The organism is Sphingobacterium sp. 1.A.4 (assembly GCF_002734245.1).
Taxonomy (GTDB): Bacteria; Bacteroidota; Bacteroidia; order Sphingobacteriales; family Sphingobacteriaceae; genus Sphingobacterium; species Sphingobacterium tenebrionis.
On the sequence record NZ_PEAZ01000036.1, the window covers coordinates 1 to 57,671 of the forward strand.

General features: G+C 34.2%; 55 protein-coding genes and 1 pseudogene (1 of these 56 running past the window's edge). 15 read left to right on the top strand and 41 right to left on the bottom strand.

The window, feature by feature from the left end:
- The 3 genes and pseudogenes from CRJ00_RS03735 to CRJ00_RS03745 form a co-directional block, all read left to right on the top strand.
- Nucleotides 1–235: pseudogene (locus tag CRJ00_RS03735) on the top strand (IS110 family transposase); the annotation flags it as partial.
- A 270-nt stretch (nt 236–505) separates the two neighbouring features.
- The gene (locus tag CRJ00_RS03740) at nt 506–1,534 is read left to right on the top strand and encodes a hemin-degrading factor (protein ID WP_099365544.1); all 1,029 of its coding nucleotides are present in this window, start codon (nt 506–508) and stop codon (nt 1,532–1,534) included.
- Entirely contained in the window at nt 1,531–2,376 is an 846-nt protein-coding gene (locus CRJ00_RS03745; protein ID WP_099365545.1) for a ChaN family lipoprotein, read from the top strand. The genes CRJ00_RS03740 and CRJ00_RS03745 overlap by 4 nt, the downstream gene beginning before the upstream one ends.
- A gap of 41 nt (nt 2,377–2,417) precedes the next feature.
- Here the strand turns inward: CRJ00_RS03745 and pdeM are convergent, their stop codons facing one another.
- Both pdeM and CRJ00_RS03755 read right to left on the bottom strand, forming a co-directional pair.
- On the bottom strand, nt 2,418–3,065 hold the full coding sequence (gene pdeM, locus CRJ00_RS03750; RefSeq protein WP_099365546.1) for a ligase-associated DNA damage response endonuclease PdeM: 648 nt from the start codon (nt 3,063–3,065) through the stop codon (nt 2,418–2,420).
- On the bottom strand, nt 3,058–5,493 hold the full coding sequence (locus CRJ00_RS03755) for a ligase-associated DNA damage response DEXH box helicase (RefSeq protein WP_099365547.1): 2,436 nt from the start codon (nt 5,491–5,493) through the stop codon (nt 3,058–3,060). The genes pdeM and CRJ00_RS03755 overlap by 8 nt, the downstream gene beginning before the upstream one ends.
- 104 nt (nt 5,494–5,597) lie before the next feature.
- On the opposite strand from CRJ00_RS03755, the gene CRJ00_RS03760 reads away from it, so the two are divergent.
- Nucleotides 5,598–6,158, top strand: coding sequence for an NADPH-dependent FMN reductase (locus CRJ00_RS03760; RefSeq protein ID WP_099365548.1), 561 nt, complete (start codon nt 5,598–5,600; stop codon nt 6,156–6,158).
- Nucleotides 6,159–6,391: 233 nt separating this feature from the next.
- On the opposite strand, the gene CRJ00_RS03765 is transcribed toward CRJ00_RS03760, so the two are convergent.
- Both CRJ00_RS03765 and CRJ00_RS03770 read right to left on the bottom strand, forming a co-directional pair.
- Nucleotides 6,392–7,030, bottom strand: coding sequence for a carbohydrate-binding family 9-like protein (locus CRJ00_RS03765; RefSeq protein WP_099365549.1), 639 nt, complete (start codon nt 7,028–7,030; stop codon nt 6,392–6,394).
- A gap of 1 nt (nt 7,031) precedes the next feature.
- On the bottom strand, nt 7,032–8,162 hold the full coding sequence (locus tag CRJ00_RS03770) for a phosphotransferase enzyme family protein (RefSeq protein ID WP_099365550.1): 1,131 nt from the start codon (nt 8,160–8,162) through the stop codon (nt 7,032–7,034).
- A 135-nt stretch (nt 8,163–8,297) separates the two neighbouring features.
- Here CRJ00_RS03770 and CRJ00_RS03775 point away from each other — a divergent pair, with 135 nt between their 5' ends.
- Nucleotides 8,298–9,617: a hemolysin family protein gene (locus CRJ00_RS03775; protein WP_099365551.1), complete on the top strand. Its 1,320-nt coding sequence runs from the start codon at nt 8,298–8,300 to the stop codon at nt 9,615–9,617.
- A 288-nt stretch (nt 9,618–9,905) separates the two neighbouring features.
- On the opposite strand, the gene trxA is transcribed toward CRJ00_RS03775, so the two are convergent.
- Together trxA and CRJ00_RS03785 are read right to left on the bottom strand one after the other, a co-directional pair.
- On the bottom strand, nt 9,906–10,208 hold the full coding sequence (gene trxA / locus CRJ00_RS03780) for a thioredoxin (RefSeq protein WP_099365552.1): 303 nt from the start codon (nt 10,206–10,208) through the stop codon (nt 9,906–9,908).
- Nucleotides 10,209–10,236: 28 nt separating this feature from the next.
- Nucleotides 10,237–11,088: a glycoside hydrolase family 25 protein gene (locus tag CRJ00_RS03785; RefSeq protein ID WP_099365553.1), complete on the bottom strand. Its 852-nt coding sequence runs from the start codon at nt 11,086–11,088 to the stop codon at nt 10,237–10,239.
- A 48-nt stretch (nt 11,089–11,136) separates the two neighbouring features.
- On the opposite strand from CRJ00_RS03785, the gene CRJ00_RS03790 reads away from it, so the two are divergent.
- Complete coding sequence (locus tag CRJ00_RS03790; protein WP_099365554.1) at nt 11,137–12,021, top strand: bestrophin family protein; 885 nt, start codon at nt 11,137–11,139, stop codon at nt 12,019–12,021.
- Nucleotides 12,022–12,091: 70 nt separating this feature from the next.
- Here the strand turns inward: CRJ00_RS03790 and CRJ00_RS03795 are convergent, their stop codons facing one another.
- From CRJ00_RS03795 to CRJ00_RS03950, 32 genes are all read right to left on the bottom strand, one after another.
- Nucleotides 12,092–14,494, bottom strand: coding sequence for a GumC family protein (locus CRJ00_RS03795; protein WP_099365555.1), 2,403 nt, complete (start codon nt 14,492–14,494; stop codon nt 12,092–12,094).
- A 4-nt stretch (nt 14,495–14,498) separates the two neighbouring features.
- Nucleotides 14,499–15,290, bottom strand: coding sequence for a polysaccharide biosynthesis/export family protein (locus CRJ00_RS03800; protein ID WP_099365556.1), 792 nt, complete (start codon nt 15,288–15,290; stop codon nt 14,499–14,501).
- Nucleotides 15,291–15,300: 10 nt separating this feature from the next.
- On the bottom strand, nt 15,301–16,209 hold the full coding sequence (locus CRJ00_RS03805; RefSeq protein WP_099365557.1) for a hypothetical protein: 909 nt from the start codon (nt 16,207–16,209) through the stop codon (nt 15,301–15,303).
- A gap of 2 nt (nt 16,210–16,211) precedes the next feature.
- Nucleotides 16,212–17,840, bottom strand: coding sequence for an ABC transporter ATP-binding protein (locus CRJ00_RS03810; RefSeq protein ID WP_099365558.1), 1,629 nt, complete (start codon nt 17,838–17,840; stop codon nt 16,212–16,214).
- Nucleotides 17,837–18,946, bottom strand: a complete 1,110-nt coding sequence (locus CRJ00_RS03815) for a nucleotidyltransferase domain-containing protein (protein ID WP_099365559.1) — start codon at nt 18,944–18,946, stop codon at nt 17,837–17,839. The genes CRJ00_RS03810 and CRJ00_RS03815 overlap by 4 nt, the downstream gene beginning before the upstream one ends.
- Entirely contained in the window at nt 18,946–19,227 is a 282-nt protein-coding gene (locus tag CRJ00_RS03820) for a PqqD family protein (RefSeq protein ID WP_099365560.1), read from the bottom strand. Before CRJ00_RS03820 ends, CRJ00_RS03815 begins: the two co-directional genes overlap by 1 nt.
- A gap of 24 nt (nt 19,228–19,251) precedes the next feature.
- Nucleotides 19,252–19,716 (bottom strand): S24/S26 family peptidase, encoded by a 465-nt coding sequence (locus CRJ00_RS03825; RefSeq protein WP_099365561.1) that lies wholly within the window; start codon nt 19,714–19,716, stop codon nt 19,252–19,254.
- 106 nt (nt 19,717–19,822) lie between these two features.
- Nucleotides 19,823–20,932, bottom strand: coding sequence for a glycosyltransferase (locus tag CRJ00_RS03830; RefSeq protein WP_099365562.1), 1,110 nt, complete (start codon nt 20,930–20,932; stop codon nt 19,823–19,825).
- Nucleotides 20,929–21,930 (bottom strand): acyltransferase family protein, encoded by a 1,002-nt coding sequence (locus tag CRJ00_RS03835; RefSeq protein ID WP_099365563.1) that lies wholly within the window; start codon nt 21,928–21,930, stop codon nt 20,929–20,931. Before CRJ00_RS03835 ends, CRJ00_RS03830 begins: the two co-directional genes overlap by 4 nt.
- Before the next feature lie 10 nt (nt 21,931–21,940).
- Nucleotides 21,941–23,044 carry a glycosyltransferase gene (locus CRJ00_RS03840; protein WP_099365564.1) on the bottom strand — a complete coding sequence of 368 codons (1,104 nt, stop codon included), beginning with the start codon at nt 23,042–23,044 and terminating at the stop codon, nt 21,941–21,943.
- Nucleotides 23,041–24,129: a glycosyltransferase family 4 protein gene (locus CRJ00_RS03845; RefSeq protein ID WP_257213678.1), complete on the bottom strand. Its 1,089-nt coding sequence runs from the start codon at nt 24,127–24,129 to the stop codon at nt 23,041–23,043. Before CRJ00_RS03845 ends, CRJ00_RS03840 begins: the two co-directional genes overlap by 4 nt.
- Nucleotides 24,130–24,139: 10 nt before the next feature.
- On the bottom strand, nt 24,140–25,357 hold the full coding sequence (locus CRJ00_RS03850) for a hypothetical protein (protein WP_218962175.1): 1,218 nt from the start codon (nt 25,355–25,357) through the stop codon (nt 24,140–24,142).
- A 112-nt stretch (nt 25,358–25,469) separates the two neighbouring features.
- Nucleotides 25,470–26,465: a glycosyltransferase family 2 protein gene (locus CRJ00_RS03855; protein WP_099365566.1), complete on the bottom strand. Its 996-nt coding sequence runs from the start codon at nt 26,463–26,465 to the stop codon at nt 25,470–25,472.
- Nucleotides 26,462–27,565, bottom strand: a complete 1,104-nt coding sequence (locus tag CRJ00_RS03860) for an acyltransferase family protein (RefSeq protein ID WP_099365567.1) — start codon at nt 27,563–27,565, stop codon at nt 26,462–26,464. Before CRJ00_RS03860 ends, CRJ00_RS03855 begins: the two co-directional genes overlap by 4 nt.
- Nucleotides 27,562–28,440, bottom strand: coding sequence for a beta-1,6-N-acetylglucosaminyltransferase (locus CRJ00_RS03865; RefSeq protein WP_099365568.1), 879 nt, complete (start codon nt 28,438–28,440; stop codon nt 27,562–27,564). Before CRJ00_RS03865 ends, CRJ00_RS03860 begins: the two co-directional genes overlap by 4 nt.
- Nucleotides 28,437–29,282, bottom strand: coding sequence for a beta-1,6-N-acetylglucosaminyltransferase (locus CRJ00_RS03870; protein ID WP_099365569.1), 846 nt, complete (start codon nt 29,280–29,282; stop codon nt 28,437–28,439). Before CRJ00_RS03870 ends, CRJ00_RS03865 begins: the two co-directional genes overlap by 4 nt.
- A 2-nt stretch (nt 29,283–29,284) precedes the next feature.
- Nucleotides 29,285–30,184, bottom strand: coding sequence for a capsular polysaccharide synthesis protein (locus CRJ00_RS03875; protein ID WP_099365570.1), 900 nt, complete (start codon nt 30,182–30,184; stop codon nt 29,285–29,287).
- Nucleotides 30,185–30,204: 20 nt separating this feature from the next.
- Nucleotides 30,205–31,131, bottom strand: a complete 927-nt coding sequence (locus tag CRJ00_RS03880; protein WP_099365571.1) for a glycosyltransferase family 8 protein — start codon at nt 31,129–31,131, stop codon at nt 30,205–30,207.
- Between the two features lie 20 nt (nt 31,132–31,151).
- Nucleotides 31,152–32,078 (bottom strand): glycosyltransferase, encoded by a 927-nt coding sequence (locus tag CRJ00_RS03885; RefSeq protein ID WP_099365572.1) that lies wholly within the window; start codon nt 32,076–32,078, stop codon nt 31,152–31,154.
- An 8-nt stretch (nt 32,079–32,086) separates the two neighbouring features.
- Complete coding sequence (locus CRJ00_RS03890; RefSeq protein WP_218962176.1) at nt 32,087–32,638, bottom strand: serine O-acetyltransferase; 552 nt, start codon at nt 32,636–32,638, stop codon at nt 32,087–32,089.
- Nucleotides 32,631–33,725, bottom strand: a complete 1,095-nt coding sequence (locus CRJ00_RS03895) for a glycosyltransferase WbsX family protein (protein ID WP_099365573.1) — start codon at nt 33,723–33,725, stop codon at nt 32,631–32,633. The genes CRJ00_RS03890 and CRJ00_RS03895 overlap by 8 nt, the downstream gene beginning before the upstream one ends.
- Nucleotides 33,726–33,768: 43 nt before the next feature.
- Complete coding sequence (locus CRJ00_RS03900; RefSeq protein WP_099365574.1) at nt 33,769–34,791, bottom strand: glycosyltransferase; 1,023 nt, start codon at nt 34,789–34,791, stop codon at nt 33,769–33,771.
- A 15-nt stretch (nt 34,792–34,806) separates the two neighbouring features.
- Nucleotides 34,807–35,439, bottom strand: coding sequence for an acetyltransferase (locus CRJ00_RS03905; RefSeq protein WP_099365575.1), 633 nt, complete (start codon nt 35,437–35,439; stop codon nt 34,807–34,809).
- A gap of 3 nt (nt 35,440–35,442) precedes the next feature.
- Nucleotides 35,443–36,525 (bottom strand): DegT/DnrJ/EryC1/StrS family aminotransferase, encoded by a 1,083-nt coding sequence (locus CRJ00_RS03910; RefSeq protein WP_099365576.1) that lies wholly within the window; start codon nt 36,523–36,525, stop codon nt 35,443–35,445.
- Nucleotides 36,526–36,536: 11 nt separating this feature from the next.
- Complete coding sequence (locus tag CRJ00_RS03915; RefSeq protein ID WP_099365577.1) at nt 36,537–38,318, bottom strand: ABC transporter ATP-binding protein; 1,782 nt, start codon at nt 38,316–38,318, stop codon at nt 36,537–36,539.
- A 20-nt stretch (nt 38,319–38,338) separates the two neighbouring features.
- The gene (locus CRJ00_RS03920; RefSeq protein WP_099365578.1) at nt 38,339–39,187 is read right to left on the bottom strand and encodes a glycosyltransferase; all 849 of its coding nucleotides are present in this window, start codon (nt 39,185–39,187) and stop codon (nt 38,339–38,341) included.
- Nucleotides 39,188–39,207: 20 nt separating this feature from the next.
- Complete coding sequence (locus tag CRJ00_RS03925) at nt 39,208–40,059, bottom strand: glycosyltransferase (RefSeq protein ID WP_099365579.1); 852 nt, start codon at nt 40,057–40,059, stop codon at nt 39,208–39,210.
- 9 nt (nt 40,060–40,068) lie between these two features.
- Nucleotides 40,069–41,028: an NAD-dependent epimerase/dehydratase family protein gene (locus CRJ00_RS03930; protein ID WP_099365580.1), complete on the bottom strand. Its 960-nt coding sequence runs from the start codon at nt 41,026–41,028 to the stop codon at nt 40,069–40,071.
- A 7-nt stretch (nt 41,029–41,035) separates the two neighbouring features.
- The gene (locus CRJ00_RS03935) at nt 41,036–42,241 is read right to left on the bottom strand and encodes an MraY family glycosyltransferase (protein WP_257213679.1); all 1,206 of its coding nucleotides are present in this window, start codon (nt 42,239–42,241) and stop codon (nt 41,036–41,038) included.
- Nucleotides 42,242–42,529: 288 nt separating this feature from the next.
- On the bottom strand, nt 42,530–42,958 hold the full coding sequence (locus CRJ00_RS03940; protein WP_099365581.1) for a BT0820 family HAD-type phosphatase: 429 nt from the start codon (nt 42,956–42,958) through the stop codon (nt 42,530–42,532).
- Between the two features lie 39 nt (nt 42,959–42,997).
- Nucleotides 42,998–44,662 carry an ABC1 kinase family protein gene (locus CRJ00_RS03945; protein ID WP_257213680.1) on the bottom strand — a complete coding sequence of 555 codons (1,665 nt, stop codon included), beginning with the start codon at nt 44,660–44,662 and terminating at the stop codon, nt 42,998–43,000.
- A gap of 5 nt (nt 44,663–44,667) precedes the next feature.
- The gene (locus CRJ00_RS03950) at nt 44,668–45,330 is read right to left on the bottom strand and encodes a suppressor of fused domain protein (protein ID WP_257213681.1); all 663 of its coding nucleotides are present in this window, start codon (nt 45,328–45,330) and stop codon (nt 44,668–44,670) included.
- Between the two features lie 97 nt (nt 45,331–45,427).
- On the opposite strand from CRJ00_RS03950, the gene CRJ00_RS03955 reads away from it, so the two are divergent.
- The 4 genes from CRJ00_RS03955 to CRJ00_RS03965 all read left to right on the top strand — a co-directional run bounded on the left by CRJ00_RS03955 (nt 45,428) and on the right by CRJ00_RS03965 (nt 49,038).
- Entirely contained in the window at nt 45,428–46,057 is a 630-nt protein-coding gene (locus tag CRJ00_RS03955; protein WP_099365582.1) for a hypothetical protein, read from the top strand.
- A gap of 361 nt (nt 46,058–46,418) precedes the next feature.
- Nucleotides 46,419–46,595, top strand: coding sequence for a hypothetical protein (locus tag CRJ00_RS18765; protein ID WP_167554217.1), 177 nt, complete (start codon nt 46,419–46,421; stop codon nt 46,593–46,595).
- Nucleotides 46,596–46,607: 12 nt separating this feature from the next.
- A complete protein-coding gene (locus tag CRJ00_RS03960) occupies nt 46,608–48,359 on the top strand; it encodes a hypothetical protein (protein ID WP_099365583.1) in 1,752 nt (583 codons plus the stop codon).
- Nucleotides 48,360–48,447: 88 nt separating this feature from the next.
- A complete protein-coding gene (locus tag CRJ00_RS03965; protein ID WP_099365584.1) occupies nt 48,448–49,038 on the top strand; it encodes a YceI family protein in 591 nt (196 codons plus the stop codon).
- A gap of 85 nt (nt 49,039–49,123) precedes the next feature.
- Here the strand turns inward: CRJ00_RS03965 and CRJ00_RS03970 are convergent, their stop codons facing one another.
- Both CRJ00_RS03970 and CRJ00_RS03975 read right to left on the bottom strand, forming a co-directional pair.
- Nucleotides 49,124–49,981 (bottom strand): aminotransferase class IV, encoded by an 858-nt coding sequence (locus tag CRJ00_RS03970; protein WP_099365585.1) that lies wholly within the window; start codon nt 49,979–49,981, stop codon nt 49,124–49,126.
- Between the two features lie 3 nt (nt 49,982–49,984).
- Nucleotides 49,985–51,019: an RluA family pseudouridine synthase gene (locus CRJ00_RS03975; RefSeq protein ID WP_099365586.1), complete on the bottom strand. Its 1,035-nt coding sequence runs from the start codon at nt 51,017–51,019 to the stop codon at nt 49,985–49,987.
- 63 nt (nt 51,020–51,082) lie between these two features.
- Here CRJ00_RS03975 and CRJ00_RS03980 point away from each other — a divergent pair, with 63 nt between their 5' ends.
- The 4 genes from CRJ00_RS03980 (at nt 51,083) to CRJ00_RS03995 (ending at nt 56,229) form a co-directional block, all read left to right on the top strand.
- Nucleotides 51,083–51,967 carry a 1-aminocyclopropane-1-carboxylate deaminase/D-cysteine desulfhydrase gene (locus CRJ00_RS03980; protein ID WP_099365587.1) on the top strand — a complete coding sequence of 295 codons (885 nt, stop codon included), beginning with the start codon at nt 51,083–51,085 and terminating at the stop codon, nt 51,965–51,967.
- Between the two features lie 81 nt (nt 51,968–52,048).
- The gene (locus CRJ00_RS03985) at nt 52,049–52,741 is read left to right on the top strand and encodes a hypothetical protein (protein ID WP_099365588.1); all 693 of its coding nucleotides are present in this window, start codon (nt 52,049–52,051) and stop codon (nt 52,739–52,741) included.
- 84 nt (nt 52,742–52,825) lie between these two features.
- Nucleotides 52,826–54,127: a BamA/TamA family outer membrane protein gene (locus CRJ00_RS03990; RefSeq protein WP_099365589.1), complete on the top strand. Its 1,302-nt coding sequence runs from the start codon at nt 52,826–52,828 to the stop codon at nt 54,125–54,127.
- A gap of 14 nt (nt 54,128–54,141) precedes the next feature.
- Entirely contained in the window at nt 54,142–56,229 is a 2,088-nt protein-coding gene (locus CRJ00_RS03995) for a TonB-dependent receptor (RefSeq protein WP_257213682.1), read from the top strand.
- Nucleotides 56,230–56,463: 234 nt separating this feature from the next.
- On the opposite strand, the gene CRJ00_RS04000 is transcribed toward CRJ00_RS03995, so the two are convergent.
- Nucleotides 56,464–57,198 carry an SIMPL domain-containing protein gene (locus CRJ00_RS04000; RefSeq protein WP_099365590.1) on the bottom strand — a complete coding sequence of 245 codons (735 nt, stop codon included), beginning with the start codon at nt 57,196–57,198 and terminating at the stop codon, nt 56,464–56,466.
- Nucleotides 57,199–57,298: 100 nt separating this feature from the next.
- Here CRJ00_RS04000 and CRJ00_RS04005 point away from each other — a divergent pair, with 100 nt between their 5' ends.
- Nucleotides 57,299–57,671, top strand: partial view of an alpha/beta hydrolase family protein gene (locus CRJ00_RS04005; protein ID WP_099365591.1) — the start only. 2,489 nt of this gene lie beyond the right edge of the window; the window shows 373 of its 2,862 coding nt (coding positions 1–373); its start codon is at nt 57,299–57,301; the stop codon falls past the right edge of the window.

Here is a 57,671-nt window from a genome sequence, read left to right on the forward strand (position 1 = left end):
CGTAAAGGGAAAGGGGCATATCTGCAAGATGGGGATGGGCCAGGTCAGAAAGGTGCTGTACATGGCGGCAATATCCGCCATCAGGAGCAACACCGCCTGCAGTGAGCTTTATGGGAGGTTGATGGAAAAAGGAAAGCCATACAAGGTCGCAATCATAGCAGTGGTGAACAAACTGATCAAACAGGCATTCGCCATCGCAAAATCTGGAAAGGGCTACATCGCAAAAGCGGCCTAATCAGAATATTATTTGGAGAAAATTTAATTTATTATTTGGATATATACACAGTTCATTGCGAGGTACGAAGCAATCTTTAGCCATGTCATGCTGAGCGAAGTCGAAGCATCTAAATATGGTACCAGTACAGATCCTTCGACGCTGCTCAGGATGACAAAGTCGAAAGATTGCTTCGTCGTACCTCCTCGCAATGACGAGTAAACCATCTCCCCATGACTGACCAGAACAAAAAAAAAAAACAAAACACTAAAAAAATTAAAAAAACAAAAAATGAACAGAACAACAGAAAATAACATCAGATCCATCTACGAAAAATACAAACAAGAGAACCCAAAGGTTCGTATCAGAGATGCTGCAAAAGCATTAAAACTAACCGAGGCAGAATTGGTTTATAGTTCAGAAAACAACCTTTATCTCCTCCCCGATTTCCATAACCTATTAAACGAATTAAAAGAACTCGGTTATGTTATGGCATTAACAAGAAATGAATATGCCGTACATGAAAGAAAAGGCATATACAGCAAAGCGGGGTTCCATGGTACCATCGGATTGGTCGTAAATCCAGATATCGATCTGCGGCTCTTCATGAAAGATTGGAAATTTGTATTTGCTGTCAATGAAAACAATAGAAAAAGTATCCAATTTTTCGATCGGTTTGGAAATGCCATCCATAAAGTATATTTCACTGAAAAAAGTTCTGTAGAGGCTTATGAAAATTTACTGGATAAATTTCAAACCGACCAACCTGATCACCTATCCATTGAAATGCAAATTCCTTTAAAGGAACTTCCATTGGAAACGGAAAAATTTGATTCAAAGGAATTTCATCAGGAATGGAAAGATCTTCAGGATACCCATGATTTTATGGGAATCCTAAAAAAGCATGGATTAAGCCGAATTCAGGCCATGCAAAATGCACCAAGTGGATTTACAATGGAAATTCCAAGATCAAAGATTGAATCTATTTTAAATTTAGTATCTTCATTAAAGACAGAAATAATGGTCTTTGTTGGAAATTCAAGTTGCCTGCAGATCCATACTGGACTTGCGCAAAGGATTGTTCGGACTGGTCCGTGGATAAATATCCTGGATGAAGAATTCAACCTTCATTTAAATGATCAAGCTATTCATAGTCTTTGGATTGTTAAAAAACCAACAAATTTAGGTTTGGTCCACAGTGTGGAGGCTTTTGATGATCAAGGAAACCTGATCATTCAATTCTTTGGCAAAAGAAAACCTAGTATTCCGGAAAGCGAAGACTGGCGGTTATTGGTTCAATCATTAACAGAAACCTTATGAAAATAATTGGCATGTTGATCTTATTCTTGTTGCCCAATGTGGTTGTTCTTGCACAAGAAGTCGAAACCCAGGAATTTGTAGAAGCTGAAATCATCCTCAAAGACAAAAATGGAAAAAACAGCAGTTTGGAGAATCTTGTTCAAGCAGCCGAAGAAAGGCCATTGGTGTTTTTTGGGGAACTTCATGATAATGAACAAGCCCATAAGGTACAACTAAAATTACTCACCCTATTTCACAAAGTTCATCCAACTGTAGTTTTGGGAATGGAGATGTTTGAAACAGATGTTCAACATATAATAGATGAGTATTTTGCCGATTTGATCGGTCAGAAAAGTTTTGAATCAGAAGCAAGGGTCTGGTCCAACTACCAAAACGATTATAAACCTTTAGTGGAATTAGCAAAAGCTAATAAAATAAAATTAATTGCGAGCAATGTTCCTCGGAGATACGCTAATACAGTTTATAAACAAGGGATAACCGTATTGGATAAATTCGATAGCAGGGTTAGATCCTTTATGGCTAAATTACCTTTAAAAGTGGATACTACGTTAACCACCTACCAGGATATGCGTGAAATGCTTCCTGGTCATGATGCTACAAATATGATCTTTTCCCAGGCATTAAAAGATGCTACTATGGCTAAATTTATCCTGAAAAACTATCAGGAAGGACAAGTTTTTCTACATATTAATGGGGCTTATCACAGCAAAATGAAAGAAGGCATCATCAGTTTTTTTCCAAATGACTTTCAGCAAAAAGTGTTAACCATCAATACCGTCAAGCGAGAAGAAGTTACTCCTGAACTATTAGCAACAGCTGATTTTACGTTGATTGTTGATTAATGAATTGATTCTTGACTGAAGAGTAAATAATTAATTGAAGATCAGACTTCAATCACAGCATCATTTACGATGGCAAATACTTTAGCGGAAATTGATTTTTCCATCAAGTACAAGCCTGTAAATTTCCCAAAGGCAGGCATGGTTAAAATTCTATTTTCCAGATGGAAACATGGTAATTTGAAGGACTGCCTGCCTTTGGTTTCAATCAAACATCCAGGATGGATATGTCCAACAATATTATACATATAGGCAGGTAAACCATTAATGGGTTCATGAGATAATATAACCCCTTCTGATAAAATAACTTCTTCTTTAACCTTTAGATTTATTTGAAGGAAATGATGATCAGCAAGAATATCATGATTACCCTTCGTTAGGGTAAAGTCAATTTTATGGAAATAGCTATTAACAAATAATTTGAATTTTTCCCAATCCTCGTTCCAAGACGAATGAAAAAGATCACCTAGAAAAACAACCTCTTTTACCTGTAAATCGTTCAATATTAAGTTTAACCGATCAAATTCTTCTTGAGGATCTGGTGATGGAACGAAGAAACCCGATCTTCTAAAATGGTTGAGTTTACCCAAATGCCAATCGGAGATCACCAACATTTCATAGCTAGGGATATAAAGCCCTTTTTGAGGTAATAGGAAAACCTCTAAACCATTTAAAATAATTTTTTTAGCCATTCAACAACTGCATTTTCACTTTTTCTAAGCGGCTTTTCCAATCCTCATTGGAGTACCGCTCTCTAAAGGATTCCGCAAAAATCGGAAAGGAAAAGGGCGTTAGTTTTTCAGGACGGCTGAATAAGATTTTATGATTTGCTATTCGTTCAAAGGCTTGTTGCATTCTACCTTCTTCCAATTGAAAATCAAAAACTTCATCATATGCTTCCCGCAAAAGTAGGTTGTTTGGTTCATATTCCGAAAAAACTGAAAAGAACAAACCCGCATTCGCCTGGAGGTGTTTACTTTTCATCTGCTTTCCTGGGAACCCCTGGAAGACCAATCCTGCTATTCCAGCAATATCCCTAAATCTACGTTTGGCCATTTCCTGCACATTAATTCCGGAGTTTATATCCTGATGGAGATGCTGGGGCGAGAATAATTTTTGCAGAAATTTATCATCCACCTCATAATCTGTATCCGATAACAACTCAAAACCGTATTCATTACTGGCAATGCTGAATGTGGCCGGTTTGATGTTTCCTAATCGATAGGCAATAACCTGCGCCATTCCTTCATGTACTAATTTTCCATCAAAAGGATAGAAAAAGAAATGGTTGCCGTATTTGGTTTGAATATACTCCACCAATAATTCATCCTCCTTGGGTAGTTTGGATAATCTTTCTTGTTCATCGAACAAAGGCTTTAAGAAGGTTATTTCGGGAGAAACTCCCCTTTTTTTATGAATATTCTTGAAACTATGTCTGATAGCTATCCCCAGATCTGGTGAAATGGCGAACCTTCCTCCCATCCAGGATGGAATGACCCCTTTCTTCTTTTCCGATGCTCTTACTATTGCATCATTGGCAATGATCTGGACCAATTCTAATTGTCTTCCCGAGAACCAAAAAACATCACCAATATTTAATTTCGCAATAAACGATTCTTCGATAGATCCTAAGTATTTGCCTGAAAGGAACTTTACCCGCATCATGAGATCGGATACAATAGCGCCGATGGATAACCTATGCCGCATAGCGATCCTTCTATTGGTAACTTTATATAATCCATCTACAAGTTCCAATCGATGAAAATCATCATAAGCTGTTAAGCTGGTTCCTCCATGGATCAACAGCGCCATACATTGGTCAAATTCCTCCTGACTGATACTGGAAAAGCAATGTGTCTGGGCGACTTCTTGAAGAATATCTTCCGCTTGAAAACCATCTCCAACAGCCAAGGTCATGAGGTATTGGATCAATACATCAAAGGATCGGATATAAGGGATTCTACTCTCTACGATATGATTCGAAACAGCATATTTTAAGGAATCACCTTCAATGATCTCCAGCGAATTGGTGGGGACATAATAGATAACTGAAGTGGCATCTGGTCGGTGTCCAGAACGCCCGGCACGCTGAAGAAATCGGGCTATTCCTTTGGGGGATCCCACTTGAACAACACAATCAACAGGTCTGAAATCTACCCCTAAATCTAAACTACTTGTACAAACAACGGCCTTTAATCTTCCTTCATGTAAAGCCACCTCTACCCAAAATCGCACCTCATCACTTAATGAACCATGATGGATGGCGATCAATCCTGCAAATTCTGGATAATGGGTAATGATCTGTTGATACCAGATTTCTGCTTGGGATCTGGTATTGGTAAAAATAAGGGTGGTTTGGTAGTTGTTTATGATATCGACTACTTTATCCAACAGTTTGATCCCTAAATGTCCAGCCCAAGGAAATTTCTCCAAATTATCTGGGAACACAGTTTCAATTGCTATTTGCTTATTGATGTTTGCTTTAATGAGTGTGCCTTTGTTATGTTCACCCAATAAAATATCCTTTGCTTCCTGAAGGTTTCCAATGGTGGCCGAGATTCCCCAAATCTTTAGTTTGGGGTTTATGGATTTAATCCGGCTGATGGCCAATTCCATGAGCACACCTCGTTTAGATCCCAATAATTCATGCCATTCATCTACGATAATGAATTCCAGGTTTTTGAAATAGTCTTGCCCGCCTTTGGTCGCTAGGATCAAATGCACACTTTCGGGTGTAGTGATCAATGCTTGAGGGGGATTTTTTCGTTGTTTCTGTCGTACTGCTGTGGTGGTATCTCCTGTTCTTAGTTCAATTTCATAGTCGAGATCTAAATCTTGGGAAACTTGGGAGGTAGCTTTATGAATTTCTTTGGATAATGCGCGCAAAGGCGTAATCCATAGTGTATGTAATTGTTTTTTCTTGAGTTTGTTAAGTTGATGTTGTTGATCGTAATAGGACTTTAACACCCCAAACCAGATAGCAAAAGTTTTTCCATATCCTGTTGGTGCATTTAATATCCCCGATTGGCCTTTGGAAATGGCTTTCCAACAGGATTTTTGGAAATCATGTGCTGTCCAACCTTGGTTATAAAACCATACTTCCGCCAATTCGTTCTGCATATTCTTAATTTGATAAAATAGATAACAATCTATGAAGATTTTTGTTAAGTATAAAAGAGTTTAAACAATTGATATAAATAAAACTTATAAATCAGTTTAATATTATGGCAAATAAAACCGTTGGAATTTTTGTTGGAAGTCTGAGAAAAGATTCCTTTAATAAGAAAATAGCAAATTATTTAGTGAGTATAACGCCTGAAGGTTATACTTTTAAGATTATAGAAATTGGACAATTGGCCTTTTATAATCAGGATTTTGATGATGAAGGTACTGCTCCTGAGAATTATGCGACATTTCGTGAGGAGGTTAAGGCTTTGGATACTGTATTGTTTGTAACGCCGGAATATAATAGATCAGTTCCAGCTGTTTTGAAGAATGCTATTGATGTGGCATCGCGGCCATATGGGAAATCTGTTTGGGATAAAAAGCCTGGTGCGGTTATTAGTTCATCGATAGGTGGTATTGGTGGTTTCGGTGCCAATCATCACTTGAGGCAGTCTTTGGTTTTTGTGAATGTTCCTACCATGGCGCAGCCGGAAATGTATTGTGGGAATGTAGCGGATAGTTTTGATAAGGAGGGGAAACTGACAAACAAGGAAACTGAAAAGTTTTTTAAAGGATTTTTGGAGGCTTATGTAAAATGGGTGGAGACTTTTGTGAAGTAAGGAATTATTTTTTCCGTCATTGCGAGGAGGTACGACGAAGCAATCTTTCCGCTTGTCATGCTGAGCGAAGTCGAAGCATCTACATTTGGTACCCGAACAGATCCTTCGACGCTGCTCAGGATGACATAGTCCAAAGATTGCTTCGTTCCTCGCAATGACGTTACTCTCGTACTGACCTATGTTTTACAATGACGTATTCGTAAATATTTATGCTTTACAATGAAGTCCTGGTTTTAAACAAACCTTACCTCTCCAAAAAATTCTGGTAAATGAAAATTTGGTGTCGGATTATCTATCAAATTCCAAGAAATAAAATGAGGATTTGGTAATTCATCACCACATTTATAGAAATTTGCAAATGCTACTGTACCTTTCAATTCTCCAAGTTTAAGTCCAATTAACTCTACAGGAATTACCAAAATCTCTTGCCAGGTTTTCACTGTATTCAAGGTACGAATATTACTATAAGTATCTACTTTTAAGATTTCTTCCGAAGACAAACGATTTCGTTTAGCCTTTACAGCTGGACCATAACCGATCAAGCCAGTTCCCAAAACATTGAATTCAAAATTGTAATAATTTTTTTTTTCATCCAATGAAATGAAGAACTCCACACAACTATCCTCCCACACATTCTCATTCGGCCTAATAAATTGTCCTTTTATAAATTCCTCTTCAACATCATAATGGAGGATAATATGCGATTTAGAATAAGCGATCTGAAACCTCACTTTCGGTATATACGGATAATCTTCCTTCCAGGAAGCCTCTGATATACCTTGCCAACTGATTTCATTCAATGCTTGCGCAATACTATGATAATCTTGTTGGATGTGGGTTAAATCAATTTCGCTTACTTCTAAATGCTTCATCTTATTTGCTCAAAAGGTTTTCTGCTAAAATCTCGGTTAATTTTGCATGATTTGCTTCCAATTCCTGCACTAATTTCAATTGTGCTTTTGTTCTAACTAAGTTATGTTCATCGTACGCAATTTTATAATACGTATCGCCATCAATATAATCGGTCAAGAATCTTACAGCTTGCATGTAAGGTAGCAAATGTACCGCATAAATTAAAGAATCAACTTCATCATCTGTTAGGAAATCTTTAGCTTCCGACAAATAACCTGATGTGAAAGATTGAAATAAAGGGATGTTCAGAACCACTTTGTCCAAGTCAGCCTCGTCCTCTGCAGCTGAATTGATGATCGTACGGATAGCATCGCCAAAGTCATATGCCACATAACCCGGCATTACCGTATCCAAGTCAATAACACATTGCACATTATCGTCCTTATCCAATAGAACATTATTGAATTTCGTATCATTATGCGTTATTCGAACAGGTAATCTATTCGCACGACCCATTTCTAAAATGGTACGCATTTTATCTTCTCGTTCGAAAATATAATCCAATAGATCTTGAACTTTTTCAACCCTTTTAACCGGATCTTTTGCAATGGCATTACGTAGGTTCGTCAGCCTGAATTCGATATTATGAAAGTTAGGAAGTATTTCTACAATTTTTTTAGGGTCAAGGTCACTTAACTGTTTTTGGAATTGGCCAAATGCCATTCCACCCGAATATGCCTGAGAAGTAGTTTCCAAAATGTCATAGCTCCTTGTTTCTGGTATCAATAAGAAAACCCGCCAATAGTCTCCCGCTTCATCCTTTACATATTTTTTTCCATCCCTAGTTTGCACCAAAGTCATTGTTCTCTTCAACACTTCATCTTCGCCAAGATGTGCCAATTTTGCTTTAAGGTGATTACATACAGCTTCTATATTATTCATCAAACCATCCACATTGGTAAAAATATGATGATTTATACGCTGTAATAGGTATAGGTTATTATTAGCTGCGTCGGTGGTTATTTTAAATGTATCGTTGATATGGCCTGAACCAAACGGAACAGCGGAAATCACTTCCCCGTTAAGTTCAAATTTTTGTGCCGATAAAATGCTCTTTTCAGTTTCTTTGGTTGACATTACTTCACTTTTCATTCATAATTCTATGTAAGTAAACGCAATATCATCATAAGGACCCAATTAATAAAATATTTTTTTCAATCAAACGGTTGCATGATTTTTTACCTAGATTTTTCGTAATTTGGGCTTATATATCGTTCAACCCCCTATATGGTCACGGAAATTATTATTATACTTGTCTTAATTGTATTAAACGGAATTTTATCAGCTTCAGAGATTGCTATCGTCTCCAGTCGAAGAGCCCGCCTAGCTGCTCAAAGTGAAAAAAATAATGGTGCTCGTGCAGCATTGCAACTTAAAGAGAATCCCAACAACTTTCTTTCTACCGTACAGATTGGAATTACCCTTATCGGAATATTAACGGGTTTTTTCTCGGGTGGTACTATTTCAACCTTTATTGCTGATCAATTGAATCAGATTCCAGCATTATCCGCATATTCCAACCAAATATCGGTTATTTTAGTGGTTCTGATCATCACCTATTTGTCCCTTGTCATTGGAGAGTTGGTACCTAAGCGCATAGGAATGGCAATTCCGGAGAAATATGCTTCCTTTATTGCGGTACCTATGTCTATTCTAAGTACCATAGTTAAACCTTTTGTATGGTTACTAAGTGTATCTACTGATTTTATTGTCAAATTATTCAATATCAAATCTGGAAGCAATACGGTTACTGAAGAAGAAATCAAAGCTTTGGTAGATGAAGGCGTTGATAGTGGTGTAATTGAAGGTATCGAACATGACATGGTGGACCGGGTACTTAGCTTAGGCGACAAAAAAGCCATAAATCTTATGGTTCATCGAAGTAAAATAACTTATTTGGATATACAAAGGTCTTTTGAAGAGAATAAAGCCTTTATTTTGGCTGATGAACATACCGAATATCCTGTTTGTAACGGGAATTTTGACCATGTGATCGGATTGGTTCATGTAAAAACTTTGTTTAAGGAATATTTGAGTGGAAGAGAGCCTGATCTTACGAAGATATTGCACCCTATCCCATTTGTAAACGAGAATACGTATGCATATAATGTCTTGCAAACACTGAAAACTTCTAAAGTTTTACAGGCCGCAGTTGTGGATGAATACGGTAGTCCGCAGGGTATCATCACCATGACGGATATTGTAGCTTCCTTAGTAGGTGGTTTTGATTCTCCTGAAAATGAAGAAAAGAAAACGATCAGAAAACGGGAAGATGGCTCGTTTGTCATTGATGGTTCTTATCAATTAAATGATTTTATTGAATTATTCAACCTTGACCTTTCGGAAGACGATGAGGATGAGATAGGTAATTTAACTACAGTAGCTGGCCTAGTGTTTTTATTGTTGGATCACATTCCAGAAGAAGGCGAGAAAGTGGTTTATAAGAACCTTGAATTTGAAGTATTGGATATGGATGGTCACCGGATTGATAAATTGATTTTAAAGGCATTGAATCCTCCTCAGGATGAAACTTATAACATAGACTAATAATTCTATATTAATTATTACAATTTCATACGCTAAAAATAATTCTTCAAGGCTAAGGAAATAATACCAATTATTTTCTTAGCCTTGACTTATTTGGTTCATTATGGATCTGTATTTTAAGTGAGGTTTAAGTATCCTATAAGTGTGTTTTAGCACTTACACCTCACTTACACCTTACTTACATCTCACTTGCAACATGAAGACAAAATATGTCTTGTCTGTCTTGTCCTTATATAGCTATACAGATATTGGATTAACTCAGAATTGGTTATTCAGGCTATAAGATGATTAATTTGTGCTGAAAGAATTGATTAATTTAATCAGTTCACTTTTTTGCTGTAGTCCACTTTGGCGCCAAACTTGATTTCCATTTTTATAAAGGATTAAAGTAGGCACGCCTTGAACCTGGAATTTTGCAGCTACAGCTTGGTTTTTGTCCACATCAATTTTGATTATACTTAATTTATCTCCCAGTTCTGCTTTAACTTCTTGGAGGATGGGTGCCAACATCTGACAAGGGCCACACCATGCTGCTGAGAAATCAACTAAAACCAATGCGTTACGTTGTAATATTTCGTTGAACGATGCCATTATTATTTATTTAAAAAGAATACTTTATTTAATTTAAGGGAAGACATAACTCTTCCAATTCTTCAATATCGCCATTGAACATATTAAGATCAACAGGTCCTTTTATTCCATTAACAGTTCCCTTTTCGGAGAACTGCCATATATTCCAATGTTTTTTAGGTTTTTCAACCCAAAAATTATAATTGGCAATCCAAAGGGTATAGTCAGCAAATTCCTTTTCTAAAAAATCTGCAAAATATTTATCTCCCGAATAAAGAACAGGTTTAACCTGGAAATGTTTTTCGACCTCTATCAACCAACGTTTTAGTCCTACCTTTAAACTATCCATGGATTGATTTCTAGGCATTTCTTCTATATCTAAAACTGGTGGAAGATCACCGGGTTCCAACTTTACAGTTCGAATAAAATTATTGGCCTGTTTAATGGAGTTTTCATTCGGTCTAAAATAATGGTATGCTCCTCGGAGTTTGTTCTTATCTTTAATGGATTTCCAATTGGATTTAAATTTGGAGTCCTTTGCCTTTTCGCCCATCGTCGCACGTACAAAAATAAAATCAATCGGAAACTCATCGTTAATTGTTAATACTTGATCCCAGAAAATAGTTCCCTGATATTGCGATACATCAATGCCGTAGATTTTATCATCATGCCTCCGCATTAATTCTATATTCCTGACATCAAATTTTCCATTATCTTCTTGGCTTATCTTTTCCTTTTCGAACCATTTTACCCATAAATAGGCAATTCCAGCCCGGTGTTGAATACCAAAAATCAATAAGACAAAAACTGCAGGCAGAACAATACTCCAAATCAGTAATTTACGCTGATCTTGTTTATCTGGGGTTATTTTTTTCTTGACTGTTTTGCGGGTTTTTGTCATATTGCGTGAAATTAGGCTATTTCTGAATAACCTCAAAGAAAAATATAAATGATCATATACAATCCCAAAGACTGGTTAAGTACCACTATTTACCTTCATACTTTTCGAATCTTCAAAAGACTCCTTCCCTATTTGATTGCATCAGCAGTTATCTCAGCAGCATTGGCTTATTGGGAATTATCTTATGTGGATGCAGAAGATCGAAATATGTTGAAGAACGTCAGTATTGTTCATAGTTTATTGGGTTTTGTCTTGTCGCTACTCTTGGTGTTTAGAACGAATACAGCTTATGATAGATGGTGGGAGGCCAGAAAGCAATGGGGATCTCTTACCAATACCAGTAGGATTCTGGCCATAAAAATGAATGCTTTTTTGTCTCCTGATGATAAAGTGAATAGAAGTTTTTATAGGAAATCAATCGCTTTATTTGCTGAAACGCTTTCCTCTTATTTAAAATCGGATTATACCAAGTTTATGCTGGATGAAAAGTTAAATCCGGAGTTGAATACATTGGATGATAAAAAACATGGACCTAACCAGGTTGCGGCATTGATTTACAAGAAAACTAATATTTTATATAAAGAAGGTAAAATTACTGGGGACCAATTGATTACGCTAAACAAAGAATTAACGGCATTAACCGAAGTTACCGGAGCCTGTGAAAGAATTAAGAATACACCTATCCCATTGGGCTATAGCTCATTCATAAAAACGTTTATAATCTTGTATACAGCGACTTTACCAATTGGTTATGTATTTTCTTTAGGCTATTTTGTGATTGCGGCGGTACCATTTATTTTTTATGTATTGGCTGCTTTGGAAATGATTGGGGAGTCAATTGAAGAACCGTTTGGAGCTGATGCTGATGACCTGCCAATTGAAAAAATGGCTTCAAATATTAAAAAGCATTGTAATGAGATTCTAGTAGCTTAACTAAATCAATATCTTAAACAAAAAAGCGAATCATTTCTGATTCGCTTTTTTAATGATTCATTATTTAAATCTATCGTTTCTTAAAGATATTAAAAATTGATTTTTTCTTTTTATGGTTTCCATAACCGTAACCATATCCATAACCATATCCACCATAACCATAACCATAGCTTCCATAGCCGTAACGGGTATCATTAAATTTAACACCATTTAAAAGGATAGCCATATTGGTTAAATCTCCAGATTCATAGATTTTTTGAACTTCTGGTAATTGACGTTTATCCATCTTACCAGCACGTACAACAAATAAAGTCACATCGGTTATTCTATTAACAATCTTAGCATCTGCTACAATTCCTAATGGAACATTATCGACTATGATATAATCATAACGATTCTTTAACTCTGCAAATAAATTGTCTAATCGTTCTGATAATAAAAGCTCAACTGGGTTAGGCGCTATTACTCCAATTGGAATGATATCAAGTCCGTCTGCAATTCTATCTTTATAGATAATATCATCGATTTGCGTATTGTTATCGGCAAGATAATGTGTAATTCCTACTGGCATGGGAACTTTGGTTTTATGACTTAATGTTCCTTTTCTTAAATCCAAATCAACTAAAACCACACGTTTTTTTAGAAAGGTAAAACTTACGCCTAAATTAATGACAGAGAATGTTTTACCGGCTCCTACATTGAAGGAGGTGAAAGTCAAGACTTTCTGTTCTTTATCTCCAGATGACATAAAGCCCAAATTTGTTCGGAATATCCGGAAGGCCTCTGTTACTTCATCAGTTCCTTGCTCTTTAACAACTACTTCCTGTTTTGCAGATTGCATATCTGTAGAGAATGGAATTTCTCCAGCAAATGGAATGGAAACTTCAGATTCAATATCCCGCTTGTTTCGAATCTTCGTATTGAATAATAGAATCAATAATAAAACGATTGCTGGAATGGCTAATCCTATTCCTATACCAATAGCAAGCTTCTTTAGTTTATTTGGATAAATTGGCCAATCACTTCCTGAAGCAGAGTCAATAATACGGATATTATCATCCGTCATTGCTTGGTTAATGGCATTTTCTTCTCGTTTATTCAATAAGAAAATATACAGTTCTTCTTTAACTTTTTGTTGGCGCTCCACAGAGAGCATCATCCGCTGTTTTGTTGGTAAGGCTTGGGCTTTTCTGATGGCTGCATTTTCCTCCTGTTGAAGGTTTCTGATTTTAATATTAAAACCCGTAATTACATTGTCTACAGCTCTAACGATGTTTTCGCGCATAGCCACTAAGGCATTGTCCATATCTTGGACAATAGGGTTGTTCGAGTTTTCCCCTGCTTGCAATCGGTTCCTTTTTAAAAGGACACTATTATATTCAGAAATAATTGATTCAATATTACCATCAACTAACCCAGTATTGCTAGGAATAAGATCTCTTGCACGTGCAGGATCATTTAATCGTTGACGCATGATCTCCACCAATTTTTTCTGCGTTTCTATATCCTTACTGGTCGATTGGTATCCACGAGATTCAGACCAGAATTGTTCGCCCGCAGCTTTTACATCCAAGCCTTGATTCTGGATCTTCATTCCTTCAATATCGGATTCGACAGAACTTAATTCCTCTTCAATAATCGCTATCCTATCCCTAATAAAATCAGCCGTATTATGAGCTATCGTATTTTTATCCTCGATAGTCATCACATTATAGACTTTTATTAATTTAGTGATCATATCGGCAGCTCGCAATGGATTGCTATCTTCCATAGTAACCTGCAAAAGCTCCACATCTTCCATTTGTCTAATTTGTAATTTCCCCAAGAAATAACCAACCATGGCATCTACAGGAGATTTAGTAATGGTAATCTGGTCATCAGAAGACTTACGGTAATTCAAATTGGGATTAAATTGAATTATCATTTTTCCAACCGGAGTATTTACCAATTGGTTTAAAGGTACAATAATTGATTTTGCCTCTTTATTAGAAGAAAAATCTGATAACTCCACTTTATTAGCATCTTTACGACGTAAATTGAAAGAAAAACCTGCATTTTGGTTGATGCCTTCAAATTCTACTAAATAGGGTGATGTGCGATATAATTCTAATGTACGCAGTCCCGATTTAACTGAATAGCTAATATCTGTATTTAGTGAATCAATGGTATTTCGCATTAATTCTTTTGAACGTAATTGTAAAATCTCACTGTTTACATTGACTGCATTATAAAAGTTATTAGGTCGTGCAATCCGTGTAGCAACCATGGTATTACTAGCTGTCTTAATCATAACAGTTTCAGACTGGCTATATAAATAAGGAGTCTTACTATATTGATAATAATAATATCCTCCAAAAATCAATACAGATAATAAGAACCATTTCCAGTTGGCTAATAAATAGCGGAAAAGATCTAATATATTGATTGACTTTTCTTGTTGTTTTTGCATATATGTGTTACTTATTTTAGACATAGTTTTATTTTTTGAATACAGCTAACATAGTAAACACCAGGGTAGTTAATCCTGTAAACATACCAATATATCTCCAGGTCATATCCTCTCTAGGTGTAGTAACAGCTGTTCTAGGTTTCACATATACAATATCATTCTGTTTTAAATGGAAAGTGGGAGATTCAAAGAGAGCTACCTTTTCGATATCATTCAAATACATTTTCCGTGTTCCATTTTCCTCACGGATGACAGCAACTTCATTTGTCATCGCGTTATTGGTTAATCCACCACTACGTGTAATCGCTTCCAATAAATTGATTTGACCGTCTGGTACATTTAGAATTCCAATACCCCCTACTTCACCCATCATAATGATTTTCAAATTGGTCAATTCAACTTTAACTGTAGCATCATTTAAAATTTTATCACCTTCTAATCTACTTTTGATAAGGTTCTTTATCTCATCAATAGATTTTCCTTCTACATTTAGGGTTCCTAAAATTGGAAATTCAATATTTCCATTCTGATCCACTAGGTAACCTCTATCTGAGCCTACTGCATTTGATAAAATAGCTCCCTTTTCATCCACAGTATATAACCCTGATTCATTATTAAATGGAGCGGCTAATTCCGGATTTTTTGAGCCAACTTGTATACTTAAGCGGTCATTGGCTTGAATTTTCAATGGTGGAATTTTTTCCATTTCATATTGAAGGTTTGGAGACATATCTTCCACGAATACGACCTTTTTGGATACCAAACAAGAGTTTAAAAATAAGAGCGTAAAAACGCTAATTCCGAAAATGATTTTTTTCATGATGGATTTTTTATGTGGATAAGTTAGTGTATGACAAAGATGCAGCTTCAGCGTTAGGTAAACAAACTAAATTTGCTATTGGTATAATTTGAACAATTTGAATTAAAATATCGGTCATGGATGAAAACAGGTCGGCATTCCATCGAATGGCTGAACAGCTTGGTAAAACGGATATCAATTTATCGGTATTTTCCATAAAGGTTAGTGTGTTTTGAGGTCCTTGCTTTAATCTCACAAAACCTGCCAATTTCCTTTTTTCGTTACGATAACAGGCTGTTTTTCCGCTCCAAGGCGTACCAAAAATAAAAACTTCGCCATTTATCAAACGAATTGCTGGATTATCATCATTTAACAATGAAAATCCAGGAATGTTTTCTAACCAAAGTCTACTGTGTGTACTCTTTCCAGTACCACTTTTTCCTAAAAACGCGAATGCATTTAGCCCATTTTCAACCACAGAAGCATGGATTAAAATGGTATTTTCAGATAAAGAGGCTTGAGCAAATATTACCATTAAAAACCAGGTTAAAACATTCTCTTTATATTTGTTGAAACTTGCTGCTTTAATCCGAACCTTTTTAAAATCTTTACTACTTAGCATGGACCATTCAAATTGACCATCCTCACTTTTTAGAATCGTTAAATACTGGTCTCCATATTCATAAAATTTGAATCTATCCTGCCAGAAATTGGAAATATCAGAAAGTAATTTAGCCTCTTTCAGATCATAGGATAATTCATTAAACGAAACCTCAACTCTACTAATAATTGGAATTTCTTCAGAAAATTTGGATTTAAAATCTGTAAAAGAAGGTAATATAACATCCAAATTGAAGGTTTGAGGAACTTGAAGTTCTAATCCAAGACCTGCAACTGCATAATAAACCGTTTTGTGCATAGTTTCCAATTTTGAATGCATGATTAGTTCATTTGAATTACTTTTTTACATCTTAAAGCCACTTTCTCATCATGAGTAACAAAAATCATGATCTTTTCTTTTGCGTATTTCATCAAATTATCAAGCAGTCGATTAGATGTTTCTTCGTCCAATGCAGATGTTGCTTCATCAAAAAGCCAAATGTCGCAATCTCTTAAAATGGCTCTAGCGATAGCGATTCGTTGTGCCTGTCCTTCGGATAAGCCATAGCTTTGTTCGCCAATTTTGGTATGTAGTCCTTCAGGAAGCTGAAAAACAAAATCAGCGCAAGCGAGATTTAATGCATTGATCATTTGCTCTTCGGTTATGGATTTATTGATAATCCTTAAATTATCATAAATGCTACCTGAAAATAAGGTATTACCTTGAGGTACATAGGAAAAGTTCAATTTATGCGAACTGTTCAAGTCCTTTACATCCCCAGTTTTATCTTCCAATATAATTCTTCCTTTAACAGGCTTTATCAAGTTTAATAATAGTCTTATTAATGTTGTTTTGCCTTTACCACTTGCTCCTACAATAGCAACCGGCTCCCCAGCTTTCATATCCACATTAAGTTTATGTATCACATCCTGATGCTCGTAAGCAAAGGTTACATTTTCAAACCGTATAGAATTAATTCCTTCTGCAAAATGGTTATTGGAAGTTTCAACTTGTTCAATAAGATCAATTTCCATTAATCGATCTGCTGAAGTACGAAATCGGATGAAAGCAGGAAAAAACGTAATCAATGATAAAATAGGTGATTGAATGCGCCCAACCAATTGTAAAAACGCAGTCATAGTTCCAAAAGTAATTTCATTTTGGTGCAATCGATAAATTCCCCAGATAAAGGCAGTTAGGTAACCTACATTAATGGCTACTTTCATCATGGTTTGGGTAAATAGATTGAAATTCAATTGTTTCAGTTTTAAACCTAATGAATTTTGCTGTGCAGATTCCATGATGAAATGGCGAGCTGCAAATATACTTAGGGACTGGATTAAACCTCTGTTCCTTAAATTTTCCTGCATAATATTTCCAACCTCACTCTCCGATTGTTTAACATTATAGTTTAATTGGCGAAGTCGTTTAAAATATATTTTGGAAAATAAAAACAAGGGAGAAATAGCTATAATCATGATGGCTAGCATAGGATCAATTACCCATAAGAAAATGAAAGTAGCTATCAATTTTAAGGTAGTTACAATAAAGTTAACTCCAGCATGACTGATCATCTGAACAACTTCATTACAATCGTTTGTAATTCGAACCATCACATCACCAGTAAACCATTGTTTTAGTACCTGCCAAACTGCATTCAATTGTTTAGCAACAATTTGGTTCTGGATCCTTAAGGTAAATTTCAATTGGGTTTTCTGGTTTATATAAGTCGCGATCAATTTAGCAACTATACCTGCAAAAACGCTTCCTACCACTAAAAATATATGTAATCTTAAATCCCCTGGTATTACATTTAATGCAATGTCTACCGACTTTTTCGAATAATATACAAAGAGCAATGAAAAGACAATACTGGTTAATTCTAGTAAAAAATAAACAAATATCTGCGCATGGAAACCTTTTGCAAAGTTCCACGCCCAATTGATCTGTCTTTTAATGGAATAATTCATTCTTTATGTCCAATTAATCTATCACGTGTTTTAAAAATTGGAAACCAAAAGGCTTCTGCAGGAGCATATTTTTTAGCATTCAAAAGATGAGGTACTACCCGTTCCAGAGCATTGTTTCGTTGTCTATTTTCTTTCAAATTATCCGAGTGTTGAACATATCGCGTATCATGGAATCCAAAATTACCTGCTACCAACACATCATTTAATAACCATTTGGCATCTTGCTCAGGGTGATTCTCAAATGGAAGGAAATTTTTGGATAAACCTAAATATTGAATAAGCAGGTTATTAACCATATACATCCAATCCAATATTCCTAATTTTTTATAATGTGCCTGAAGCTTTAATTTATCAATTTCGCTTATTGATTTTTTATATAACCTTGCCACATCACAGAATTGCCGTAAGCCAATTCCAAAACCCAAATAATGTTTTAAAATATGGGAATTGGTCTGAATATGTGCCAATGTCCAGGATATACCATTAATGGTCTTTTCCTGAATTTTTAATTTCCTATAAAATCCCTTTTCAGCATTTATCAATTTTTTGATATAACGCTGTTTAAATGGATTTAAGATATCCATCATTTTGGTATGGTGCTCCACTTCACATGATTTCCATAGGTAGATTGAACTGTTCAATGCACCGGTATTTACTTGGATGTTTTTTGATCTTATTAAAGCATTAGCCCGTTTAAAATCTTTAATAGAATCAAAATATAGATCAATATCTCCACTGCTTCTCAATAAAGGTTTTTCATAAAGACTCGCTAAACTTAACCCTTTCAGCAAGGTAAAAGGAATGTCCTCTTCTTTAAAGATATCATCAATTTGAACCAATATTTCGGCCATCAATTTATTTTGTCTTTCAATTTGGTCTACCCTCACAGTCCATCGAAGTTGAAAGATTTTATGTGGTAAAAAAGCTGGAGGTAATTTCAACATTCCTTCATAAACAATTCCTTCCACCGTTTGTGCCATGGAGATGCTGTACAGGTTTTTCCATTCCTCCTTATCTAAAGGAAAGATGGAAAGATCTTCAATTGGACTATCCCAAAGTCCAGATCTTAATAAAGTGAGAAATGCCTGTTGTACCTTATTTAACATTAATCTTCTGCCAACAAATTATTCTTTTTAAAAATGGCAATTAAATTTTCAGCATCAGCTTCAACCGTTTTGTGATCATTATCAGAGAGTTCGTATTCTTCCATCAACAATTTAACCACATCATCAACAGTGAAATCTGTATTCTTAAGCGAATTCCACAGCCAAGCTGCAGTTTCATTCAAGGTATACACCTTAGAGAAATCCATCATGCCCTGATCAGGTTCTATAATCACATAATCCTCCCCTACCTGCCTTACTTCTAAGTCCTTACGTAACCTCATGTATATCTAAATATAATTCTACTTCTACTTAATCTTAAATATTTTATAAGCAAAAATCCTAAATGGTCGAGCTAGAAACCAAAACATCGCAGCTATTTTAGAAGATGCAGTTTGTAAATTGATTTGTTTTCCATTTCTAATCACTACTTCAACCGATGCAAACACTTCCTCTTTAAATATTTGCTCTATTTGAGCTAAATTACCATCTCCAGCCATCCATATTAAATTATTTTTAATACGGATAATCCTATGCATGACATAACCAGATTTTGTATCTGCTAAAACAATGTGCCCAATTTTTAAATCCCTTTCCTGAATAGGCTTAAGAATTATCCTTTCACCTGGTTTAAGAAATGGTCGCATACTTCCTCCTACTACTGTAATCTGAACTGGTTTGCCCTCTTTTAATAAAGGCTTGACCTGTTCAAAAAAGAGCTCATTCTTAATACGGAGGACGCTAGGATCATTGTTTTCGTATGAATTATGCATAGTAGAAAGGCAAAATTAATAATTAATTAAAATAAGGAATATGCTTCTCGAATGTAAACGGCTAAAAATTATTATTTGTAGCTAATTTATGATTTCAGAGGCAATTTTAAAGACTTTTATAGATGGTAATAGTCTTATCAATCATTTTATCTAAAGTAAAATTTTGTTGAAAGCGTTCTGATGCGCCTTTACTCAATCGGTCGTAAAATTCTTTATTTTCGCCTAACCTTAATATAGCATTCCTAAAATCATCAACATTTTCTATTGGAACTGTTAATCCAGAAACCTCATGTTCATTAACCCAGCTAACACCAGAACCAGGAATTCTAGTGGAGATAACAGGCTTACCTAAAGACATGGCTTCGATCTGTACGATAGCAAATGCTTCCGTTTTAATAGTCGAACTTAAACAAAAAATATCACAAGCTTTAAAATAGTTGGGTACATCTTCGTCTGCTATAAATCCTAAAAAAGTAATTTTATCTTGTAGATTTAAAGCTTTGACTTGATTCTCTAGCTCTTCTTTTAATGGCCCGATTCCACCAATGAGTAAATGGTAAGAATCATCCAAACCCTTCATAGCTTCTATTAAGAAAGGATATCCCTTATATTCGACCAGACGACCAAGAGCAAATAAAATTTTTTTACCTGCAAATCTTCCTCTTATCAAGTTTGCTTTTGTAGAATCGGTTAACAAAGGTTCGACTCCAATAGGGATATGAGCAATTTTTTCTTGAACTTTAGTTAAGAACTGAGACTCTTTTACATAAATTGGACTCGTTCCTACTATCAAATCTGCTCTTTTGATCAACCAATCCTGAAGCGGTTTATACAGCTTCAGCAAGGTTTTTTGTTTGAGGATGTCACTATGCCAGTGCAATACTACTTTTCCTTTAAAACCTGCCAAAAACAGGCTTAAAGTTGCCATAGGATCTGGATGATGGATATGAATGACATCATATTGGTTAGCTATACTTCTAAGCTTGCTAATCATCTTTGGTGCCAACATGGTAGCAGCAACTTTAATTTGCGTGGAGACAACGAATAACTTGGCATATTGATTTATAACTATATCTGTTTCCGGAAAATTTTCAGTGGAAGCACATAACATGTCACAGTGAATTTCCCTTTCGGATAGTCCTAACATGAGATCATACATGACTTTCTCCACTCCGCCACGAATGGGATAAAACTTTCCTACTTGTAATATCTTCATTTTTTGAGCGTATAAATGTAATTAAAAAGCTTATGAAATAAGGTTGCCAGAAAAATTGTTGATAATATAGAAGCTCCTAAATAAAGCCAATTATTCTGTATAAAAATATGGTTACCTCGGAGTATAAAGTATAGAACTCCGTGGATAAGGTAAGTTTCATAAGAAATCTTCCCCAAGAAATTAAATATGCTACCCTTTGGTAATCCAGAATAACTTAAAAGAATGACGACTGCTAATACTATAAAAACATATGAGAAGATATATAAAAATTCGATTTTAAAAAACGCGAAAATAAAGGCCAACCCTAAAGAGATTGGGACAAATAAAATATTACCAAATTTTGTTCTGCTCCATCCGATTAATCGTGATTCTTGGGCTTGAAATAACATACCGAAAGGAAATGCAAGGTTAGACACCCACCAAGCACGATCGAATCCTTTTTGATAAAGGAGAGCTGAAATAATCAATGAAATGGAAAACATACTGATTATTTTAATAATCAAGGACCATTTTGTGCTGAAAACCACAAAAAATACTAGATAAAAAATCAAAATAATATATGCAAACCAAGAATAAGGTAAGGGGGTTAATCCGATCCAAAGATTTTGGAATATTTCTAGATTGAATATTCCTTTATCAAGAAATTGAGTGAATAAAAAAAAGAGGGTGATGACCAATAATGGTAAAACAATTTTCCATAATCTCTTGCCTAAAAAACCTTGAAGATAAGATTGTTCTTTTTTTCGGTAAGAAGCCATTAATCCATATCCCGAAATAAAAAAGAATAGGGCTACTTTGGTTCCTGCCCATTTTGTGATAGTCAAAAACAAAGGCATTTCAGCATGGAAATTGAGATGGCTCAGGACAATCAATATACTTAATATTCCTTTGAAACTGTTGGATTGTTCAATGGTGAATGGTACATATTTCTTTTTCCACAATGAAATGGATAATAGATATAATATTCCAATAATTGCTATGAAAGAAATAGAATTCATTTAATTTCCCTTAATTCAATAATAGTTGAAATAACTGCAACCAATTCGTTGCTTTTGGTTCTTTAATTTCAATAGATGGAACGGCTTTTAATTGGTGGAAATCTCCTTCAATCAATTCTTTCATTAAAATGGCTAATTGTTGTTCATCATCTGGATGGAAGAATGCTGTTAATTGGCTGTCCTGCGCTGTTTCATGTGCATATGGTAAATCTGCCAAAAGTATAGGCTTATTAGAAATTTTAAATTCAGAAATCGGCAATCCCCATGATTCAATTTTGGAAGGAAAAATCAAACAATCAGTTTTGTTATAACATTCCATTAACATACCTTTTGGAATAAAGCCCATGAAGTCAATTTGTGCTATATTTTTCCAATTTTTATACAACCATTCGGCATATTTATTTTCATTTCCCTTTACGGTAATTTTAACCTTAAAATCTGTAATATGGTATTTTTCAATCAATATTTTTGAAGCTTTGCATATTACTTCAAAATTCTTATGGCTGTTCGGTGAGCCTGCAAATAAAAAGCTTTTAACTTTTTGTATTTTGGAATTTGACTGAATTGCATGTTGCAAGGCCATATCTGGAGGGGAAACAATAATTCGTTTCTCGTTGAGATCAAACATTTGAGACAATGCTTTTCTAAACCATTCTTGTTGTACGACCAAATAATGGTTCTGATGGATATTTGTTTTATAAATGTATTTGGTCATCAAAGCAAAGAGAACAATTTTTGGCGCAAATATTACATCATGCATTTTCCAACGATAAAAGGAAAAAGAATTGTGGCAATAAACGGCCTGACGTTCCGCTTTTACGGTAGGGCTTGTATCATGTAATGAAAACCATAAATAAACAGGACTAATTTCTTTGGAAATACGGTTCATGGAAACATATTCGTACCATAATCTATTTGTCCATCTTTTTTTGGGCCAGGTGGTCTCTATATATTCAATATTAGGAAAATCTGCCAACTCCCGTTTAAAAACAATAGCTGTCACATGATAACCATGCTTAGGTGCAAAATCAGATAGAAATGCTAAACAATCTCTTAAAATAGCTAATGTGCCAGCTTCCACTAAATTAACAGCAGATATGACAATCTTTTTCATTTTTTAACAGTTAATTCAGTAAAAAGGTTTATCCATTTTTCCATGACGCGATCCTCGGAATAATTAATTGAATTTTCAAATGCCTTTCTACCCATTTCCCTTCTCCTATTTTCGCTATTCATTAATTCCAATAGTCGTTTTGCAAATAACGTTTCATTCTCCTCTGGAATTAAAAATCCATTTTCTCCATCAGTTATAATATCTTTCGGTCCACATTTACAAGCATAGGCGACCATAGGTAGACCACAGGCTTGTGCTTCTAACAAAGCCATAGGTAAACCTTCATACCTTGATGTTAATGCGATGATGGAACTATTAAGATATTCTTTCTCAATATTCTTAACTGGTCTTTCCAATGATACGCTATGTTGCAATTGAGCATCATTTATCTGTTGTTGTAGTTCACTTTCTAACGGACCTGAACCAAAAATCTTCAGTTTCCAATCTGGGTTCTGTTTATCCACTCTTTCCCAAATCCGTATTAAAGAATCGAAATGCTTTTGAAAATCATATCTTCCTACTGCTATTACTTGTTTGATATTTAATTCAGCCAAGCTATTGGGTGTAAAACTATTTGCATTTGGTATTACGAGAATATTGTTCAATGCACCCCAATAATTTTTGTCCTCTTCGGTTAATACTACAAATCGATCAAATAGTTTAATGGTTTTTAGATCCTGTTTACTACGCCATCTATCGACCAAGTTCCAAAGGCCTCCTCTTCCATATTGGATTCGTTTAAATCTCGAAAAATGAATTTCTGCTATTTTCTTACTTCCGTCTTTGATTTTTGAAATGATAGCTGCATCATGATCGAATAAGGATATGGTAATATCTGGTTTAATTTTTTGAAGAACCTTTTCTAAAGATGCTTTATGTTTTCGTTGTTTGCGTGGAAAATCTAATATTTTGGTCATTAGACCTTGATTATTATTTTCCGTATAATTTATATGAAGATCAATTTGGTCAATTTGTTCATTAAGTTGAAAATAGGGTTTTCTACCGAGTTGATCAGTGGTAATTATTGTTATTTGGTGGCCTAATTTACTCAAATAATTGGCTTTATTGGCCAATACTCTTTCCATCCCACCCGAATTAAACGTACCGAGGATACAATAGACTATTTTCATCTAATTTTTCATTATTACCTATTACATCCAATTCTTCAACTTCATTTTCTTCTTCGTCTGAAAACGTATCTAGGCAATAGAACAAGGCATAAATAAAGAAAATATCCGTTGCCACCTTAACCCAGAAAATAAAAGTTAATACCAAGAAAATAAGAAACATCATCCAATATTTTGGATACCGATTCATAAAATATAGTGCGTTAAAAACAAATAGAAAAGCAAAAACAGAAAAGCCAATTAATCCACAATAAAGAATAAAACGACAATATCCGATATCAGTACTGAATTCATATAAACCAAATTTTCCTGATCCTATAAGCCAGGTTTTTTGATCTTCAGGCCATATCCACATTTCTCGATTTAATTTATCAGTTGAACCTGTTCTCCATTCCCCATGTTCTATCCAATTAAAAAAACCTTCGAATGCGAATCGCATTTGATCATAGAATTCTTTATTGTTATTGTATAGATAGACGGAAATAAATATGGCAACAACTAAGAGAAATCCAAATAGAATCCCAAGTTTTATAGATTCCATCTTAACAATACTTCTAAACAAACCAGATCCTATAAAAAAATAGATCAATGAACTAGATACCCCAAGAATGGTTGTACGAGCAATCGCATTACCAATTACAGAAATGGTAAAAAAAGCAATCAATAACATGGCAATATACCATGAATTTTCTCGCGTTTTAATACTATTATTTAAGGATGATGTTATCAATACAAGGACAAGAGAAAACCGGACCCCTGCAGAATCAAGAGCAGCCCCTATTCCATACAAACGATTTACTTCATCAAAAAAATCCTGGCCTTGATTTACAATACTATCTACCAACAATTTAAAAGCAGGAATATTATCAATCATTAAAGCAGCAACACATTGAAAAAAACATACAGCAGCCAAATAATTTGTTAGGATCCTTAAGGAAGCAATTTCATGAACAATTCTAATAATATAACAGACCGCAAAAGCTCCAAAAAACCAAACAGAGAAGCTTACAATATAACTTGCATAGGAGTAATCTGTCGTATTATTTATATCAGTAGAATAATAGCAAATAAAAGAAAATAATAAAGATATAATAATGGAAATAAGCAACCCTCTACTTACAGTTAAATTCTGTGTTTTCAACCAGTTCAAACCAGCAAAACCAATACCCAAAACGCCCAACATCATCTTTGTATTGAGACTAGCAGGTAGAAAAGTAAAGCTTATTGGAAAAAAATAAAAGCTAACTATAACCGCAATAAATATGTAAGATATTATTTTGAACATTTTATAAATCAAGTTAATGATAAATAATTCCGTAAACTACTCTAATTATCACATAATAATGAAGTTTAACGAACCAAAATTGTTTTTTTGTAGCCATAAATTGTAAGAACCTAATTCGTAGCGATTGTGCTTTGTTTTCCATGGCATATTTATTCACTTCTGGAAATAAATTCAACCACCTGATATATTGTTTTTTTTGGCTACTAATTAGCATTGGAAGTTTAATATTCAATTTTAAAAAAGCCAAGAGATTTTCCAAATCAACCATATTATTGTTGGCCTTTAAAAAATTTTCTACTTCCTCCAAATTTCCACTAACTTCTTGAATATGTTTTTCAGCATAAACTTTGGTTAATGATTCTTGATTAGACTGTCCATAGTGATAAAATGCATCAGAAATTTGCCCTACTTTTTTTGCGTAATGAAATAATTTCACACTCACCATCAAATCTTCACCCATATTTTTCCCAGGAATGAACCTAATATTATGATCCTCATAAAGCTTTCGTTTAGCAAAAAATATCCAAAGATTCCAACGTAAATTCCCATTCAACATAAGCCTAATCGCATCTTGATTATCTTGAAAGGTTGCCTGAATCATTTTGCGTTCATTATTGGAAAATTTTAAATACCAATTGAAGCCCAAAATATCAAAATCTTCCTTTTCAGCCTTAGTAACCAATAATTCAATGGCATGATGATCTAATTGATCATCAGCATCCACATAATAAATATATTTACCTGTAGCTAAATCCAGTCCTGTATTCCTAGCGCAAGCCACTCCTCTGTTTACATCATGGTTTGCTAATACAATTATTACCTCCTTATTTCCATCAAATGAAGCCCGGAAATCCTTAAGCATTTTCAGACTTTCATCTTGGCTTGCATCATTTATAAATATCAGCTCCAGATATGGATAAGTTTGATTTCTTAAAGAGTCTAAACTTAAACCAATGGTTTTCTCCGCATTATATACAGGAATTATAATTGATACATAAGGCAATTTCATGTTTTAATCGTATTTTTTTTGAGTGTAATCTCCCTATTACCAGTAATTAAATTTATAAATGTGGGCATAATCCTTCTCAAGAATACATAAAGGTAATAGCAAATAAATAAACAGATAAATGGGATGATGAAATAAAACATAAGTTGCAACATGCAATCATTTGTTTTATTAATTCGAGCAAAAAATCCTTTTATCCAATTAATAATATAAATTTCATGAACAGCATAAATAAAGAATACAGAACCTGCGGTTTTGATTAAAAGGTTTGAAAGGTTATTGATTTTGCTTAACAAATATCCTCCGTAAAATACAGCCCAAATACCAATAATAGCATAAACACGGATTAATTGTTCGTAATATGGATATTGACTACTAATTAAGCAGACTATAATCAAAATCAAAGAAATAAGTATGAAAACTAAACCTATTTTATAATCAGTAATGATTAAGTCTAATTTTTTCAAACCAAAATAGGACCCAATTCCAAAAAATAAAATACCGGTTAAACTAAAACCTGGAATATTAATTTCTAGATTTAGTAAATAGGGTATCATTAACAGCAATATGCCAAATGCGCCAAGAAATCTGAACAATAAATAGAATAAAGGAGTCAATAGGGTCATACAAATTAAATCCCTAAGATACCAGAGCGGAAAATTTAATGGATAGTTCCAAAATATATCCATTAAACTGAGATTTTTAAATTCTTCACCTTCTATATTTGGAATACCCAATAAGTCGAAAACATTAACCTTAACTAGTATGCCGATAAGCATGAGTAAATTCGAAGCTAAATAGGGTATTAAAAGGGAAAAAATTCGTTTCCTAAGTTGTTCTTTATAAATAGTGATTGTAAATTCTTGTATTTTCAAAAAAAACAAATAACCGGAAAACACAAAAAAACTTGGAACAACAATTCGACTAAAGGTATGTGAAATTGCTTCGGAGACTAATATATAAATAGATTCAAAATCCCAAGACCATTTTACTGGCAGGATATCAAATCCAACCGTATGCCCAAATAATACAATGATCATTAAAGGCATTCTAAGTATGTTTATTACTTTTAGATTTTCAGTTTCTAAAGCTTTAAAAATCATTGATTTACAGAAAGATGATTTACTAATAGATTAACAATATTTAGATCTTTGGAGGAAAATTTCCTAGCAAAAAGGTATGGAGAACTTACAAGCTTATCAAAATCATCAGAACGCCAATCGATAATTTGATTATCTACCCATTGAATGTATCGCATACATCCTAATCCTTCATCCTGTTTGTTATATATATTTCCTCTAAAGTCAGAATTCCAACAAATTGTTTGTATGAAAATTTCATCAGGACAAAAAGTATTGGAGTACATTTTTTCAATTTCTTTTCTTTTTTTAATGATCAATTCTACAAAATCAGATGTCAGACTTACCCATTGGGTTCCTTTTTTAAAATTTGTTCCAGAATTCCTTTCGATGTTCAATTTTTCTTGAAGAACTAAATGGAGAGACCTAAATAGCTTTTTACTAATATTTATTAAACCATTATCTTTTCGAAAAGATTTCGGAAAAATATGAAACCTTTTAACTTTTCGCTTGATTTCTATTTTATTATCTTGTTGATAATAACCTATAAACTCTTTTCCATCATGTTTATCAAAAAATTGATGAATCTCATCTTGTGATTTAATAGGCATATCAACACCTGAAAGAAGATGAAAATATTGATAAGCATTTTTGTGAAATGCATTCTCAAATAAAATAAGCTCCGCTTCAACTACGGATACATCAGCCCACCTCACATCAACGCGATTTTCAAGCACAAATAATCTAGCATTATTTACAAATAATTCAGGAAGATTATTAACTTTTTTATCAAAATGAATAAATATATCATTCCTGTTATCATCTAATAACGTAATTAATTTCCTAAGGATAGGGAATTCATTATGTGCAAGTATTAAATAGGCATGTTTCTTCTTCATGATTTTACTTTATCTAGAATCTTATCAACCAGGTCCAAATGCTGTTCACTAAATTTTCTTGCAAATAATGCCTTAGATTGTTGTATTTGAGAATAATCATCCATAGTTAAAATGGTAGAATTTGCATCACCCACCTTATGAAAAAGATAACTCTCTAAAAATTTCATATTAAATTTTTTGTTCGATACGGCTAATTCAGTAGGTATGAATAATTCGTCCCCACACATGCTATATTTATATTTCTTTAGGATTTTTGATTGATTTTCTAAAAGATATTTTACGGCTTTATCCGTTAAACTCACCCAATTAGAAGCTTTAATAAATTTGGTTTTTTTATTGATTTTGAAATGAATTAATTCTTGAATTCGAATTCCAAAACGCCAAATCTTTTGAGTAGTTACGTTCGTTGAAAATGATTTCATCATCAGATTCAGTCTGTTTCCTTTTCTAATTAATTCTTCTGAAGAAAACGGCATAGTTGCAAAATATTCTACTTCATCTCGACCATTAAAAAATTGATGCATTACATCTTGATTTACTAAAGGAAGATGCGTGCCTGAAATAATATGATAATAATGGTAAGCACCGTACTGAGCACTCTCTTTAAATAAGGAAAATTCTGCTTCTATCTGTGATACATCTCCCCAGCGAACATCTATTCTTTTGTCACCTTCCAAAAACTTAAGTCTTGATTTATTAGTTTTTATTTGTGGAAGACTGCTTACTTTTCGATCAATATGAATGTAAATATCATTCCTGATATCATCTAATGTATCAACCAAGATTTGAAGGATATTGAAGTCCTGATGAGCTAAAATTAAAAAAGCATGTTTTGAACCCATATTTACAGCACATTAAATTTTTGAATAAATTTTTTCAATTGTTCCTGACCATTTTCATCAAAATAAGACATTTTATGGAGGCTGCATTTTGCTAAAACTGTTTCAATTTGCCAAAATTCGGCAGAACCATTGAATTTAGTCTGTAGAATATGAGGAAATACATCACTCAACAACATACATTTTTGGTCTTTCAGTTGATTTTCTATTAAATGTTGGTAAAGAATCTGATAGAAAAAATAATCTATAGGTTTACTTTCTTTTTGCCAATAATATAATAATAGATTTAGACTGTCTCCGATAACTTTATTACCTTTTTTAGCAAAAATAATACTATTTAAAACCTTGACTCTAAAGTTTTTATCCCATCCCCAATAATATGCATAGGACTGTTCCCAAAAGGTTTTATGCTCCTCATTGGGATCCCTTTGAAACATGAAATAAGGTAAATCCATCATTTTTTTGGGAAGGGAATCTGTTAGCAAAATGGTTGCATCCAACCAGACACCTCCATAATGGTATAATAAAGCTAACCGAAGAATATCAGAAAAGAAGGTTCTACTTAATGATCCATTGTGAAGTTTATCTATTAAATAAGAAGGAAATTCAAGGTAATCAGCAATATTTTTATCATTTAACCTAATAACTGAAAAGTCTTCGCAATATTTGTCTACACTTTTAAAACAAAGATTGACGACTTCAGGCAATGTATTATTTTCAACTCCTTGCCCCCAGTATTGCCAGATAATTTGATCTGAAGAAAGCTCTTTAACCCTTTTTACTACTGGAATTTCAAGCTGGTTTTGGTAATAGTTTTCGACCACAGGTTTCCAATAATTAGAAACCATGGAATGTTTCCTTTTAATTTTAGCACTTCTTATAGTAGACCAAATTTTTCTTAACATATAATTCTCAAGTAGTAAAATTAGGCTTTAAGCTTCCTATATCCATTTATTACATATTCATATAGATTACCAATTATCGCAAATGAAAGTATTTTAGATAACATCTCCATTTTTTGGTTAGTACGCCACTGTTTTTTGTAAACCAGTGGTAATTTATTATAATATTGCCACCAAATATTAAATTTTACGGTTTGGTTGTTCCATGGTTTTGCTCCTGTGTAATGTATATTTCCATGGTGTTGCACTTTCTCCCAATCCTCTAATTTGTATCTTCTTAAAAATTCTCTTTTATATTGTGGCAAAAAATAAGTTCGGATACTGTTATAAATAGGTTCTAAACCTAAAACCATTCCTTTACAATACATATTTAACACATCTTGATCAGGAAATTGGAGATATGGTACTTTCAATCCATCAATTAAAGTAGTGCTCAGGTTATCCGCCCTCATTTTATTCAAATTCATGATTAGAAATCCAGAATTAAAATAGTACCCCGGTTCACAACCTATCTGCTTTAAATATGGCTTTTGGCTATCTAATGCTGCTTCATATACAGCTGCTAAATAATAATTTTTTAAATCTACAGTATGATAAAGTTGATTCAGATCATTTCTAACAATTATATCACAGTCTAAATAGAGTACTTGTTCGTAATCTTTTAATATTTCTGGAAGTAATAATCTAAATGAAGCTGCAATAGTGTATCGTTCATCTATATATACACCTTCCAATGCCCCCGAAAGATTTATGAATTTTAATGTTAATCTCTTCGGATCCAAATTATCAAGTAACTTTATCTGGTCTGAAGCTAGCTCTTCAGTTAATAAACAAATTACTTCATAAATAGCTGTAGGGGAAGAATTTTTAAGTATGGACGATATACAGGTAACAGCAGGAATAAAATAATTCGGTGTAAAAGCAAGTGCAATAGGTGTGACTTTTTTCATTTTAAAATTTAGCAAGGGAGTTATTTACCTATAATTTTATCTTTGAAATATCTCAAAATCAATTTGAACTGATCTTTTGGAGATAAAATCTCACATTTTCTAACTACACCTAATTTATGGATAGGTAAATGTCGAACAACTAATTGATAATAATCATACATGGATTTGGCATATAATTTTTCCCATCTAATTTCATGTAAGCAATATTTATCAATTTCATTTTCTGCGGTAGGAAAAGTTAAGTTCTTAAACCAATTGAATAACTGAGTATTTGCACTTAATTTATCATCAATTTTTCCTAAATTACTTGATAGGTGTATACTAGAAATTCTAAAATTAAAAGCCCTCGATCCTATTGATCCAATACCATTATCAGTCATCTGAATTACGGAAGCTGTATCTGAACCAAATGCTGATGGAAAATCAATGAATTTTAATTCCTTTATTTTAGAACTCTTAAATAAATAATTACCAATACAAGTAAATACCGTTGCATTCAACCAATAAAATACGAACTCTATTTTACTTGAATATTCTGGTATAAATCCATCCAATCCAATTATTTCATTGTTTTCATTAATGATTTTAATAGGAGAATGAACAATATCTAAGTTTGGATATTTATTCATAATGGTCATACCGGATGATAAAAAGTCTGGTTCATATAAATCATCATCAGCTGCTAAAACTAAATATTCTCCATTAGCAAATTGTAAGCAATGGTTCCACTGATTAACTAGATTAGCACCACCTATATTTATTTCATTTTTGAAATATTTAATCCGCGGGTCATCAAAGAGTTCCACAATTTTTTTTAAACCTTCAGGAGAGCAATCATCTACAATGATTAATTCAAAATTTGAATAGGTTTGATTCAAAATACTTTGAATTGCTGATTTTAAAAATTTAGCTTTATACGCAGGTAAAAGAAACGTAATTAAGTCCATGATCTACGTTATTTTGAAGGAATTATTCTACCAGGAATTCCGACCACAATTGCCTCTTCTATTAATATATCTTTAGTAACAATAGATCCCGCCCCTATTTTTACCCCATTAGCAATCGTAATACCTCCTAATATTTGGGCCCCCTGCCCTATATCCACATAATCTCCAATAATCGGAGAAGTATCGTGAAAACTACCTTTGCTTCCAATACAACAATTACCATGAATCGTACAATGTTTTCCTATCTTTGCATTTGGATTAATAATTATGGAGCCATAATGATAAATTTTCAAATCTTCATCAAAACATCCTGCGGGGATAAAAAATCCTAATTTTCTACCCAAAATATTTTTTCTGCGTTGATAATAATATTTTAAAAATTTACTTGGCTTTATATATGAATAATATTCTTCTTTCCGAAGTGCTATCATAAATCTTCGAATCCAATACTGTTCGGATTGTAGTATTAAATCCAATAGCCATTCTTTAGAAAGAAATCTTGGATAATAAATTCGTGAATCTTTAGCAAGGAAAGTTTTTATATTCATAATATTAATCATCTAAAACATCTTTTACAACTTGTAAATATTGATGACCAAATTTTAAATCTGGTTCTAAATGATTTCCTTCTGCCCATTCGTTCCAAGATTTAATAAAAATAATTTGATTTTCAGACGCATACGATTCCACTCTTTTTTTAGCATTCAACAAAGCCTTCTTAAAAAGATCAGGAGTAGAATCATGCAAAACGAATCCATTAACACCACTTCTTGGACTATTGTCCCAATTTGGAATTACTGTAGGATAATATAAATTTTCACCTGCATCTTCATTAAAATCTTGAATTGCGTCCTTATAGTTATAAATCCTTGTAGGTCTTTTAAAATATTTTTTATAATACTTTGAAAGCCGACTTGTTTTTGCTCTCCTATAAAGATCAACCACTTTATTGGCAGATTTCAAATAACTATCTTTTGTATGGACAGCAGGAGTTAATGCATCAAAACCATTCTCTTTGCAATCCCAATCAACTTCAACGTTTGTAGCCACTAAATGAAGCCCCTTTAGTCCATTTTTGTCTGCTAATTCTCTAAACGTTTTAACAAAAAGTTTTAAATCTGGTATTTGCAGAGGCTGATAAACCAGAAATAAAGGCTTTCCATTAATTTTAATGTATCTATCATCTTTGAATGCAGGTAAAAGATAATTGAAATGTGAAATATAATCAGAAACACCAGGATAGACCTGTTCCATTAATACAGTCTTTGGATTTCCATGCCAAATACCACTCCAAGATTCATTTGCCCAAGCTAGACAGAATGGGAAATTAGGTTCACCACTTTCTAAAACTTCGTTAAAAGGTCTTTCCAAGATTCTTTTCCCATTTCCGAACCAATAATGCCAATAACAAAATCCTCCTATTCCATATTTTTCTGCAAGTTCTGCCTGTGCTTTTCTAGATTCTGGCAAACGAAGATCATAAAAACCCAAATCAGCTGGAACATGCGGTTGGTAATGTCCTGGAAACAATGGTTTTGCTTTGGCCACATTGGTCCATTCTGTAAATCCATTTCCCCACCATAAATCATTTTCTGGTATTGGATGAAATTGAGGTAAATAGAATGCTATGGTTTTAATTTTTGTCATAGATAATTGTTTCTGTTTAATAAAATCTAAAAATCAGAATTCCTTATAAATCAGTTTCGATTGGCTTTTCTTTAATTATGAATAATTTTAACCTTCTTTTTATTTTTTTTAAAATTTCTCTTATTTTAAATTTCAACTTAGTTCTTCTTTTTAATTCCCTATGAACTTCAATTAAAATATCAGGCTTATTTGACTTTATCTGATGGATTACTCTATCAAATTCAAGATTATCTTTTATTTGAAGAATTAATTCACAGAGTACATAAATATGCCTTCGCTTCAATTCCGAAAAATCGTATAAATCTATGCCGATGGATCTATTTTTATCAAATAAATAACATTCTGTTTCGTATAAATCCATTTCACGTGTTATTAAATTGAAAATATTTTTTGATCTTGAAGCACTTTCTTCTAATATTCTATATACACATGTTACCTCATTAATGAAGTGAACGCTCGACTTTACTAAAAAATTTGCATAGATATAATAGGAAATATCTAATGAAGGAATAAACTCCTTTAATATTTCATTTAAAGATTGAGTTTTTATCATCCAGGAGCATGGTGCCATATATCCTCTATCCCAAATGAATTGCTTGAAATCTAGATGGATTGGAAAGTTTTTCGATCCAATAACTTTCCTATTCCAACTATTTGCATTCTGAAAATAAAAACCCGTATTGGTAGCACATAAATCTAAGTATGAATTTTGTTCGAAAACTTCAATTTGTTTTTTTAATTTTTCGGTATCAGTCCAGTAATCATCACCCTCACAAAATGGTACATATGGAGTTTTTACATGACTTAATGCCCAGAGAAAATTTCCTTTAACACCTAAATTCTTCGAAGGTCTTAGATAATTAATTTTTATATTTGAATTTTTATCATGGTTATTTAATATGGAAAAAATAATTTCTTCCGTATTATCTGGAGAACAATCATTTGAAATTATCAGTTCAATTATACCTTCATAATTTTGTGATAATACAGAATTAATAGCCTCTTTAATGAATCTCTCATGACCATATGTAATCATTACTACAGATATAGTAGAATTATTTACCATTTTCCTCAATGTACCTTAAAAGTTCTTAATAATTTTTCCAGGTATTCCTACTACAGTACAATTATCCGGAATGTTTTTAGTAATTACTGCGCCAGCACCAACAATCACATTTTTGCCAATTGTAACTTGGGGTAAAATTGTACTGTTGGTACCTAAAAACGAATGATTACCAATTTTACAATTTCCAGATATAGCCACTCCTGGACATACTTCAACAAAATTTCCTATTTCTACATCATGTCCTATAGAAGATAGCTGATTTATTAAACATCCGTTTCCAATTTTTATGTCATTTGTAATTACAACTTGTTGCATAATGTTAATTCCTACGCCTAATTCTACCCCATAGGAACCAATTGTAGATGTATTAGAGATAAGATTAATTGGTTTACCTCTTAAACTAATAAATGTGTTGAAAGCATGTTCTCTAATTTTTGGTCCACCAACTCCAATAGTGAAATGGGAATCTATATTAGAAAAATATTTTACAGCGTCTTCATCATTCTTTATAATATTAAATTTACCATATAGTTTTTCAGGAGATTCTAAACTTATATTATCAAAAAAGGCCAATTTATTAAGTTTGCGATTTTGCTTTACTACCTCTAAAACCTCCTTGGCTAAGCCCTTAGCTCCAAATACTAGCATATTCTAATTATTTTGTTCTCTTAATATTAACCTACATATCCAATCAACTTCTTCATTAGTTAAATCATAATACAATGGTAGGCATAACATTCTTTTAGAAAGATCATCGGATATAGTCATCTCAACTGAACCTAAATAAGGTAAACTTGATGATAAACTTGGATAAAAATATCTTCTAGTAAATATTTCGTTCGCATCTAATGCTTTTTTTATTTTTAATAGTAAATTTTCAGATGAGATAATGTAGGGTAAATAAGCACCGTTGTTTTCTGAATCTTTATGCCATTTTGGATTCACGGCTTTAAAATTTTCAAGTTTCTCAGAATATCTATTTATAATTTCAAGTCTGCGAGCAATGATTTGATCGATATATTTCAAATTGACCAAACCCATTGCTGCATGAAATTCAGAATTCTTACCATTAATTCCAAGTTCACCAAAACTATCGAATCCTGTAATACCAAAGTTCCTAATTAATGAAAGTTTCTTCAACAAATTTGGATCTTTTGTAAAAACTAATCCACCTTCTGTACTATGATAAAGTTTAGTTGCATGTAAACTGCAAATAGAAATATCACCATATTCAAAAATTGAACGGCCATTTATTTTAACGCCAAAAGAATGCGCACCATCATAAATCACTTTAAGATTATATTGTTTAGCAATTTCTTCAATTGCTAGGACATCACATGGATTTCCATAAACATGAGTTGCTAAGATTGCTTTTGTATCTTTCGTTATAGAAGCAATAATTTTGTTGGGATCTATATTTAAAGTTTCCGGATCTATATCCACAAAAACCGGCTTGCACCCTTCCCAAACAATTGAAGAAGTAGTTGCAACAAATGAAAATGGAGTTGTTATAATCTCTCCATTAATTTCTAGTGCCTTAATGGTCATCTGAAGTGCAATGGTCCCATTAGTAACAAATAAAACATGATTTAAACATAAATATTCCTTTAAATCCATTTCCAGTTTACTGGCTAAGGGGCCCATATTTGTTATCCATTCCCTTGACCAAATACCTTGTAGGAAATTATGATATTCTTCAATAGGAGGTAAAAAAGGCTTTGTAACAGGTATCATATATGTTATGTTTAAAGACCTTGTAAATCAGTTAATTTTTGAAAATAGGTTGAATTCTTTTTAAGTTCTTCAAAGGTACCAGATGAGGTTATTTGCCCATGTTCCATTAGATAAATTATGTCAGCGTTTTTAATTGTTGATAATCGATGAGCTATGGAAATGATAGTAATTTTACCTTTAAGCTTATCTATACTTTCCTTAATTATTTGTTCTGTTTCAGAATCCAAAGCAGAAGTAGCTTCATCCATAATTAATAAATCAACATTTCTATAAAGTTCTCGAGCAATAGATATCCTCTGTTTCTGCCCTCCAGAAATATTAATTCCATTATTTCCTAAAAGAGTATCTTCTTTATTAACTAGGGTTTGGATATAATTATTTAATCCACTTAGACTTAATGTATAGTGGAATTTTGCAAGATTTTCTTGGTTCTTTTCATCCCAAAAAGTAATATTTTCAAATATACTTGCATTGAATATTGTTGGATCTTGAGTGATATAACCTATTTTTCCTCTATAAACAGAATTATTTATTGAATTCATGTTTTCCCCATTGATATGAATAGTTCCAGAATTATTAGGTAATAAAGTTGAAATTATATTTACTAAACTAGTTTTTCCTGAGCCAGATTCTCCAACCAATGCTATTGATTGATTTTTATTGATATTTAGATTGATATTATTTAAAATTTTATGATCTGAAAAGGTTAAATCAACGTCTTTCAATTCAATAGAATCAATATGATCTATGGTTTTAGAACCGTTATTATTTTCACGATTTGAATCTAAATAATTTTGAAACTCTTGAACATTTTCTACAGAGCCAATATTGGCTAAATAATTATTCCAATTGGTTTGTATATCCACAATTTTTTGCATCGCTCTATAGAAAAACAATAAAATAATCATTATTGCCGCTAATGGAGATTGAAAAAAAATGATGTGAACTGCTATTACAAGACATATAATGGCAATTGTCATTGGTTCTCGTAAAGCAGATAATTTTGCATTAAGTTTTGCGACTTCTATGCCGCTAGAAATTAGGTTAGATAATTCTTTTTGTAGACGTTTAAAGAAATCAATGCTTCGTCCTGTAGCTTTCAAATATTTATAATGATTTACTACTTCGATTACTACACCACCATATCTATGGTTATTCTTTGTGATTTCTCTTGAAAGTCTTTCAGTTTTTTTGTAAAAATACTTATATATGAAATTAGATAACAATCCACCAATAGTAACTAAAATTGAAAACTTCCAATCTAAAAAGAATGCAAATCCTAGATAAATAATAACGAACATGCCATTTTTAATCGTTTCCAAATATTGGTTACAAGCGAAAACAACTTGCCATGCCTCACCTATTAAAGAGTTCTGCAAACGACCTATATCAATTCCTATAAATTCTTTGTATTTTAAATCTCTTACTCCATCAATCATTTTTGATCGGATTTCTTTAGAGAACATTTGTTGGTTAATAGCTAGGTATTTTCCTGCATAATAAAAGCATACTCCTTTAATTGTAAATAAGATAACAATCAAGATTAACATATTGATAGGATTCAATTCTAATTTTAAGGATTCAAAAAAGATTTGAATAAAATGGTATATTTTATCTTCAGAACCTACTGTATTACCGTCTGAAATTTGAATTAATGGTACGAACATAGCTATACCTATACTGTCCATTATTACCATTAAAAAACTAAATATTAATAATAAAAATAGTCTTGATCCTAAATATTGATAGAAAAAATATAAGGTGGAAAATTTACTTTTTAAAAATGATTTCATTTATATTATTTTTTCCAATGCTATTTAATAATTCTTTCTGGAAAGAGAAAAGATTTGCCTATATAATATATCAGCTTAAAATGTAAAATAGGCCTAATTTTATTGAATTTTGGATAATACTTCAATATTTGCTTATATCTTTCAGTCTTATTATCAAGGAATCTAATTGCATTCCTAATGAATTTTTTATATATTAAATACTCTGTAAAATCATTTTTTGGATGGTTGTAATTAGAACCCAATTCTTCTTTAACCAATATGTTAGATAAAAACCAATTTTTATCAGGATTCCCTTTAGAAAAATGATGTACTAATATATTGTTAATTACATAATTATTATATTTCTTGGCAATTCTAAGGCTTATGGATAGATCATAACTATGAAATCCTTCCAATGTTTCATCAAATTGAAATTCATTAAATACCTCCTTTCTAATAGCTAAAAATAATCCATCAATACCAAATACTCTATTTCGTATATTATGACATTGGAATATACTTTCTGTTTCAGTACCTTTGCCATGAATTAAATGAATAAAATTGTATGGTTCCATCATTCCCCAATCATTTGGTGCTTGAGGTACATAATTGCTTCCCGCTAATCCAATTATACCTACATCCTCTTCATTAAGATGTTTGATTAATAATTTGCCCCAATTAAAGGTTTTAAATTCAACGTCTTCGTGTAAAAAAAGTAGATATGAAAATAAACTTTTTGAAGCTCCTAAATTATATGCCTGTCCAATACTCATTTCTCCATAATTCGGTACTCTTATAATTTCATATTCTATACCGATTGTCCTTAAAATATTATCTTCTAAGTTTTTATATAAATATTCCTTATGAGATGAAACAATTATTGACAGCATTTTATTTAAAAAATATTTTATTATAAAAAATTAATTTTTCTAGGGACTAAAAGGCTTTTAGTGATAAAGTAAATTAATTTTAAATGATATAATACCCTAAAGTGATCAAATTTTGGGTAAAATTTTATGTTTGATTTAAATCTTACCAGATTTGATCTTTCAAATTTGTTATTATTCATTATAAATCTCTTAAAAGCCAAATATTCTATATAATCAACTTTTTTAAAATTAAAATCTGAACCTACTTCTTCCCTAATTTTTATATTAAAAAGAAACCAATTCTTATCAGGTTTGCCATGAGAAAAATGTAAAAGTTTAATATTGCTAATAACATAATTATAGTATTTTCTTGCAATTCTCAAACTTATAGACAGATCATAGGAATGAAAGCCAAGAATATTTTCATCAAATTTAAATTCTAAAAAAACTGATTTTTTTATTCCTAAAAATACACCATCTAAAGAATATACTTGATTCACTTCTTGTAATGGTACAGACAAATTATTGTGGATTTCAGAATCGTGATGAATGACATTAATAAAGTTGTGTGGTCCGCATGTGAACCAATCATTCGGTACCTGTGGAACATAATTACTTCCCGCCAATCCAACGACACCAACATTCTCCAAATTTAAATGAGCAATCAATTTCTCACCCCAATTTTCCGTCAAAAACTCCACATCCTCATGCAAAAACAATAAATATGGAAATTGAGATTTATCAGCTCCTTTATTATAAGCCTGCCCAATACTCATTTCACCATAATTAGGAATACGAATGATCTCATGCTCAATCCCAATGGTCTTAGCAACATTTAAAACCAAATTATTGTACAGATCTTCCTTATGCGATGAAACAATTATAGATAGCATACTTTAGAATTACTTACCAAACTCCTCCTTCAACATTCTTCTCAATCCCTCCTCCATAGCATACGGAGGAACAAATCCAGAAGACATTGCCTTTTTAGAATCATATTTGGTCACTGCACAAAACTTCTTAACCCGAACTGAACTGATCGCCAATTTCTTCCTGCTCAAAAACGCCAGGACATCAAATCCATATCCACCCAACATCCCGATCCAATAAGGAATATGCGTCGTCGGGATCTTCTTGTCCAAAATCTCCCCTGTATGGTAAACCAAATCATTCGTCGTAAAATCAGGTTTATCTACGTAATTAAAAACATGATAACCCGCTACCCTCTCCTTCACCAAAAATTCTATAAAAGCAATTACATTACCAACATAAGACATGGATTTTTGATTCTTTCCATCTCCTACCATCATAAATTTACCGGATGCAATCTGGTTTAGCAAATTAAAAACGTTTCCCCTATTCCCTTCACCAAAAATAACCGTTGGTCTTACCACATTAATATTCCAATCTGCATGCGTTTTATACCATTCCTGGAGCACCTGCTCCGCTTCCCATTTACTCTTTCCATAATGGTTAAATGGATCAGCTGGAAACGACTCATCCGGATTATCCTTATCCAAGCCATAAACAGCCACAGAACTGGTAAAGATCAATCGCTTGATCCCATTGGCCTCCATGGCCTCCAGGGTATTACGCATCCCCTGCACATTTACATCATAATACAACGACACAGGAGAAACATCATCCCGATGTTCCGCAGCCAACAAAATAACCAAATCAAATCCCGCTAAACCCTTACTTAATGATTCTTTATCCAGCACATTACATTTCAATGTGATAGCAGGAAACATCAAGCTTTCCGCTTTATCAAGATTGATCAATTCATATAATCCTGATTTGTACAAACGCTCTAACAATTTCGTTCCTACAAATCCAGATCCACCAATAATGGCAATTTTCATAAAATCTTTAAAAATTATATTTTTTCTCCAAAGGCATGCCGATTTTTGCATCCTTTTTGGAACTTAAGTTGCAGCTTTCCAATTCAACAACAGGTTTAGTTTCAAGTTGTTTTTCCTTTTTTTTATTTACCACAAAATTGAAGGCTAACGTAAATATCATCCATAAAACCAGATCTAATGCAACCACAATATTGTTGCTGATGTATTGGACCATTAATATGTTAAATAAACAAAAGAATAAAGACAAACCTACGATGGTCATCATCGCCGTTTGGTGCGACATGCCAGACCGTAACAATTTATGGTGAAGATGGCTTCTATCGGCTCTAAATAAAGGCAATTTATTGAACCATCTCACGATAATGACCCTAGCTACATCGAAAACAGGAACGATCAAGGTGGATAGGGCAACTACGATTGCACCTTCCGAAAACGGCTTGATACTTTTGTTGTCCATGGCAAAACTGATTGCCAAAAATGCCATCGTATAGCCCAAGGTCATACTTCCCGTATCGCCCATGAAAATCCTTCTCCTACGTTTTGATTGCCCAAAAACATTGAAATAAAAGAAAGACATTAAGATTCCTGTTGTGATAAAAGCTAATAAGGCATGGATCCAAGCATGGTAATAAGCGAATAAGGAACCCAACACCAAACAACCGATGGCCACTAAACCAGAACATAGTCCATCCAGCCCGTCAATCAGATTGATCGCATTAATGATCAACACAACCAGAAACATGGTGAAAGGTATTCCAACCCAAGGGGATAGTTTATCAATGAAAAGAATTCCATAAAGATCATTAATCCAAAGACCTCCTAAAGGAAAAAGACTCGCTACAAGGATCTGTACAACAAATTTCCATTTGTAGGAAACACCAATAAGATCATCCGCGATCCCAACAATGTACAACATCACCATACCGCAGATCAGCATAATGAACATTGGAAAGATTTCCCAGGTAACAACCCCTAAATCAACAAAATTGGTTTTATAAACTAGGATTACGGTGATGGCCAATAAGCAACATTGTACAGGTACGAAAGCTACCCCGCCTAATCGAGGAATAATAGTTTGATGTAATTTTCGGGAATCTACTGGATCGAATAACCGTTTTTTATAAGTAATCAACATGATGTAAGGAATAATGATATTCCCCAACAAAATGGCGATTACAAACGGGATAAAAAGGATCAGGTATTCCAAAACCATGTAAATTATATCTAGTGTGATAGGGATTTGATAAATAAATTATCGAATCCGTAAAACAAAGGTAAAAATTTAATGATTTTAGAAAACCTATTTACCCGTCCTTAACCCCTATATAAAATTATTTGTAGCATTTGGTTTACATTGCTAAATTCAATCCAATTTATTGTAAATCATTAAAAAATGAAGCTAAATATTAATTGATTATCTTTAATATTATTTAAACTGTTAAATAAAAAGAAATAAAAGAAAATTTAGGTTATATCTTTCTTATCAAAAAAAGCTAAAGTTTTATTTAAAAATACCAGAAAAAAATCCCTTTTTCGGCTTTTCCTTCTTTTCCTGATAGATTAACTCCTCATTAAAACTTAACTTCAAGGCCTTTTTGTGGATAATGGCCTGATAGATGATTCCCCAATCTGGCAGCCCGCCAAAATTACGATCGTCAATAAAAAGATCTGCTGTTAACTTCCGACTACCGGCCGTTGCCCTGTCCTCTTCTGGGAAATTGGAGTTATGAGCATAAAAATATAATCCCTGGTCTGCGCAGTAATCAATAGCCTCTTGCAAAAGCTCGCCCTCTCTAACCGTCCATAATATCAATTGATGATGGTCATTCATCAGCTGTTTCAGCACATCAATAGCATGCGGAATCGGCTTTCCAATCTCCGGATATCGGTGTTCTACTATCGTTCCATCAAAATCAACTGCAATAATCATGTTGCGAAGAAAATATTTTAATACGTTAAATGCAATTATTTACTTGCTTTTATATAAATGACTCAACAAAGCAAAACAGAGAATAAAACTCATGATAAACCCGAACCAGGATAAAATCGGTATCCCCCAAACTAAATATCCAACCCTACCATGCGCTAAGATACTTGCCCCTACTCCGAAAGTCATCGCCAAAATCGACAAAAGAAATTTATTACCCATCCGGTGCAGGATCAGTTGTAAGTTATCGAAATCCTGCATTTTGTGGTTCAAGGTGACCTTATCATTCTTTACCTTATCCAAAAGACCTAATAAGTCATCTGGAACATCAACCAATACATCCTTGGCCATCTTCGCTTTTTCTTTGAGTTGAGCGATGAGGTATTCTGGCGATAATTTTTGCGCAGCAATTTTCTTTGCAAAAGGCGAAATACTTTCTGGAACATTCAGGTCTGCATCCAATTGTCTTCCAGTACCTTCTAAAATAGATACCCCCCGAAGAAGGATATATACAAAATCCGGCAATAGAATATGATTGCTCTGCAGAACGATGTTCAATTTTTGCAGCATGATCGAGATATCAATATCATCCAATGCATTCTGTTTGATCATCTCAAAAATCTCATAGGCATCCCGTTCCAATCTTCTTTCATCTTCAATATGATGAACAATGGCCAGTTTCTTGATGTTCTTGATCAAACCCTTGGCATCATTGGCCAGGAAGTCCAATACCATACCTTCAATGATATTTCTGTCCTGTGGAATCATAAAGCCCATGGCACCAAAATCGATGAATATGATCTGACCGCGTTTATTAACAAAAACATTCCCAGGATGTGGGTCAGCATGAAAGAATCCATGCATCAATACCTGTTCCAAATAAAGATCCAGTACATTCTGTAGGATGGATTTGGGATACAGACCATAACGTTTGAACCCTTCCTCATCATTGACTTTCACTCCGTCAATAAATTCCATACAGAGTAAGGTGTCCGTGCTGTATTGTCTGTACACCTTAGGCACATAAACATCCTTGTTTTCAGCGAAATTTCGACGAAAACGCTCAATGTTATTTAATTCATTGGTGAATGAAAGTTCATTTAGAAGAGAGCTTTCAAAGGAAAGTACAATTTGGTAAAGGTTCATTTTATCCACCACCTCATATTTCCTTTGCAACAATTTGACCAAATCCTTTATAAAATCCAGGTCAGCTCGGATGGCCTCATCAATATTGCTGCGTTTTACCTTGAATACGATTTCCTTACCATTCAAAAGCTGGGCTTTATATACCTGCGCAATAGAAGCAGAAGCAATGGGGACTTCGTCAATACCTAAAAAATGATCATCAAAATTGATCTCCAGATCCTTCTCCAAACGAGCTTTGATGTCAATGGGTTCCGTCGGAACTTCATCCTGGAGTTTAACCAGTTCGCTCTGAAGATCCTCCGGAATAATATCTGGTCGATTACTCAATAATTGACCTAATTTAATGAAGGTTGGTCCAAGTTCTTCAATCGCTAAACGTATGCGAACATTGAAATCATCCTCGAAGATCTTACGGGCATGATTGTTCCAAAACAAAAAGCTATCAGGTAAAATACGATCTAGATTAGACCGGGAGATTATTTCATCAAATCCATGTTTGGATAATATTTTAAGAATCTGCCCTACTCGTTTTATTTTCTGAAAGCCATTAATATGCATCATGGATTTTAAGATCTTCTTGTTAAATCGGTAACCAATAAAGGATTACTTTGTTTCATTTGAGCAATAAAATTAGCAATATAATCTGTATTTGCATCTTCCATAATATCATTCAGCTCTTTCTCAGTGACCCCGATCAATTGGATAAAGGAAACTTCACCATGAGGAGTTTTTATTTTTCCCAATTCCGGATCGAGGCTGGTTACAAATCCTACTATTTCTGTATCAGTATTCAGCCTTATTGGTCCTTTGGCAGGAATAAATTGATTTTCTTCAAACCATCGTCCACTTGAGTAGACATACCTTGCTAAGTTGTTGAATACCTGCATCGCCCAAAACGGGTCGCCTTCATCCTCTTCGAATGGGGCTAAGCGGAAAGTGAATTCAAAACCCCATTTACTAAAATCTTGTCCCAATTGATCCGGACTATAATACAAATGGCTCATTCCATAAGTTGTTAGGTGGTAATGAACTGGATCCTCCCGATCATAAACATTGATGCCATCTATGGGGTCTGTACCGCCAGCCATATAATGCAAACCACATAAGGGCCCATAGTGCCTCGGCTCTTTCTGCGGATACACTTTTGCTAGTTGCTGATCTATACTGATCCAACCTACAGCATCATCTGCATTGAATTTTGATTCATATTCCTCTCTCGTCATTTCCATTTGATTTTGTTGAAACATCCTATCCTTTTACATATATAAAACGAAATCGTTTTTTTAATATTGTAAGCATAAAATCATGTGAAATAAGTTTGATGTTATGATCCAATCCCTGCTGGCTTCTTCCCTAGGAAGAAAAGACGAACTCCCAAATATTGAATTGGCCAATATGATCTTGGAAAAAAATGATCCTAAAAGTATTAATGAGCTTATTGAACTAATCAGCAGTAAAAACAAGGCTTTTCAAAACGATAGCATCAAAGTTTTATATGAGGTTGGAGAAAAAAAACCGGAATTATTAATTCCATTTTTTGATGATTTTATTGCCTTTTTGGACAGCAAGAACAATCGTTTACAATGGGGTGCAATGACGGCTCTTCATTCCATTGCTAAAGAATATCCTAACTTAATCTTTCCACACCTGGAAACTTTGCATCACAAAGCCATGGAAGGTTCGGTCATAACCCGAGACAATTTCATTGCCATTATAATCCTTTTAATCAAAGAAAAGGAATATCATGCCTTAGCCTATCATTATTTACAAATACATCTTCAATCTTGCCCTAGCAATCAACTCCCTATGTATGCAGAATGGGTTCAAAACAATATTCATATGGATTATGCCGAAAATATAGGTCAAATTTTGGAGGCCAGAATGCTTGATCTTGAAAAAGAAAGTAAGAAAAAAAGATTATTAAAGGTGATTAATAAAATTAAATCCTTCAAATAACCTAAATACACCATATTAATTAATAGTTATATCTAAAAATAACAATATATGTTATTACGTGAATTTTAACTTTAATTCCTAGGTTTCACCTGGTCTAAAAATTAACATTTATTAAGCATATTTAAACCTCATTAGTTACAAACTTTAATTTTAAATCTAATTTCACCTTATTTTCTCACTCTCCTTCATAACTTTCTGTTGAAATTCATTGAAGCCGAAACGCTACAAATATCTAAATCAACTGCCTAAAAAGATTAAATATTAATTTTATGTAAAATATTTGCTATAATTTTGTCGTCGTATTTAATAGCTTGTTTTTCACACTTTCTGTATAGCCAAATACTATAAAAATCAATTAAAGATGCAGACAATTAAGAAAAAAGTTTATCAAACTCCGACAATCACCTTATATTTTATTGAAATGGAAGAAGGGATTGCGAGTACATCTACGACCATTAGTATTAATTCAGGAAATGAACCTAGAATTGAAAATTGGGATGAATCTCCTGCCGATACCTACAAGAATTTTGATCTATAAAATCATCATCCCATGAATACCTTTAAATTATTAAGTTTTTTTTTGCTTTTCATCCTACTAATTGGCTGCGATAAGGGCATTGAGAAAGAGAACCCCAATCCAATAGAGCCACCGAAGGAAGCTAGTATTGAATTTAAGATTGATGGTTTAGAAGATACGGAAGATGTATTCCCAGAATTTAACAAAGAACAAAAAGCTTCAGCTAATCATAACCGTACCATAAAACCAGTATCCTTCAGAAGTGATGTGCTGTCATTGAATGGTTTTGATGTTATCATGGAAATTACCGAAAAACTGCCTACTCAATTCCCTGGAGCAAGCAGCAAAAAGAAAATCCAAAGTAGTACCAAATCTTCTTCCAATGGGAATAATCAGGCTATCCGATACCACTCTCCCCTTAATAATGGGGTTAAATACAGAATAGTATTGTACAAAACCAATGGATCAGGTGTAGCAACGACTTATGCAGGCCAACAAGAAGGGACTATCGGATCTAACTATATTTCAATTGGGGCAAACAGAAATACACAATACCGCTGGTATGCATATACGTATAATAATACCAGTCCTATTGATACCTTTGTGGTCGCCAATGGAACGGTTCCGGTAAAACCTTCCGCAAACAGTACTACCAAAAGACAGGATTTTGCCTATGCAACGGGCTTAATAACCACTAGTAATGTAGTTAATGGCCTGAATAGCATTCAGAACATTGTTCTAACCCGTAAAACAGCAAGATTTGTCGTGGAAGTGAATTCCAGGGGTATGTTTGCTCCGGTTACTTATGCCAGCCTAAGAATCAAAGATAATGCTGGTTTTATGAAAGGTAATTTCCGTTTATCTGATAGTTCCTATCTAAATTTGACCAATGTTCAAACTACTGATCAAGTTTATAACCATAACAGTTCAGCCTATGTAGTACCAGTGGGCACAGATACTGTTCCAGAATTGAATTGGAAAAAAAGATACACCTTTTATTCGCCAGTGAATTCTGTCTCCAAACCTTTGACCATATCTATTGATACCATGAGGATTACCAGCAAGCGTTTAAGAGATACCGATGGAGCAGCAACTGATGTCGTAAGGACTTTTACCAACAATGAATTTGCATTCAATAGTTTTATAGCCCAACCTGGCAAGAGTTATTTTGTTTCCATAATATTGGTAGAATCTGCCATCCCAATGGGTTCAGCAAGATGGGCACGGGGAAATACTTGGCGTGTTGCCGATGGACCACTGCGACCAGACGGATTTTGGGATTATCGAATAAGGTATGATAACCCTTTATATCAAACCGTTGCAGGAGTTCCAACAACCGATTATTTCACACATGATATTTATAGTGTAGCTAATGGAAAAAATATTTGTGAAATGATCTATCCTGAAGATACTTGGACATTACCAACCCCTGCACATTTCAATAGTTTTAATAACATTACCCAGAATGTCGGTGTCGAATATAATGGCTGGTACCTATATATGACTCCAACCACACCTGTATTAGGATATCCTTCATATCCACATGGAGATCTGATTTTCACTCCTGTGGGCTATAAACAGTCTTCTACAGGTCCAACAAATAACTTTTTTCCAAATTCCACTAGTTATCAAAATACCAAAGGCTATTGGAGGACTACAACGAGTGGTACTTTCGCAAGGCTAAACTACAATAATACATCATGGTTCAATGATCGATGGGATGAAACAAATAGCTTCACATTCAGTAGTTCTAATCTTGCCAGCGTCCGTTGCGTCAGAAAATAAATTTTATTTCTTAACATACATCAATGTTTATTGTTTCTTAAACAAAGACCTTTGTCTTAAATAATTGAAAATAAATAAAAACAGCTTTATGAAAACATTATTAAGTTTATTCGCTTCCGTATTCCTTTTAGGGAATGTTGCCTTTGCACAAGTAAAATGGTCCGTAGACCCTGCACATACCAATGCCCGTTTCGAGGTGAAACATCTAGGGATTGCTTTTGTTGATGGCCAATTCAAGAAATTGGAAGGTGCTGTGGAAACTAAAGACGCTAATAACTTCGACGCAGCTGTAGTTAATTTTGATATTGATGTAAACAGTATCGATACCCGTGTTGAAGCTAGGGATACCCACCTGAAAAGCGATGATTTTTTCTCTGCAGAGAAATTCTCAAAAATGACCTTGAAAAATGCAACTTTAAAAAGTGCGGGAAAAGGAAAATTCAAACTTACCGGAGATCTTACCATTAAAGACGTGACTAAAAAAGTTACTTTCGATGTGGTACAGAACAATGGTATTATTACAGATCCATGGGGAAAAACACGTGCAGGTTTTACAGCTACGACCAGCATCAACCGTAAAGAATTCAACATCAACTATAACGATAAGCTTCCTTCTGGCGTAGATGCTGTTGCACCTACAGTTGCCATTACGGTAAACGTTGAAGTAGTAAAAAACTAATCGTTAGATAAGAATCATACTAATTCTTGCATATAAAAACAGGCTCCAGAATTATCTAGAGCCTGTTTTTTTTATAAATTCCTATTTATTCTTCTACCTCATAAGTCCAGTTTCTCAGTTTTTCCTGAAAAATCCGGGAAATTTTATTGAAATACCTCTTTTGCTTATAACCCATTACCCACTGTACTCCCTCTACCGCATTTGTACAGAATATCTCATCGGCCACCTTCAATATTTCTGGTTTTATTTCTGCTTCAACCACTTCGATACCTTCACTTTGGGCGATATCCATAATCACTCTACGCATTACCCCATTTATACAACCTTCGGTTAATGCAGGGGTATATAATACCTTATCATAATACACGAAAATATTAGAAGCCAATGCTTCACAGAGATTTCCTTGTTGGTTTAAAATCAACACCTCATCAAAGGCAAATTTTTTCCGGTATAATCCGGCCATCACATAGATCAAGGCATTATTGGATTTTATCTTAGAAAGCTCATTATAAGCTTTTTTATACTCTGTATATACATCGATAATCAAGCCTAATTTCTTGTCCCGCAAACTTTCAGGCTTTCTGTCCAGCTGAATAATAAAAGAGGGTTTATTGCTTTCTGGCCCATAAAGTCCTCCACCTGTTCGGAAAACAATGAATCTTGCCCGGCCAGTCTGCCCAACCATATTGTTTTTCCTGGAAAGTTCTTCAATCTTTTGGCGAATAAAAAATCCATCAAATTTCTCGTAATCCTCAAAATGAAGCATTTTCATGCTTTCCTGCAATCTCTCGACATGAAAATCCAGGAATCTCACATCCCCATCTCTCCATAACATCGTTTCAAATAATCCATCCCCGTATCTAAAGGCTCTACTATCCGCAGTTAGGATGGACATGTCTTCTGGAACTATCGTTCCGTTATAATTGATATATTGTATCGGCATATTTTAGATCTGATTATTGGCATCGCCATAAGTTCTCCATTTCTCTAATGCTAAACGAAAATCCTCTGGTAATGGTACTTCAAAGTATAAATTTTCTTTTGTCTTAGGATGAATAAACCCTAACGACTTGGCATGCAGCGCTTGACGTGGCAATAAGGAAAAGCAGTTGGACACAAATTGCTTGTATTTTGCAAATTGAGTGCCCTTTAATATCTTTTCTCCTCCATAGGATTCATCACTAAATAAAGGATGGCCTATAGATTTCATATGTGCACGGATCTGATGAGTACGACCTGTTTCCAGTTCGCATTCGATTAAAGTGACATAACCTAAACGCTCCAAAACCCGATAATGGGTCACGGACCATTTCCCTTTTTCTGGTTCATCATAGACATCCATGATTCTTCTATCTTTCAAGGATCTTCCGATATATCCTGATACGGTTCCATCTTCCACGATATCACCCCAGGCAAGTGCGATATATTTCCGGCTGATGCTATGCTCATAGAACTGTTTCGCTAAAAAGGTCATCGCCCATTCGTTTTTTGCAATGACTAACAGTCCTGAAGTGTCTTTATCGATTCGGTGCACCAATCCTGGGCGACCTGTATTTCCAGGTAAGGTTGGTAATTGGTTCAGATGAAAAGTTAAGGCATTTACCAAGGTTCCCGTATAATTATTATACCCAGGGTGAACAACCATACCTGCCTCTTTATTAACCATCAGCACGTCATCATCTTCATAAACGATTGATAAAGGAATATCTTCTGGATAGACTTCGCTATCTCTCGGTGGATCTGGTAAAACAACGGTAATGACATCAAATGGCTTGACCCGATAACTGGCTTTGATTACTTTATCATTTACCTTGACAGAACCGGCATCAATAGCATTCTGAATCCTGTTCCTAGAGGTATTCTCTACCCTATTCATCAGGAATTTATCAATACGTAATAAAGCTTGACCTTTATCAGCAACTATCCGTAAATGCTCGAATAATTCCTGTTCGTCCTGCTCATTTTCCAATTCATCTAACATGCTACAAAAGTAGTATTTTAAAGCGTTCAACAAACTCAAAAGTAAAAATCCTATCTTTAATCCATGCTTAGTCAATTTCCCATCCATAGTCCCGAAGAAGAGATAAACCACCCAGTTTTTTCCAAAAAAGCTGTTCAGGTATTCATCAAACGGGATGACAAAATCCATCCCTTCATTTCAGGAAATAAGTGGCGCAAATTGAAATATCCTTTACACGAGGCTAAGAACCTAAATAAAAACCAGTTGGTAACCTTTGGAGGTGCGTGGTCCAATCATCTGTTGGCTACAGCTGCTGCTGCTGCCCAATTTGGCTTTCAATCCCAAGGGATTGTTCGTGGAGAATCGGTTGATAATCCCGTATTGGCCATGTGCAGACTTTTTGGTATGAAATTGCAATTTATCGATAGGAGTTCATATCGAGAGAAAGAATCCTATTTTAATAACCATTTTGATTCTTCAACAGCCTATTTCATAGATGAAGGCGGGCGCTCAAACCTGGGCGTGCTGGGTTGCAAAGAAATTATTCCAGAACTCCAACAGGAATATGCTCACATTATTACGGCAGCAGGTACAGGCACTACTGCAGCGGGACTATTACAAGGAATTGACGAAGCAAATTTAGCATCCCGGTTACATGTTATTCCTGTTTTAAAAAATGGCGGATTTATTAAGGAAGATATCAATAAATTCGAGGTTTCTACCAAGAATCTGGAACTTCATCTAGACTATCATTTTTCAGGATATGGGAAATCAACCCCCGAACTCATCCACTTTATAAAAGATTTCGTTGCCTCCACAGGAATCATGATCGAACCAGTTTACACAGGTAAGGCGATGTATGGATTAGTTGATCTCATCAAAAAAGATTATTTCAAACCAGGTAGCCGAATCCTTTTTCTGCATACCGGTGGTTTAACAGGTTTGCTTGGACAATTAAACCTATTCTAAAAGCTAATTGAGCAATTTGCGTTATTTTCAAAACTAATTCTACCACTATTTTGTTAATTAGGTTGAATAAAATCGCAAAATATGAACAACCACCACGAATATCATAACGAAATTGATGTAGATGTTATACTAGATCCACAACGTGTGGAAGCAGGTAAGCCTGTATCCATTAATATTTCCTTAAAGAAAGATAATAATGCTGTTTCTTTAGATACGGTGCATGAGAAAAAAATGCATTTATTGGCTGTCAATGATGAACTGACCTGGTTCGATCATTTACATCCCAAAGAAAATAAAGGCCAGTACCTAGTTGAAGAAACCTTTCCAACCGCTGGAAAGTTCCTATTATTCGTAGACTTCAAGCCTGAGGATGGAGAGCCCATGGTACACAAACATGAAATCCATGTTGTAGGGGACGAATTGAGTGAAAAAATTGAATTCCAACCGGAGATAGTCGCTAGAGAAGAGGATTATATCATCACTTTGGTCAATGCCCGGGAATTGAATACGGGAATGCAGACCCTAGCCTTCACCGTTGAAAAAGAAGGCGAAATGTTAGGTGAAAAGGATTTGGAAAATTATCTAGGCGCATCTGCGCACATTGTGATGATCGAAACCAAATCAAAAGATTTTTTACATATTCATCCCGTATCCAATAAGAAATATCCAATATATGCAGAAGCGCATATTGAAAAGGCTGGCAACTATCGGATTTGGGTGCAGTTTAAAATATCGGGTAAAGTCCATACCGTAGACTTTTCTGTAGAGGTCTAATATTATTTGATTCCTATGACAAGAGGGATAGCTTTATTTTTATACTTTTGTTGCTAATCATTTAAAGCTATCAATCAAATACCTATGCGCTTTAGCATTTTTTTGCTTCTTTTCATATTTATTCAAGCTTCGAAACCAAAGCATGTAATTGCCCAAGTTCAGATACAAGATACGATTAGTACAAAGTTGGAAAAGGATACCATCCATCCTACCCAACAACTTTATGACATTGTGGACCTGTTCAAGGATATCAATCCTTTTAAGAAAAAGGATTCCACTGTAGTAAAAAGTACTAAAAGATCTGCAATTACCTATTTGCCCAACCTGAACTATAACCCATCTATTGGTGGTCAGATTGGGATCAAAGCGGTTGGAGGTAAAATTTTGGGTAATGAACCCAACACAGCGATGTCCATCGGTGCGGCAGCGGTCAGTGCCACGACGAGAGGGATTATTGTTGGATACCTGATTCATGACATCTATACCCCTGGTAATAAATGGAACATCAAAGGAAATATGATGGTGGCCAAGGCCGTAGGACTGGATTATGGTATGGGTATAGGTGGTCCATTGGAGAATCCCACGGAAGAAGAATTGATCATGAACAATCCTGAACGGGAGCGTTTTGTGAATAAATTTATGGTCTATTCCATTAGTGAGCGAGTTTATAAAAACCTATTCCCCGGAGCTTTCGTAGGTGTAGGTTTCTTTTTTGAGATGAAGCGGAAATTCGAAACCGTAGGTTCCGATCCAGGCATGGCACCTGTAGAAATATACAGCCGTTGGAATGGTTTTGATGCCACTCGTGTAAACAACAATGGCCTCATGTTGAATATGCAATACATGACAAGGGATAATCCGAATAGCGCTTATAAAGGCTATTATGTGGATTTGGTCTTGCGTATGAACCAATCTTGGATGGGAAGCGCGCAAAATGCTTATCAATTACAGACAGATTTCCGAAAATATTGGCAATTATCTACTGAAAGACCTAATCATGTATTGGCCTTCTGGAATTTCGGTTCTTACAATCTTGGTGGTAAATTGCCTTATGTGGATCTTCCAGGTACTGGAAAAGACCCTTATGCCCGAAGTGGTCGAGGATATACCTTAGGTTATTTTAAAGGAAGATCATTCTTCTATTCGGAATTTGAATATAGATTCCCTATCCTAAGGAACCAATTCCTAAGCGGAGTTGTATTTGCCAATGTACAGACTGCTAATGACCAGATGGGCACCGAGTTATTTAAAATCTGGCAACCGGCTGGGGGTGCTGGCCTTCGACTATTATTCAATAAAGCAACCCGCACAAACCTTTGTATAGACTATGCCTATGGAAGGTTTGGTCAGCATGGCTTATTCCTGGGGTTGAACGAGGCATTTTAAAGACATTATTATTCATGCCCCATATAAAAAGTAAATCACTATTAACTGTTGCTTGTTTGTGTTTTATCCCCTTTCTGGCAAAATCTCAAGAAACAATAAGAGATACCAGCTATAGGGAAATTGACCCTGTCGTGGTTAAAGCTTATTTCAATTCGCAAGCCTTACTAAGCTTGACTAGTCCATCTAAGGTTTTAACTAAACCATTACTTAATGCACAACAACCATCTTCCTTGGTTTCAGCTATGAATACCACAGCAGGCGTACGCATGGAAGAGCGATCTCCAGGTAGTTATCGATTGGCTTTAAGGGGTAGTATGATCCGTTCTCCCTTTGGTATCCGGAACACAAAAATTTATTTGGATGAAATTCCAATGACGGATGCGAGTGGAAACACCTATTTCAATCTTTTGGACCCTGTAGGGATTCAGCAAATCCATGTGTTAAAGGGACCTGATGTTTCCTTGTTTGGACCAAATTCTGGAGGGGTAGTTCGGATTAGCCCTAATGGTTTGAGCCAACCAAATCATGAAAAATCCATTCTTTTACAGGGAGGGTCCAATGGAATGTTTCATCAAACTTTATCGATTGGACATGAAGTAAATAAAAAATACAGCTTTTCCTTTGACCAGGCATTCTTAAGATCTGATGGATACCGTGAACAGACCGGTTTATCCAAAAAATATGTTCAGACTGCGCATCATTATCAATATAATCCCTCGGGAAGCTTAAAATTCTTAGGAATCTACAGCGATCTTGGCTATGAAACCCCCGGAGGATTAACGCTTCAACAGTATGACGAGAATCCTCAACAGGCACGTCCTGCTGCAGGGAATTTTCCATCTGCTGTTGACCAACAAGCTGGAATCTATAACAAGACTTTATTAGGTGGATTGATCCATGACTATCAATTTCAGTTTGGATTGAAACATGTCATATCTGTCTTTGGCTCCCATACGGATTTTGAGAATCCCTTCATCACGAACTATGAAACACGTAAAGAAAAGAATTTAGGTTATCGAACCTACTTTTCATTCGATAGAAATCCATCAGAGGATTTGAGTTGGGAAGTTCAGGCAGGGATGGAATTACAGAAAGGTTGGTACCATATTAAGAATCATGAAAATAACCTCGGCGAAATAGGCAATCTGACAGACAACGACAGGCTGGATATGCTACAGGATTCTTACTTTCTAAGAGCAAAGGCTCAATTTTTCAAGAAACTTACAGCAGAAGCATCATTAGGGCTCAACAATAACAGCATCAATTTCAAACGTGGGATGACAGCTGAGCTTGCCAAAGGTGATATCGATTTTCATTCTAAATTGATGCCAAGGGTAGCCTTATCGTATTTAGTAGCTTCGAATACCGCTTTGCGTGCAGCCATTTCAACAGGTTATTCTACACCGACTTTATCAGAGGTTCGTTCTTCCGATAACCAGATCAATACAGGTCTACAGGCTGAATCAGGAACAAATTATGAATTGGGATTTAGGCAGGAAGCCTTCAATCGGAAATTGATTATTGATTTGACGGCTTATCAGTATAAAATGGACAATGGCATCGTCCGACAGTTGAATGAAGAAGGCAATGAATTTTTTGTGAATGCTGGAAAAATTGATCAAAAAGGTTTAGAGACTAGTGTACTTACGGAATTAATCTCCCCTCAGCCTGAAAGATTTATCCAACAACTAATTCTTTCTACCAACCTGACATATCAGCATTATAAATTTGATGATTATCAGGTTGATGATAAAGATTTTTCTGGAAATAAGGTTACGTCTATTCCGGAATGGATGTGGGTGAATATGTTGGCCTTGAAATTTAATAAGGGCTTTGAATTGAATGTATTCCATAATTTCACGGATGAAATTCCGTTGAATGATGGAAATAGTGTTTTTGCAGATAAATATCATTTGGTTCAGGCGAAAGCTTCTTGGGGAATTGGATTTTTAGATAAGTATAAGGTTCAATTTTTTATTGGTGCTGATAATGTGCTGAACCAAAAATATTCCTTAGGGAATGATATTAATGCGATGGGAAATAGGTATTTCAATGCTGCTGCCCCTAGGAATTTTTATGGCGGGGTTAAGGTTGGTTTTTAAGTTAACCATTCGTCATTGCGAGGAACGAAGCAATCTTTCTATTAGTCCAAAGATTGCTTCGTCGTGCCTCCTCGCAATGACGCAGAATCCACCATTTTCCTATGTAAAACCATTAAAACCACTACAAAAACACCCTTAAAACACACTTAAACCATGTTTTTACTACCCTTACATACTAAAAACATACTTTCACATTACTTTCACCCTACTTTCAGTACGAATCAAACCCCTATCCTAATTCGACAAATAACTCGCCTTCACCGTTATATTAGCCGTCTTACTCCTAGAAGTTGTATTAAAAGCTCCCCCATAAGAAAACTCTTCATTATCATTCTGACCCGTAATTTGAAAAATCCCTAGATCCGCTTTCACCAGCTCCCCTAACGAAGAACCTGCCTCTTTTGCAATATTCTCGGCTCTTGAACGCGCATTCTGTGAAGCCTGAGAAATCAATTTCAACTTCAAATCCTCCAATCCAGAAAAATAATAACTAGGCTGATTCGAACTCAACTCAATCCCCTGCGATATCAATGCCGAAATCTCCCTCGACGCATTATCCACCTTATTCAAGTCCTTAGACTCCACACTAACATTCTGTGACAAACTATAACCGGAAAAAGTCGTATAACTATTCCCATTACTATCCGTAGAAGAATTAAACTCTCGATTTATATTCACCGCATTGAACAGAATTTCGGCCTCCTTAATACCCTGCCTAACCAAAAAATCCCGAACCAATTCCCTATCCCTCTTCAATTGCTCCGAAGCTTCGCTCAGATCCATGGATTTTCTACTATAAGAAGCAGACCATTTCACAATATCCGATTCAAAATCGGTTTTTGCATTGCCAGTAACATTAATCGTATTTGAGTTTTTGTACTTGTATTTGTAAGCATTGGCAAACAACAAACCAAATATTATAAAAGCGATCCCTGCGATCACACTAATGATGATTCCTGTATTCTTCATGATATGGTCATTATTATGTTTATAATAAAATTGTTATAATCTCATTAAATCTAAGTTAACGTTTTTTTGAGTAATATTGATGTTCCAAACAATACAATTTATGAAACATAAATTCAGCTTACTTTTCATTAGTTTTTCCTTATTATCATTTGCCCAGGCACAGAAAAAGCCAATCGATCATACGGTATATGATAACTGGAAATCTATTTCCAGTCCTTCCATCAGTAAATCCGGGAATTATATCTATTATGCTATTGTTCCACAGGAAGGTGATGCATTGGCTATTCTGAAAAATAATAAAAACCAAAACTTACTGGAGATCCCAAGAGGTAGTAATCTAAAATTAACGGAAAACGAAAAGTTTTTGATCAGCACCATCAAGGCCCCTTTTAAGGAAGTTCGTGAAGCAAGGATTAAAAAGAAAAGACCTGATGACATGCCCAAAGACAGTTTATTGGTTTTTGATATCCTGA

Excerpts from the sequence above, each read along its gene's own strand:
- CRJ00_RS03740 (WP_099365544.1), top strand. The coding sequence starts at position 506 with ATGAACAGAACAACAGAAAATAACATCAGATCCATCTACGAAAAATAC.
- CRJ00_RS03745 (WP_099365545.1), top strand. The coding sequence starts at position 1,531 with ATGAAAATAATTGGCATGTTGATCTTATTCTTGTTGCCCAATGTGGTT.
- pdeM (WP_099365546.1), bottom strand. The coding sequence starts at position 3,065 with ATGGCTAAAAAAATTATTTTAAATGGTTTAGAGGTTTTCCTATTACCT.
- CRJ00_RS03755 (WP_099365547.1), bottom strand. The coding sequence starts at position 5,493 with ATGCAGAACGAATTGGCGGAAGTATGGTTTTATAACCAAGGTTGGACA.
- CRJ00_RS03760 (WP_099365548.1), top strand. The coding sequence starts at position 5,598 with ATGGCAAATAAAACCGTTGGAATTTTTGTTGGAAGTCTGAGAAAAGAT.
- CRJ00_RS03765 (WP_099365549.1), bottom strand. The coding sequence starts at position 7,030 with ATGAAGCATTTAGAAGTAAGCGAAATTGATTTAACCCACATCCAACAA.
- CRJ00_RS03770 (WP_099365550.1), bottom strand. The coding sequence starts at position 8,162 with ATGAAAAGTGAAGTAATGTCAACCAAAGAAACTGAAAAGAGCATTTTA.
- CRJ00_RS03775 (WP_099365551.1), top strand. The coding sequence starts at position 8,298 with ATGGTCACGGAAATTATTATTATACTTGTCTTAATTGTATTAAACGGA.
- trxA (WP_099365552.1), bottom strand. The coding sequence starts at position 10,208 with ATGGCATCGTTCAACGAAATATTACAACGTAACGCATTGGTTTTAGTT.
- CRJ00_RS03785 (WP_099365553.1), bottom strand. The coding sequence starts at position 11,088 with ATGACAAAAACCCGCAAAACAGTCAAGAAAAAAATAACCCCAGATAAA.
- CRJ00_RS03790 (WP_099365554.1), top strand. The coding sequence starts at position 11,137 with ATGATCATATACAATCCCAAAGACTGGTTAAGTACCACTATTTACCTT.
- CRJ00_RS03795 (WP_099365555.1), bottom strand. The coding sequence starts at position 14,494 with ATGTCTAAAATAAGTAACACATATATGCAAAAACAACAAGAAAAGTCA.
- CRJ00_RS03800 (WP_099365556.1), bottom strand. The coding sequence starts at position 15,290 with ATGAAAAAAATCATTTTCGGAATTAGCGTTTTTACGCTCTTATTTTTA.
- CRJ00_RS03805 (WP_099365557.1), bottom strand. The coding sequence starts at position 16,209 with ATGCATTCAAAATTGGAAACTATGCACAAAACGGTTTATTATGCAGTT.
- CRJ00_RS03810 (WP_099365558.1), bottom strand. The coding sequence starts at position 17,840 with ATGAATTATTCCATTAAAAGACAGATCAATTGGGCGTGGAACTTTGCA.
- CRJ00_RS03815 (WP_099365559.1), bottom strand. The coding sequence starts at position 18,946 with ATGTTAAATAAGGTACAACAGGCATTTCTCACTTTATTAAGATCTGGA.
- CRJ00_RS03820 (WP_099365560.1), bottom strand. The coding sequence starts at position 19,227 with ATGAGGTTACGTAAGGACTTAGAAGTAAGGCAGGTAGGGGAGGATTAT.
- CRJ00_RS03825 (WP_099365561.1), bottom strand. The coding sequence starts at position 19,716 with ATGCATAATTCATACGAAAACAATGATCCTAGCGTCCTCCGTATTAAG.
- CRJ00_RS03830 (WP_099365562.1), bottom strand. The coding sequence starts at position 20,932 with ATGAAGATATTACAAGTAGGAAAGTTTTATCCCATTCGTGGCGGAGTG.
- CRJ00_RS03835 (WP_099365563.1), bottom strand. The coding sequence starts at position 21,930 with ATGAATTCTATTTCTTTCATAGCAATTATTGGAATATTATATCTATTA.
- CRJ00_RS03840 (WP_099365564.1), bottom strand. The coding sequence starts at position 23,044 with ATGAAAAAGATTGTCATATCTGCTGTTAATTTAGTGGAAGCTGGCACA.
- CRJ00_RS03845 (WP_257213678.1), bottom strand. The coding sequence starts at position 24,129 with ATGGAAAGAGTATTGGCCAATAAAGCCAATTATTTGAGTAAATTAGGC.
- CRJ00_RS03850 (WP_218962175.1), bottom strand. The coding sequence starts at position 25,357 with ATGATGTTGGGCGTTTTGGGTATTGGTTTTGCTGGTTTGAACTGGTTG.
- CRJ00_RS03855 (WP_099365566.1), bottom strand. The coding sequence starts at position 26,465 with ATGAAATTGCCTTATGTATCAATTATAATTCCTGTATATAATGCGGAG.
- CRJ00_RS03860 (WP_099365567.1), bottom strand. The coding sequence starts at position 27,565 with ATGATTTTTAAAGCTTTAGAAACTGAAAATCTAAAAGTAATAAACATA.
- CRJ00_RS03865 (WP_099365568.1), bottom strand. The coding sequence starts at position 28,440 with ATGAAGAAGAAACATGCCTATTTAATACTTGCACATAATGAATTCCCT.
- CRJ00_RS03870 (WP_099365569.1), bottom strand. The coding sequence starts at position 29,282 with ATGGGTTCAAAACATGCTTTTTTAATTTTAGCTCATCAGGACTTCAAT.
- CRJ00_RS03875 (WP_099365570.1), bottom strand. The coding sequence starts at position 30,184 with ATGTTAAGAAAAATTTGGTCTACTATAAGAAGTGCTAAAATTAAAAGG.
- CRJ00_RS03880 (WP_099365571.1), bottom strand. The coding sequence starts at position 31,131 with ATGAAAAAAGTCACACCTATTGCACTTGCTTTTACACCGAATTATTTT.
- CRJ00_RS03885 (WP_099365572.1), bottom strand. The coding sequence starts at position 32,078 with ATGGACTTAATTACGTTTCTTTTACCTGCGTATAAAGCTAAATTTTTA.
- CRJ00_RS03890 (WP_218962176.1), bottom strand. The coding sequence starts at position 32,638 with ATGATTAATATTATGAATATAAAAACTTTCCTTGCTAAAGATTCACGA.
- CRJ00_RS03895 (WP_099365573.1), bottom strand. The coding sequence starts at position 33,725 with ATGACAAAAATTAAAACCATAGCATTCTATTTACCTCAATTTCATCCA.
- CRJ00_RS03900 (WP_099365574.1), bottom strand. The coding sequence starts at position 34,791 with ATGGTAAATAATTCTACTATATCTGTAGTAATGATTACATATGGTCAT.
- CRJ00_RS03905 (WP_099365575.1), bottom strand. The coding sequence starts at position 35,439 with ATGCTAGTATTTGGAGCTAAGGGCTTAGCCAAGGAGGTTTTAGAGGTA.
- CRJ00_RS03910 (WP_099365576.1), bottom strand. The coding sequence starts at position 36,525 with ATGATACCTGTTACAAAGCCTTTTTTACCTCCTATTGAAGAATATCAT.
- CRJ00_RS03915 (WP_099365577.1), bottom strand. The coding sequence starts at position 38,318 with ATGAAATCATTTTTAAAAAGTAAATTTTCCACCTTATATTTTTTCTAT.
- CRJ00_RS03920 (WP_099365578.1), bottom strand. The coding sequence starts at position 39,187 with ATGCTGTCAATAATTGTTTCATCTCATAAGGAATATTTATATAAAAAC.
- CRJ00_RS03925 (WP_099365579.1), bottom strand. The coding sequence starts at position 40,059 with ATGCTATCTATAATTGTTTCATCGCATAAGGAAGATCTGTACAATAAT.
- CRJ00_RS03930 (WP_099365580.1), bottom strand. The coding sequence starts at position 41,028 with ATGAAAATTGCCATTATTGGTGGATCTGGATTTGTAGGAACGAAATTG.
- CRJ00_RS03935 (WP_257213679.1), bottom strand. The coding sequence starts at position 42,241 with ATGGTTTTGGAATACCTGATCCTTTTTATCCCGTTTGTAATCGCCATT.
- CRJ00_RS03940 (WP_099365581.1), bottom strand. The coding sequence starts at position 42,958 with ATGATTATTGCAGTTGATTTTGATGGAACGATAGTAGAACACCGATAT.
- CRJ00_RS03945 (WP_257213680.1), bottom strand. The coding sequence starts at position 44,662 with ATGATGCATATTAATGGCTTTCAGAAAATAAAACGAGTAGGGCAGATT.
- CRJ00_RS03950 (WP_257213681.1), bottom strand. The coding sequence starts at position 45,330 with ATGGAAATGACGAGAGAGGAATATGAATCAAAATTCAATGCAGATGAT.
- CRJ00_RS03955 (WP_099365582.1), top strand. The coding sequence starts at position 45,428 with ATGATCCAATCCCTGCTGGCTTCTTCCCTAGGAAGAAAAGACGAACTC.
- CRJ00_RS18765 (WP_167554217.1), top strand. The coding sequence starts at position 46,419 with ATGCAGACAATTAAGAAAAAAGTTTATCAAACTCCGACAATCACCTTA.
- CRJ00_RS03960 (WP_099365583.1), top strand. The coding sequence starts at position 46,608 with ATGAATACCTTTAAATTATTAAGTTTTTTTTTGCTTTTCATCCTACTA.
- CRJ00_RS03965 (WP_099365584.1), top strand. The coding sequence starts at position 48,448 with ATGAAAACATTATTAAGTTTATTCGCTTCCGTATTCCTTTTAGGGAAT.
- CRJ00_RS03970 (WP_099365585.1), bottom strand. The coding sequence starts at position 49,981 with ATGCCGATACAATATATCAATTATAACGGAACGATAGTTCCAGAAGAC.
- CRJ00_RS03975 (WP_099365586.1), bottom strand. The coding sequence starts at position 51,019 with ATGTTAGATGAATTGGAAAATGAGCAGGACGAACAGGAATTATTCGAG.
- CRJ00_RS03980 (WP_099365587.1), top strand. The coding sequence starts at position 51,083 with ATGCTTAGTCAATTTCCCATCCATAGTCCCGAAGAAGAGATAAACCAC.
- CRJ00_RS03985 (WP_099365588.1), top strand. The coding sequence starts at position 52,049 with ATGAACAACCACCACGAATATCATAACGAAATTGATGTAGATGTTATA.
- CRJ00_RS03990 (WP_099365589.1), top strand. The coding sequence starts at position 52,826 with ATGCGCTTTAGCATTTTTTTGCTTCTTTTCATATTTATTCAAGCTTCG.
- CRJ00_RS03995 (WP_257213682.1), top strand. The coding sequence starts at position 54,142 with ATGCCCCATATAAAAAGTAAATCACTATTAACTGTTGCTTGTTTGTGT.
- CRJ00_RS04000 (WP_099365590.1), bottom strand. The coding sequence starts at position 57,198 with ATGAAGAATACAGGAATCATCATTAGTGTGATCGCAGGGATCGCTTTT.